General features: G+C 30.9%; 47 protein-coding genes (1 of these 47 running past the window's edge). 23 read left to right on the plus strand and 24 right to left on the minus strand.

Features of this window, described 5'->3' with window-relative positions:
• Positions 1-291: 291 nt before the first annotated feature.
• Complete coding sequence (locus G8C41_RS01355; protein ID WP_166005882.1) at positions 292-1,710, minus strand: OmpA family protein; 1,419 nt, start codon at positions 1,708-1,710, stop codon at positions 292-294.
• A gap of 94 nt (positions 1,711-1,804) precedes the next feature.
• Positions 1,805-2,215 (minus strand): 2-amino-4-hydroxy-6-hydroxymethyldihydropteridine diphosphokinase, encoded by a 411-nt coding sequence (gene folK / locus G8C41_RS01360; RefSeq protein ID WP_105298112.1) that lies wholly within the window; start codon positions 2,213-2,215, stop codon positions 1,805-1,807.
• Positions 2,216-2,246: 31 nt separating this feature from the next.
• Here folK and sppA point away from each other — a divergent pair, with 31 nt between their 5' ends.
• The 5 genes from sppA (at position 2,247) to G8C41_RS01385 (ending at position 9,823) form a co-directional block, all read left to right on the plus strand.
• Positions 2,247-4,013, plus strand: a complete 1,767-nt coding sequence (sppA, locus tag G8C41_RS01365) for a signal peptide peptidase SppA (RefSeq protein ID WP_160567142.1) — start codon at positions 2,247-2,249, stop codon at positions 4,011-4,013.
• Between the two features lie 153 nt (positions 4,014-4,166).
• Complete coding sequence (locus G8C41_RS01370; RefSeq protein WP_055425343.1) at positions 4,167-5,195, plus strand: rod shape-determining protein; 1,029 nt, start codon at positions 4,167-4,169, stop codon at positions 5,193-5,195.
• Positions 5,196-5,223: 28 nt separating this feature from the next.
• Complete coding sequence (gene mreC / locus G8C41_RS01375) at positions 5,224-6,051, plus strand: rod shape-determining protein MreC (RefSeq protein ID WP_166005883.1); 828 nt, start codon at positions 5,224-5,226, stop codon at positions 6,049-6,051.
• 514 nt (positions 6,052-6,565) lie between these two features.
• Positions 6,566-8,584 carry a penicillin-binding transpeptidase domain-containing protein gene (locus G8C41_RS01380; RefSeq protein WP_255466967.1) on the plus strand — a complete coding sequence of 673 codons (2,019 nt, stop codon included), beginning with the start codon at positions 6,566-6,568 and terminating at the stop codon, positions 8,582-8,584.
• 3 nt (positions 8,585-8,587) lie between these two features.
• Positions 8,588-9,823 (plus strand): M50 family metallopeptidase, encoded by a 1,236-nt coding sequence (locus G8C41_RS01385; protein WP_166005884.1) that lies wholly within the window; start codon positions 8,588-8,590, stop codon positions 9,821-9,823.
• Between the two features lie 13 nt (positions 9,824-9,836).
• On the opposite strand, the gene recG is transcribed toward G8C41_RS01385, so the two are convergent.
• The 10 genes from recG to G8C41_RS01435 form a co-directional block, all read right to left on the minus strand.
• Positions 9,837-11,939, minus strand: coding sequence for an ATP-dependent DNA helicase RecG (recG, locus tag G8C41_RS01390; RefSeq protein ID WP_166005885.1), 2,103 nt, complete (start codon positions 11,937-11,939; stop codon positions 9,837-9,839).
• A gap of 132 nt (positions 11,940-12,071) precedes the next feature.
• Entirely contained in the window at positions 12,072-13,391 is a 1,320-nt protein-coding gene (locus G8C41_RS01395; RefSeq protein ID WP_166005886.1) for a TlpA family protein disulfide reductase, read from the minus strand.
• Between the two features lie 52 nt (positions 13,392-13,443).
• The gene (locus G8C41_RS01400) at positions 13,444-13,704 is read right to left on the minus strand and encodes a hypothetical protein (protein WP_105298105.1); all 261 of its coding nucleotides are present in this window, start codon (positions 13,702-13,704) and stop codon (positions 13,444-13,446) included.
• A gap of 15 nt (positions 13,705-13,719) precedes the next feature.
• On the minus strand, positions 13,720-15,702 hold the full coding sequence (locus G8C41_RS01405) for a T9SS type A sorting domain-containing protein (protein ID WP_166005887.1): 1,983 nt from the start codon (positions 15,700-15,702) through the stop codon (positions 13,720-13,722).
• Positions 15,703-15,803: 101 nt separating this feature from the next.
• Positions 15,804-17,000 carry an ATP-dependent Clp protease ATP-binding subunit ClpX gene (gene clpX, locus G8C41_RS01410; protein WP_160567127.1) on the minus strand — a complete coding sequence of 399 codons (1,197 nt, stop codon included), beginning with the start codon at positions 16,998-17,000 and terminating at the stop codon, positions 15,804-15,806.
• A 116-nt stretch (positions 17,001-17,116) separates the two neighbouring features.
• Entirely contained in the window at positions 17,117-18,097 is a 981-nt protein-coding gene (locus G8C41_RS01415) for a pyruvate dehydrogenase complex E1 component subunit beta (protein WP_160541881.1), read from the minus strand.
• Positions 18,098-18,367: 270 nt separating this feature from the next.
• Positions 18,368-19,366: a glycosyltransferase family 9 protein gene (locus G8C41_RS01420; RefSeq protein ID WP_317164257.1), complete on the minus strand. Its 999-nt coding sequence runs from the start codon at positions 19,364-19,366 to the stop codon at positions 18,368-18,370.
• A gap of 12 nt (positions 19,367-19,378) precedes the next feature.
• Positions 19,379-19,798: a SufE family protein gene (locus G8C41_RS01425; RefSeq protein ID WP_105298100.1), complete on the minus strand. Its 420-nt coding sequence runs from the start codon at positions 19,796-19,798 to the stop codon at positions 19,379-19,381.
• Positions 19,799-19,809: 11 nt separating this feature from the next.
• On the minus strand, positions 19,810-21,078 hold the full coding sequence (serS, locus tag G8C41_RS01430; protein WP_166005888.1) for a serine--tRNA ligase: 1,269 nt from the start codon (positions 21,076-21,078) through the stop codon (positions 19,810-19,812).
• A 191-nt stretch (positions 21,079-21,269) separates the two neighbouring features.
• Positions 21,270-22,259 carry a helix-turn-helix transcriptional regulator gene (locus G8C41_RS01435; RefSeq protein WP_166005889.1) on the minus strand — a complete coding sequence of 330 codons (990 nt, stop codon included), beginning with the start codon at positions 22,257-22,259 and terminating at the stop codon, positions 21,270-21,272.
• A gap of 138 nt (positions 22,260-22,397) precedes the next feature.
• Between G8C41_RS01435 and G8C41_RS01440 the strand changes: the two genes are divergently transcribed.
• The 7 genes from G8C41_RS01440 (at position 22,398) to G8C41_RS01470 (ending at position 32,648) form a co-directional block, all read left to right on the plus strand.
• Complete coding sequence (locus tag G8C41_RS01440) at positions 22,398-24,785, plus strand: TonB-dependent receptor (RefSeq protein WP_166005890.1); 2,388 nt, start codon at positions 22,398-22,400, stop codon at positions 24,783-24,785.
• Between the two features lie 13 nt (positions 24,786-24,798).
• The gene (locus tag G8C41_RS01445; protein WP_166005891.1) at positions 24,799-26,031 is read left to right on the plus strand and encodes a DUF4374 domain-containing protein; all 1,233 of its coding nucleotides are present in this window, start codon (positions 24,799-24,801) and stop codon (positions 26,029-26,031) included.
• A gap of 30 nt (positions 26,032-26,061) precedes the next feature.
• Positions 26,062-27,294 carry a DUF4374 domain-containing protein gene (locus G8C41_RS01450; protein ID WP_166005892.1) on the plus strand — a complete coding sequence of 411 codons (1,233 nt, stop codon included), beginning with the start codon at positions 26,062-26,064 and terminating at the stop codon, positions 27,292-27,294.
• 140 nt (positions 27,295-27,434) lie between these two features.
• Complete coding sequence (locus G8C41_RS01455) at positions 27,435-28,904, plus strand: ankyrin repeat domain-containing protein (RefSeq protein ID WP_166005893.1); 1,470 nt, start codon at positions 27,435-27,437, stop codon at positions 28,902-28,904.
• Between the two features lie 6 nt (positions 28,905-28,910).
• Positions 28,911-29,393, plus strand: coding sequence for a DUF2271 domain-containing protein (locus tag G8C41_RS01460; protein ID WP_166005894.1), 483 nt, complete (start codon positions 28,911-28,913; stop codon positions 29,391-29,393).
• Positions 29,394-29,397: 4 nt separating this feature from the next.
• The gene (locus tag G8C41_RS01465) at positions 29,398-31,596 is read left to right on the plus strand and encodes a PepSY domain-containing protein (RefSeq protein WP_166005895.1); all 2,199 of its coding nucleotides are present in this window, start codon (positions 29,398-29,400) and stop codon (positions 31,594-31,596) included.
• Positions 31,597-31,622: 26 nt separating this feature from the next.
• Positions 31,623-32,648, plus strand: coding sequence for an FAD:protein FMN transferase (locus G8C41_RS01470; RefSeq protein ID WP_255466974.1), 1,026 nt, complete (start codon positions 31,623-31,625; stop codon positions 32,646-32,648).
• Here the strand turns inward: G8C41_RS01470 and G8C41_RS01475 are convergent.
• The gene (locus G8C41_RS01475; RefSeq protein ID WP_166005897.1) at positions 32,645-33,781 is read right to left on the minus strand and encodes a glycosyltransferase family 4 protein; all 1,137 of its coding nucleotides are present in this window, start codon (positions 33,779-33,781) and stop codon (positions 32,645-32,647) included. The two genes, G8C41_RS01470 and G8C41_RS01475, sit on opposite strands and share 4 nt — an antisense overlap.
• A gap of 281 nt (positions 33,782-34,062) precedes the next feature.
• Positions 34,063-34,920, minus strand: a complete 858-nt coding sequence (locus G8C41_RS01480; protein ID WP_160541893.1) for an aldo/keto reductase — start codon at positions 34,918-34,920, stop codon at positions 34,063-34,065.
• Positions 34,921-35,032: 112 nt separating this feature from the next.
• On the opposite strand from G8C41_RS01480, the gene araJ reads away from it, so the two are divergent.
• Positions 35,033-36,187: an MFS transporter AraJ gene (araJ, locus tag G8C41_RS01485; protein WP_166005898.1), complete on the plus strand. Its 1,155-nt coding sequence runs from the start codon at positions 35,033-35,035 to the stop codon at positions 36,185-36,187.
• A gap of 179 nt (positions 36,188-36,366) precedes the next feature.
• Here araJ and G8C41_RS01490 read toward each other — a convergent pair whose 3' ends face one another.
• Positions 36,367-37,860: a PLP-dependent aminotransferase family protein gene (locus tag G8C41_RS01490; protein WP_166005899.1), complete on the minus strand. Its 1,494-nt coding sequence runs from the start codon at positions 37,858-37,860 to the stop codon at positions 36,367-36,369.
• A gap of 116 nt (positions 37,861-37,976) precedes the next feature.
• Here G8C41_RS01490 and G8C41_RS01495 point away from each other — a divergent pair, with 116 nt between their 5' ends.
• Complete coding sequence (locus G8C41_RS01495; RefSeq protein ID WP_166005900.1) at positions 37,977-39,782, plus strand: TonB-dependent receptor plug domain-containing protein; 1,806 nt, start codon at positions 37,977-37,979, stop codon at positions 39,780-39,782.
• A gap of 98 nt (positions 39,783-39,880) precedes the next feature.
• Here G8C41_RS01495 and G8C41_RS01500 read toward each other — a convergent pair whose 3' ends face one another.
• From G8C41_RS01500 to G8C41_RS01520, 5 genes are all read right to left on the minus strand, one after another.
• Entirely contained in the window at positions 39,881-40,168 is a 288-nt protein-coding gene (locus tag G8C41_RS01500) for a chaperone modulator CbpM (RefSeq protein ID WP_160564244.1), read from the minus strand.
• A 13-nt stretch (positions 40,169-40,181) separates the two neighbouring features.
• On the minus strand, positions 40,182-41,093 hold the full coding sequence (locus G8C41_RS01505; RefSeq protein WP_160567092.1) for a DnaJ C-terminal domain-containing protein: 912 nt from the start codon (positions 41,091-41,093) through the stop codon (positions 40,182-40,184).
• Positions 41,094-41,464: 371 nt separating this feature from the next.
• Complete coding sequence (locus G8C41_RS01510) at positions 41,465-43,084, minus strand: aldehyde dehydrogenase family protein (RefSeq protein WP_166005901.1); 1,620 nt, start codon at positions 43,082-43,084, stop codon at positions 41,465-41,467.
• Positions 43,085-43,436: 352 nt separating this feature from the next.
• Positions 43,437-45,104, minus strand: a complete 1,668-nt coding sequence (locus tag G8C41_RS01515; RefSeq protein WP_166005902.1) for an APC family permease — start codon at positions 45,102-45,104, stop codon at positions 43,437-43,439.
• A 682-nt stretch (positions 45,105-45,786) separates the two neighbouring features.
• Positions 45,787-46,320 carry a DUF4136 domain-containing protein gene (locus G8C41_RS01520; RefSeq protein ID WP_166005903.1) on the minus strand — a complete coding sequence of 178 codons (534 nt, stop codon included), beginning with the start codon at positions 46,318-46,320 and terminating at the stop codon, positions 45,787-45,789.
• A 252-nt stretch (positions 46,321-46,572) separates the two neighbouring features.
• Here G8C41_RS01520 and G8C41_RS01525 point away from each other — a divergent pair, with 252 nt between their 5' ends.
• Genes G8C41_RS01525 through G8C41_RS01540 form a run of 4 tightly spaced genes read left to right on the plus strand, consistent with a single transcriptional unit; the run spans position 46,573 to position 49,200 of the window.
• Positions 46,573-47,016, plus strand: a complete 444-nt coding sequence (locus G8C41_RS01525; RefSeq protein ID WP_160541901.1) for a BT0820 family HAD-type phosphatase — start codon at positions 46,573-46,575, stop codon at positions 47,014-47,016.
• Complete coding sequence (gene map / locus G8C41_RS01530; RefSeq protein WP_166005904.1) at positions 47,013-47,831, plus strand: type I methionyl aminopeptidase; 819 nt, start codon at positions 47,013-47,015, stop codon at positions 47,829-47,831. Before G8C41_RS01525 ends, map begins: the two co-directional genes overlap by 4 nt.
• An 8-nt stretch (positions 47,832-47,839) precedes the next feature.
• Complete coding sequence (locus G8C41_RS01535; RefSeq protein ID WP_166005905.1) at positions 47,840-48,607, plus strand: class I SAM-dependent methyltransferase; 768 nt, start codon at positions 47,840-47,842, stop codon at positions 48,605-48,607.
• A gap of 44 nt (positions 48,608-48,651) precedes the next feature.
• Positions 48,652-49,200: an RNA methyltransferase gene (locus G8C41_RS01540; RefSeq protein WP_166005906.1), complete on the plus strand. Its 549-nt coding sequence runs from the start codon at positions 48,652-48,654 to the stop codon at positions 49,198-49,200.
• Positions 49,201-49,267: 67 nt separating this feature from the next.
• On the opposite strand, the gene G8C41_RS01545 is transcribed toward G8C41_RS01540, so the two are convergent.
• Together G8C41_RS01545 and G8C41_RS01550 are read right to left on the minus strand one after the other, a co-directional pair.
• A complete protein-coding gene (locus tag G8C41_RS01545) occupies positions 49,268-50,239 on the minus strand; it encodes a deoxyhypusine synthase family protein (RefSeq protein WP_105298079.1) in 972 nt (323 codons plus the stop codon).
• 28 nt (positions 50,240-50,267) lie between these two features.
• Complete coding sequence (locus G8C41_RS01550) at positions 50,268-51,341, minus strand: TerC family protein (protein WP_166005907.1); 1,074 nt, start codon at positions 51,339-51,341, stop codon at positions 50,268-50,270.
• Between the two features lie 158 nt (positions 51,342-51,499).
• On the opposite strand from G8C41_RS01550, the gene G8C41_RS01555 reads away from it, so the two are divergent.
• From G8C41_RS01555 to G8C41_RS01575, 5 genes are read left to right on the plus strand one after another with little or no spacing between them, the layout of a single operon-like run.
• Entirely contained in the window at positions 51,500-51,973 is a 474-nt protein-coding gene (locus G8C41_RS01555; RefSeq protein ID WP_160541906.1) for an Lrp/AsnC ligand binding domain-containing protein, read from the plus strand.
• Positions 51,974-51,999: 26 nt separating this feature from the next.
• Entirely contained in the window at positions 52,000-52,743 is a 744-nt protein-coding gene (gene deoC / locus G8C41_RS01560) for a deoxyribose-phosphate aldolase (RefSeq protein ID WP_166005908.1), read from the plus strand.
• Positions 52,743-53,561, plus strand: a complete 819-nt coding sequence (locus G8C41_RS01565) for a 3'(2'),5'-bisphosphate nucleotidase CysQ (protein ID WP_160567065.1) — start codon at positions 52,743-52,745, stop codon at positions 53,559-53,561. Before deoC ends, G8C41_RS01565 begins: the two co-directional genes overlap by 1 nt.
• 30 nt (positions 53,562-53,591) lie before the next feature.
• Complete coding sequence (locus G8C41_RS01570) at positions 53,592-54,734, plus strand: hypothetical protein (protein ID WP_166005909.1); 1,143 nt, start codon at positions 53,592-53,594, stop codon at positions 54,732-54,734.
• A 31-nt stretch (positions 54,735-54,765) separates the two neighbouring features.
• Positions 54,766-55,302: an adenine phosphoribosyltransferase gene (locus tag G8C41_RS01575; RefSeq protein WP_160541910.1), complete on the plus strand. Its 537-nt coding sequence runs from the start codon at positions 54,766-54,768 to the stop codon at positions 55,300-55,302.
• Positions 55,303-55,386: 84 nt separating this feature from the next.
• On the opposite strand, the gene G8C41_RS01580 is transcribed toward G8C41_RS01575, so the two are convergent.
• Both G8C41_RS01580 and G8C41_RS01585 read right to left on the minus strand, forming a co-directional pair.
• Entirely contained in the window at positions 55,387-56,967 is a 1,581-nt protein-coding gene (locus G8C41_RS01580) for a SusD/RagB family nutrient-binding outer membrane lipoprotein (RefSeq protein ID WP_166005910.1), read from the minus strand.
• Positions 56,968-56,982: 15 nt separating this feature from the next.
• On the minus strand, positions 56,983-57,671 hold the final stretch of the coding sequence (locus G8C41_RS01585) for a SusC/RagA family TonB-linked outer membrane protein (RefSeq protein WP_166005911.1). The gene runs 2,509 nt beyond the window's last position; 689 of the gene's 3,198 nt are visible here — the last part of the coding sequence; the start codon falls outside the window, past its right edge; it ends in the stop codon at positions 56,983-56,985.

Consider the following 57,671-nt stretch of genomic DNA (forward strand, 5'->3'; position numbering starts at 1 on the left):
TAATAAATTAAATTATATTAAAATAAAATACTCTATGCAGGTCAAAACTGAATATTTAATCTAATATTTTTATTTAAATGTTTCACTTATAAATTAATAAAATCATGCTTTATAAGTTGGTTTTAAAGCTTTTAAAATTATTTTAGATACTTAAAAACAACTAATTATATTATATAAATAGTAAATGGAAACAAAAATATAACTTAGAAAGTAGTAGGGTTAGGGTTTAAATACTTTTAAATAAAAAAAGCCTCTTAATATATAAGAGGCTTTTTTATATCATTAGTTTTTTTATTCAGAATCAAGTAATTTGAAAACCACTCTTCTGTTTTCTTTATTTTTCCATTCAGGACATTTAGAAGCAGGTTTACATTCAGGATATTTAGGGTTAGTGAATCCCATACCTTTACCTGTTAATTGATAAGGAGGCACACCTTTAGAAACTAAATATTTAATCACAGAAGTTACCCTTCTTTTTGATAGATTAAGATTGTAAGCATCTGTTCCTCTAGCATCAGTATGTCCTTCAACTAAAAATCTTGTACCTTGACCGTATTTAATTATAATATCAGCTACTTGATCTAAAATAGGTTGCGATTCTAAAAGAATTTTGTCTGAATCAAGATTAAACTGGATACCTCCCATAGTTGCAATAAGTGGATTAATAGCATCCTCAGCAAGTTTTTGCGGTTCAGGACATCCATCGTTTGATGCAGGACCAGGGAAAGTAGGGCATTTATCATATAAGTCAATAATACCGTCCATATCTACGTCTAAAGCTCTACCGGAACCATCAACACGAGCACCTTTAGGAGTGTCTAATTCTCTATCCCAATCATCACAAACACCGTCATCATCTTTATCCCCAAAAACACAAACTTCTAATTGTTGTTGACTTGCTACATCATTGATTTTTGTAAACATTTCACGTAATGGATCAACCCAACCTAAATATTCATTATGTTTTCCTATTTTATACGTTACTCCCAAAGATGTTGTTAGGAAGTTATCGGATTTACTTCCTTTATGCAAATCAGCGTAATGACCGTTATTACCGGAACCATCAAATAGTTCATCACCAGTAATAATGTATATAGCTCTCACTGATGCATCCCATCTTTTGTTAATTTTATATGTTAATCCGGTACCCACCTGAGCAAAAATAGACTTAAGGCCCATATCTTCATCAGCCATAGTTTCATAAACGGTTGAACCTTTTTCTAAAAATTTAGTTTTAGCTTTATATTGTATTGTTCCTAAACCGGCATATGCATGTAGGGCCCATCTGTAAGGAGATCTGTTGTCAATTCTTCTAAATAAAGAAGAAACGTTTAAATCTCCTAAAACGCTTAATGCGAAATAATTAGTTTTAGCGTCTACTTTATTTGAACCATACCCCTGCTTGGTTTCACCAAACTGACCTAATAAACTTAATCCAAAGACATGTGAAATTTGTTTATTTATTGAAGCTTGAAAATCATATCCAACTCTCCATTTGCTAGATGCCCCGTTATCTACAGAGGTAAAGTCAGATGTAATTAACCACGGAACACCTCCATATATAGATACAGACCAGTCATTAAATTGCTTTTGATCATTAGTAAACTTTACATAATCATCAGTGAAATTACTACTATCTACATTTTGAGCTTGTACATTTAAGCATGTACAAATAACTGCTAGTAAAAATAGAATACATTTTTTATTCATAACTATAATTAATTAGTAAGTATATTAAGTCTTCTCCTATACAAAATGATTGAAGGTTGTAAAATTATCAAAATTTTTTAAATAAAAAAATATATTAAAGCAGTTCATATAAAATTTTTTTTGAAAAATTTCTTTTTGAAATATGACTAATATGAGGTATATTTAAAGAAGCAGAGTAAAATGTTATAGAATTAAAATATATTATATCAATATCTATAGTTCTATCCTCATATTTTCCGCTAAAATAACTGTCATTAATTCTACCTAATGATCTTTCAATTTCTTTAATAGATTTTAAAAGTTTAATAGGGGACAAATCGGTACTAACGATAATTCCAATATTTAGATAATTATTTGACGAATAATAATCTTCAGGTTCAGATTCGATTATTTTGGTTTTTTTCAAAATTAAACCAATTTTAGAATCTATTAAATTTATAGCTGATGTTATATTATTTTTTTTATTTCCTAAATTGCTGCCTAGTAACAAAGTAACCTTATTCATCTACTAATTAATTATTTGTTAATAGAAAGAAATGAAAAAATTTATCATTCAAGTATTGGCAACCATTGTTGGTATTGTGTTGTTAACCAGTATAGTTGTATTTAGCTTGATTTTAATAAATATTATAGCATTTATTCCATCTAAATTTGTTGTTAAAGATAAATCAATTTTAGAAATAAATCTAAACAATTCCATTTTGGAATCCTCAAATGATCGAGAAGTACCAATTTCATTAATAAATAATGTTAAGCATGTTTATTTAAAAGATATTTTAGATGTAATAAATCATGCTAAAACAGATGATAAAATAGAAGGAATAAGTCTTAAATTATCCAATATAAATGCAGGATACTCACAAATAGCAGAAATTCGTCAAGCCTTGCTAAATTTTAAAGAAAGTAAAAAGTTTATATACTCATATAGTAATGAATGTGATCAAAGATCATATTATTTATCTTCTGTGGCCGATTCTCTATACATTAATCCAAATGCAAGTATAGAGTTGGCAGGTTTATCTGCAGAAGTTTTATTTTATAAAAATTTAGGACAAAAGTTTGGAGTAAATTTTGAAGTTATAAGACACGGTAAATATAAATCAGCCGTTGAACCGTATCTTAGAGATAATCTTTCAGAAGAAAATAGATATCAGTTAAAAAATTTGTTACAGAATTTTTGGAATAAAATATCATCTGATATAATCTCTTCAAGAAAAATTACTAACGAGAGTTTAAATAAATCAGTAGATAGTTTATATGGTTTTATTCCAGAATTAGCATATAAAAATAGATTAGTAGATAGGTTGATCTATGAATCCCAATATGATAATTTAATTAAGAAGAGATTAGGTTTGTCAGATGAAGATTCCATTAATAAAATATCTTTGGAACAATATAAAGAATTTACAGAAGATGTTTCATTTATTAATGATAAAATAGCCATATTATATGCATCAGGACAAATATATACAGGTAAAGGAGACACAGAGGTTTACTCCAAAACGTTTATCAATCTTATTAATGAAATAAAAAATGATGATGATATTAAAGCAGTAGTTTTACGAGTAAATTCACCGGGTGGAAGCGCGAATGCTTCTGCTGAAATTTTGTATGAATTATATGAGCTAAAAAATAAAAAACCTTTAATAGTATCATTTAGTGATTTAGCAGCCTCCGGAGGCTATTATATTTCAATGGCTGCTGATAAAATTTATGCCCAAGATAATACGCTAACAGGATCCATAGGCGTTTTAGGCATGATTCCGGATGTTAAAAAATTAGCCAATACTATTGGTATTACTTCAGACTATGTTTCGACAAATTTAAACTCTAATTATTATTCAATTACCCGGGGAACATCTAAAGGATTCAAAGAAATAATGAATAAGGGGATTACTATAACATATAAAAAATTTGTTAATGAAGTAATGAAGGGTAGACATATGACCTATGCTCAAGTAGATTCGGTAGGACAAGGTAGAATATGGAGCGGAAGGGATGCATTAGAAAACGGTTTGGTAGATGAAATCGGCGGTTTCAATGAGGCTATTGAATATGCTGCAAAGAAAGCAGGGGTAACATCTTATAATTTAGTTTCCTATCCGGAAGAAAAAACCAATTGGGATCTTATAGTAAATATGTTTACCTCTGATGACAATGATTTGAATCAATCGGGTATAATAGAAAACCTTATTAAATATGAATTAGGTAAGGATCATTATAAATTATATCAAAAAATAAAAAATATAGAAAGTAATCAAGGAATAATGTACTTAATGCCGTATGATGTAGAAATTAAATAACGGATAAAAAGTCTTGAATAAAAATATTCTAACTAATATATCATTTTCAATAAAGATGTTATATCTTTGCAAAACTTAAAAGTTTGAGAAAAGTATTTTTATAATTTTTTCGAGAATTTATTCAACCAAATAGTACAATTATTTAAAAGTTAAATGGGATTATTTGATTTTCTTACACAAGAAATAGCAATTGATTTGGGTACAGCAAATACCCTAATCATTCATAATAATAAAGTAGTAGTAGACAGCCCTTCTATAGTAGCAATAGATAGAAGAACCATGAAGCCTATTGCAGTCGGAGAGATAGCTAAGCAAATGCAGGGGAAAACGCATGATGATATAAAAACTATTAGACCTTTAAAAGATGGTGTAATAGCTGATTTTGGCGCGTCCGAGCATATGATCAGGGAATTTATAAAACAAATTCCGGGAATAAAAGGAAAAATTTTTAATCCTTCATTGAGGATGGTCATTTGTATACCTTCAGGTATTACAGAGGTTGAAAAAAGAGCAGTAAAAGATTCTGCAGCTAAAGTAAATGCTAAGGATGTAAAATTAATTTATGAGCCTATGGCTGCAGCTATCGGAGTTGGAATTGATGTAACACAGCCTAAAGGTAATATGATTATAGACATAGGGGGAGGAACTACTGAAATAGCAGTTATAGCTTTGGGAGGAATTGTTTGTGATAACTCTATTAAAATTGCAGGAGACGTATTTAATAATGATATCTTATATTATTTAAGAACTCATCATAATTTGTTTATCGGAGAAAAAACAGCAGAACACATTAAAATGGAGGTAGGTTCAGGACTTGAAGAACTGGATAATCCCCCTGAAGATCTACCAGTTCAAGGTAGAGATTTAATTACCGGTAAACCTAAAGAAATTATGGTTAATTATAAAGAAATGGCCAGAGCTCTAGATAAATCAATTTTAAGAATCGAAGATGCTATCATGGAAACTTTATCAAGAACACCTCCGGAATTATCTGCAGATATCTATAATACCGGTATATATTTAGCAGGAGGAGGGGCTTTACTTAGAGGTCTCGATCAAAGAATAGGAAGGAAAACAGGGTTACCTGTTTTCATAGCTGACGATCCATTGAGAGCAGTTGTGAGAGGTACTGGAATTGCACTAAAAAATATTGAAAAATTTGAGAATTTTTTAATCAAATAATAAATTATTCTTAAGATAAAACTTATTAATGTCTGTATTGATAAATTTTCTATCAAAAAATAGTAGATTCCTGCTATTTCTATTTTTGCAGATATTAGCTCTTTTTTTTACGTTTAACAGAAATGTTTATCATAATTCGATACTAGAAGAAAAAATAATTTCATTCACCGGTTATGTAGATTCTAAAATATCTTATTTAACGTACTATATAAATCTCAAAAAGGAAAATGAACGTCTAATAGAAGAGAATAAAGAATATAGAAATAAATTTCTAGGGAAAACCGGAAAAATTAAGCCTGAGTTTTTTGCTATGTTAGATTCTACAAAATATAAGCAAAAATATTATTATACCACTGCTGATATAATATCAAACTCAATTACAAGGTCAAATAATTATTTAATTATAGATCGAGGGATAGATCAAGGTGTTAGTCCGGAAATGGGCGTTGTTACCTCAACCGGCGTTGTAGGAATGATTATTAATTGTACGAAAAATTATTCCAAAGTTATTTCCATTCTTAATAGGAATACCAGGATAAATGCCAGATTAAAATCAAGTAAATATTACGGTACATTATTATGGCAGGGAGAAGATCCCAGAATCATGCATTTATCAGATATACCTAAATATGTAGGTGTAAAGATAGGAGATACTATTGAAACGGATGGAAAATCTAAAATATATCCTGAAGGTATATTAATTGGAAGAGTGAGCAGTAAATCCATAGATGAGGAGACCGGTAATTGGAATATTTCAGTTGAATTATTTCAAGATATGGGAAATATACAAAAAGTATATGTAGTGGATAAACTGGATAGAGAAGAAATTAAAAGTTTGAAAGATTCTATAAATTAATAATGCTTAACAGATACACATTAATAAATCTCATCTTAATTCCCATCTTACTATTATTGCAAGTTTTTGTATTTAATAATATCTATTTTTTCCATAAATATAATCCTATCATATATATTATTTGGATCATTTTTTATCCATATGATAAATCTTTTAATTATCTTTTTTTAATTTTTTCATTCCTTTTGGGATTTGGAATTGATTGTTTTATGGACACCGGAGGCGTTAATGCTTTCTCATCCGTATTAATTTCTTATATAAGAAATACAGTACTTCGATATATCTTAGATTTAGATCGAGAAATGAAAATATTAAACTTTTCAGATTTAAATTTCCTTCAATTACTATCGTATATAATAATAATTATATTAATTCATCATTTAAGTCTTTTTATTTTAGAAAGTTTTAAAATATCTATGATATTAGATGTAATAGAAGACGCTCTTATAACATCAGTATTTTCATTTTTATTTATCATTATAATTTACGCTTTCTTTAAAAATAAGATCGGATAGTGAAAAAATTTCAGATTATAATAGGGGTGTTGATTTTCTTAGCGTTACTGTTTATCGCGCGTATATCCTACCTACAATTATTTACAGAAAAATATAAGCTTAACGCAGCAAATACTTCAATAAAAGCAGAATATCAAATTCCATTACGGGGATATATAATGGACAGAAATGGTAAAATATTAGTAGGAAATACTCCTTCCTATGAGTTGACTTTTACCCAATCACAGATGGAAAAAAATTTTGATACCTTAGGTTTTTGCAAATTAGTTAATATTTCGAAAGCTGATTTCATAAAAAAAATCAAAAGTATTAAATCTAATAAGAAAATTTATAATAACCTGGTTCCTATGACCTTTATGAAAGGTCTGACAAGTGAAGATTTAGCCAGAATACAAGAAAAACTTTTTAAATATAATGCATTTTCAATTGTTAGAACTCCTGAAAGAAATTACTTGGTCCATTCTGCAGGAAACATATTGGGTTATATTAATGAAGTTAATGAAAAATATATAAAATCAGATTCATCTTATTACATGCCCGGTAATTTAGCTGGTATGACAGGAGTAGAAAAATCGTATGAAAAATATTTACGAGGAATAAAAGGAATTAAGTATATACAAAAAGACAGAAGATTAAGAAGTATAGGCTCATATAAGGATGGAGAGTATGACCAGCAAATGCATAGTGGTAAAGATATAACACTCTCAATTGACTATGATTTACAAAATCTGGCAGAAAAATTGTTAGTTAATAAAAGAGGCGGTATAGTAGCTTTAGATCCCAATAATGGAGAAATATTGGTTATGGCCTCAGCTCCCGTTATTGATCCTTCAGTATTTGTAGGAAGAGATAAGAATAAACATATATATTCTCTTCAAATGGATTCAATGAATAAGCCAATGTTTGATCGAGCAGCTCAAGCAGCATATCCTCCAGGATCTACTTTTAAATTGATAAATGGTTTAGCTGCTTTACAAATGGGAGTAATAGATGAAAAAACAACCTTTATATGTAAGCATGGTTTTCATTATGGAAACAGGAAGATAGGTTGCCACTGTGGATATTTTTACACTCCTATTGCTATGGATAAAGCTATTCAAAAATCATGTAATAATTTCTTTGCAGAGGCTTACGTAAGAATACTTAACAAGTATCCGGGTAACATTGAAAAAAGTATTGATGAATGGAGTGATATAGTTAAAAGTTTTGCCGTCGGTGAATTTATGCATAATGATTTAGCAGTGGGAAGTAGAGGAAACATTCCGGATGCTAATTATTATAATAGACGTTACGGAAAGGATAAATGGAATATCTATACTATAATTTCGAATTCAATAGGGCAAGGTGAAGTTTTGGCAACTCCATTACAAATCGCAAATTATACGGCTGTTATTGCCAACAGAGGATTTTTTTACACCCCTCATATTGTAAAAGCTATTGATGGAAAACCGATAACAGATCCTCAATTTACTGTACCCAAACAAGTAAAAGTCGAGAAAAAATATTTTGATATTGTTAATAAGGGAATGAGTATGGTAGTTTTATCGGGTACAGGTCATAGGATTTTTACCAATACATTTAGTCAGGAAGGAAAAACAGGTACCTCGCAAAATCCTCATGGAAAAGATCATTCCATATTTGTCTTAATAGCTCCCGTAGATAAACCAAAAATAGCAATTGCTGTAGTCGTTGAAAATGGAGGTTCTGGAGCAACTTATGCCGGACCCATGGCCTCTCTACTTGCAGAAAAATATCTTACCGGAACCATTGAAAGAAAATCAATGGAGGAAAGCATCATAAAATCTGATTTCAGTAATGAATATTTGAGACAATGGAACGATTATTTAAAAAGAACAGGAAAATATGTTCCAAATAATTTACCTCAAGCTTTAAAAGATAGTATAAATAAGATTAATTCGAATAAAAAACTATCCTTAAAAGAAAAGCAACGATTAATACAAAATATAATTAATCAGGGAGAAGCAGCAAAAAAATTAGATAATTTTATTGGTGATTAAAAAATGAATAAAATTTTTAGGGGAGTAGATGGTTTAATGTTATTTTTATATTTGCTTATAGCCTTATTTGGTATCGCAAATATATACAGCGTTGATAGTTCCAGTGGTACTAAACAATTCATCTGGCTGTTAATATCTTTAACAGTAGGAACTTCAACCTTTCTTGTTCGTCCTAAATTTTTTGAGAATTTTGCGGGCTTATTTTACTTATTTGGCTTATGTTTACTTACCGGTGTTTTACTGTTTGGAAGCTATGTTAATGGAGCTAAAGCCTGGTATCGAATTGGAGGTTTCAGTTTACAACCGGTAGAATTAGCTAAAATTTCCACAGCATTAATGTTAGCTAATTACGTAGATTCTCCTAATTTTAATATTAAAAATAATCAATCATTAGGAATAGCATTTCTAATTATATTTATTCCCATAGTATTAATTTTGCTGCAACCCGATGTAGGATCCATTTTAGTGTTTACTGCTTATTTTATCGCTTTATATAGAGAAGGAATGACAGGATGGTTGTTCATCATTGGTTTTTATTTTGCGATTTTATTTCTGACTTCCATTTGGGTTCCATCATGGATCGTTATTTTAATATTAACACTTTTACTATTTCTATTATTATTCTTGCTTAGAAAGAAAATTAAATGGAATCAACACTTTAATATTTTATTTATCATAGTATTTGTACTAATATCAAGTGTTATAAGCATATCCTCACCGTTTATATTCGAGCATTTACCAAAGCATCAAAAAGAAAGAATATTAGTACTATACGAAGGAGAAAAAAAATACAGAGATACCGCAGGATATAATTTGCTTTATTCTAAAACAGCCATAGGATCGGGAGGTTTCTGGGGTAAAGGATATAAACAAGGTAGTGTTACAGCAGGTAAATTTGTACCGGAGCAACAGACTGACTATATATTTTGTACAGTGGGCGAAGAATGGGGATTTGTAGGATGTACCCTATTGATCGGGCTTTATACTTGTTTAATAGCAAGAATATATTATTTGGCAGAAACACAGAAAAGCGCATTCTCCAGAGTTATGGGATATTCATTAGCTTCCATATTATTTATGCATTTTTTAATTAATATAGGAATGGTCATAGGATTGTTTCCAACCGTAGGAATCCCATTACCTTTCTTTAGTTATGGTGGTAGTTCACTATTAGGATTTTCTTTATTTATTTTTATATTTTTGCGCTTGAATTATTCTGACAAAAATAGCCTTATCTAAATATCCATTGGTATTAACTAATTTTTGACCATTTGATTTTATTCTTATGATATTTTAAGAAGAATTTTCTTATAGCTTGATTTTTTTCCTTTGTAAGATCAGGATCATCTTGTAATAAATGATCAACACATGATTTAGATAATGATACTATTACCTTATCATGAATCAAATCTGTTTTTTTAAAATCAATGGTACCGCTTTGCTGAGTTCCTAAAATATTACCGGGTCCTCTTAATTCCAAATCCACTTCAGATATTCTAAATCCGTTGTTTGTTTCACACATTGTTTTAATCCTTTTCTGTGCATCATTCGATAGCTCTGATTTGGTCATCAAAATACAATAGGATTGTTCAGCACCTCTACCCACTCTTCCTCTTAATTGATGCAATTGAGATAATCCGAATTTCTCTGCACTTTCAATAACCATAACACTTGCATTCGGAACATTTACTCCCACCTCAATAACAGTAGTGGCAATCATAATTTGCGTCTGATTATTGACAAATCGTTGCATTTCATATTCTTTATCCGCTGCTTTCATTTTCCCGTGTACGATGCTTATTTGATAATCAGGCATTGGAAAATCTCTGACTATACTTTCATATCCATCCATAAGATCCTTATAATCTAGAGTTTCACTTTCTTCTATAAGGGGATATACAATATAAACTTGTCTGCCTTTTTTAATTTCATTTTTCAAAAAGCCAAAAACTGATAGCCTGTTTGAATCTGTTCTATGATAGGTTTTAATTTCTTTCCTTCCACTTGGTAATTCATCAATTATAGATACATCCAGATCACTATAATAACTCATGGCCAGTGTTCTCGGTATAGGAGTAGCTGTCATCACTAATATATGCGGAGGTATCGCATTTTTCCCCCATAATCGAGAGCGTTGTTCAACCCCAAATCGATGTTGTTCATCAATTATAGCTAAACCTAAATTTTTAAATTGTACCTTTTCTTCAAGTAAAGCATGTGTACCTACCAATATATTTATTTTTCCCGACAGTAATTCTTGATGAATTAGTTTTCTTTCCGAAGTCGAAGTTGATCCCGTTAGTAGATGGACAGAAATATTCATTTCATCAACCAATTTACAAATGCTTTTATAATGTTGAGCGGCTAAAATTTCAGTGGGAACAATCATACAAGCTTGAAATCCATTATCAATAGCTAAAAGCATGGATAAGAGAGCGACCATCGTCTTTCCACTTCCTACATCACCTTGCAATAACCTATTCATTTGAATATTTCGGCTAAGGTCTTTACGAATTTCTTTAATTACTTTTTTTTGGGCATTTGTTAATTGAAACGGAAGATGAAAATTATAAAATTCATTAAAATGATGTCCGACATTAGAAAAAGGATTTCCTAAATTTATACGTTGTCTATAAATTTTTTGTAATCCAAAACCAAGTTGAAAAAAAAACATTTCTTCAAATTTCAACCTGTATTCGGCCTGTTGTAATTCAACGTAAGAATTTGGAAAATGAATTTGTTGATAAGCTTTTTTACGAGAAATTAACTTATAATTTACTAAAATTTCTTGCGATAAGTTTTCCTCTATTTGATCATCAATAGCGACTAAAATTTCCCTAATTGATTTTTTAAAAAAACGTTGATTGATCCCTCTTTTTTGTAATTTTTCCGAGTTTGAATAAATTGGTTCTAAAACTATAGGAGCTAATTTTGCATCATTCATTTTTTCGATTTCCGGATGCGCAAGGGTTAATTTTCCATTAAAAGAATTTACTTTACCAAATAATAAAACTTCTTCATGTAAAGGAATGCTTTTTACTAACCAATTCGTTACATTGAACCAAATAAGTTCTAATTTTCCGGTACTATCTTCAAATATACCTGTTAATCTACTTTTCTTGTTAAAAGTAGTTTCTTTTAAAGATATTATTTTACCTCTTAATTGAATTTCAGCAGAAGAAGAGCCTAATTGATTTACTTTATAAATTTTACTTTTATCCACATATTTAAAAGGAAAATAATTAAGTAAATCCTCGCATGAGTGTATATTAAGCTGTTTTTTTAATAAGTTCGCTTTTTCAGTTCCTATACCTTTAACATATTCAATAGAAGATTGAAGATATAATGCACTCATATTACAAAATTAAGAAACTGATCTTACTATAACTAGCAATAGAGATATAAATTAATTGAAATTTACTATTTAAAGAAAACACATAAGAAGGGAATATTTCCCTTCTTATGAGAAAGTATATATTTGGGTATCTTATTTAATTAAATTATTGATATCAGATATTTTAGAAGTAATTTTTAAAATTTTATTTTTTTGATCTACTAAAATTAGAGTAGGGGTACCGGTTATATTTAGTTCTTTTACAAATTTACTATCCCAGTATATTAAATCTGAATCGTTTAACCATGAAGTTTCTTTAATAGCATTTTGCCAATCCTCTTTGTTATAATCAACAGAAAGGGCTATAATTTCACCACCCGATTTTTTAAAATTTTCGTAAAACTGTTTAACATATGGCATTTCTTGTTGGCAATGACTACACCACGAGGCCCATACCATAATTAGTTTATATTTAGTTTTAATGTCATATAAATACGTATACTTATCGTTTAATTTTTGCGTAAATTTTATGTTTGGAATTATTTTTCCTTCCTTTATAGAATTATTGTCTTGAATTGTTTTTTTAAGTTCCGCACTTATTTCGCATGTTAGTGATTCAGCTCTTTTCATATATTTATCAGTAAGATTTACTAAACCATATCCATTTAGAAAATTGATAGTTGCGGATAATATCTCTTGTCCCCTGCTTGTTTCTTCACCAACTTCATCCAACAAAACTTCTATAGCTTTATCAATTTTATTTTCCCAATCTTTTTGAGAAGTGGCTCCTATTGCAGACAGTTTAAAATAATTATATAAAAGAGATTTACCAACACCGGAAGTTTCAAATTCTTGTCCGGCATTTTTAAAATGATCTAAAATTAAATTTTTATTAGAAATAGCATCGCCGTTTCCTATTTCAGTATTTTTAATTAGATCTGAAGTTTTTAAATAATAGGATAAAAATGGAAATTCTGAAATATCAGGTTCATTCATTTCAGATATTCTTTGAATTTCATTATTTAAGGGTAAATAAAAATCATCTTTAGAATTATAATAAAAATTTATATTTTGTAATTGAGGAAGAATAGAATTTTTTTTAATGTCATAGTTTAAATAATTTTGATAACGTTCATTAATTTGATTACCCGGTATATTTATAATAAATTCATCATTTGTAGTAATTGATGCGCTAAAATCTATATCGGTATTATCAGAGATGAATATGTAATTCTTCTTGGCATCCAGTAATGAAATTTCAATTATACCGGAATAGTTATCTTTAACAGGAATTGAAAAAGATCCATTTGAATTTGTAGTTATGTTTCCTATTAAAATATCATCAAATGCTCTATCTATTTTTACTAATATTCTTTTATTAGAATAATTGGCAATAGTACCTTTAAATGTAAATTGAGCTTGAGCTATTAAGCTTATTAGAACTAATAAGAATGTAATTGAAATTTTTTTCATAAAAAAAGCCTTGTTATTTATTTAACAAGGCTAATTTATGAAATTTAAATCTTTATACAGATTTAATTCTTTTCTTTTTAAAGATATAAAACATTATAAAAATAGCACTTATTAATAAAAAAGGCACTATAAAATTAATTGGAGTTGAGTTTGGTTCCATTATACCTATCCCACCACCATAGGCTACTACTTCACCTTCGGCGTTTGGAATTGGAGGTACTTCTTCCGTTTCAACTACAACTTGCAAAATATTGTAAGCAAAAGATTGATTATAAACTAAAGCTATGAATATTATGGAAAATAATTTTTTCATTTCAATTTTACTTTATTATTTAACTATTTTTTTAGTTACTTTCTCACCAGTAATTTTATTAGTCACTACTATAACGTACAAAGATGACGATGTAGTATGAATAGGTAGCAAATAATCATTTTGGGTATCGATATTTGTTTCTGTGGAAATTAACTGACCTAAAACGTTAAATATAGTTACTTCTGCTTTTTTCCAATTTTGATCAAAGTGAATTTTATATTCATTTCCGGTCTTATAAATAGTTGTTAAACTATTTAAAGTAGTAATGTCTTCATTTCCTAAAGTTCCAGGCTCTTTCCAGAAAATTTCAAATCTGTCGTTAGTTGATTCATTAAGAGTTACAGAATAGGTAAAATTAGAATCAATTTCTTTAATAACTTTTAATTGTTTATCATGAAAATAAAATTTTGCATTAGGATTATCAAAGTTATTTTTTCCTTCTTCTTTTATAGGGTTCATGTTATACTTAAGTTCTGATTTAAAGGTAAATTCTTTTCCTTTATCCAGAGTATTAACAGTTACACCTACTGGAACAGCAACTTTAGAAGAATTATCCGAGTTAATTACATTAATATATAATTCAGTATCTTCATAGCCGGGGTATTTTCCACCATTTATAGATTCCGGTATGGTATAGATATTGGTAGACACATCATTATCATTTTCTGTATTGGATTTGATTTTAGCTTCAAATTCATTTAATTCTCCGGTGATCAAATTTGGACCGGCTGCAAGATATGTGTTACCATAGAAAGTTTTACCGGAAACTAATTCAAGATTTAATTGATATAGATCTTGTGAATTAGATTTTGATCGTGTACCCCATACTTTTCCCTTATTGAATTCATATTTGGATTGTTCAAATGTTTGAGGTTTACTATCTTTATATAAATCAACTTTTACGTAGTCACTTTTCGCTTTGATGAAAAAATTAGTCATTGGAGGGATAATTCTTATATCATCACCAATTATTTGTCCATTACTATCAAATGTAAACATTTGTGTTTTTCCTTCATATCGGGTAGTTCCATCCACAATTTTATTAGTGATTGGTCCATCACTTGCGCCTCCTATTATGTTTGGAATTTGATCTTTAAGTAATATAGTTATGTCAATATTGGAAGTATAAGGATTTACCATACGCAACATCCTATCCCAGTATCGGTTTGAATTTAACACTTCATCAGTAGTAGTTTTAGTAAATTTAATAGTAGAAGCAAACGGGTCATCCAAATAAGTCCAGTAATATAATCCATAAGGATTTTTAGCATTATTTCCAATATTATAGCCTGTAGCAACTCTACTACTTATAGGTACAGATAAGTCTGCTGCAGAAGCTGTACCTCCGTCAGTAGGTTTAGTGCCCGCAACATAAGGAGTTCCTTGAAATGAAATTACACCATCAAAATTTGATCCGGTATTATACAATTCTTTTCTAAAAGAATAATATTTTCCGGGAACAAAATTTTCATCTTTTTGAAATGGATCGTATCTAAATCGATCTTCTCTCCATGTAAATAAAGGGTGACGATTCCATCTAGAGCTATTTTTACAATTATTATTAATATAAAATAGCCCACAAACAAGCTCTGGTTTTAGTTGATTATTAGTTAAATCACCTGAGAAATTATCATAGGTATATTTGATAAAAGGTATACCGAAAAGAACCTCACCGGAACCATAATCATATAGATGTTTTTGAATAGTAACACCTCCAACAGTACTTTTATTGTTTACGATTATTAATTGACCATAGTTTTTTTCATCGTCATAAGTTATAACAAACTTATTTGGATCTCCATTATTTTTTAGAGTACCTTCTGATATTTTAACATTACCTTTATTAGTAAATACATCAGAACTATTGTCTATGGTTATATCTCCAGTACTAAATAAAGTCGTACCTGGACTCACAAAGAACTTAGCACCGTTAGTGGTGGTTATTTGTGAATTGCTTGCAATACAACCCAGTACAAAAAGCAAGGGTATAAATTTCATTTTCATTTATTAAGCATTTATTAGTTAAATTTATTTATTAAATATAATATATACTAGTAGTGCAAATATAAATAAAAATATTATTCGCAAGTCTTTTTTTTTTATTTTATTGATTTGTGTTTCGTTAACGCAACAAATTTATCCATATCTATAAGTAAATTTCCGTTATAATTGTCAATATCATAACTAATTTTAGAAAATAGGTTTTCAGAGATACTTCGCAACCCTCTTGCCCCTAAACCTAAAATTCTGGTTTCTTTTACAATTTCTTTTAATACGTCATCGGTAATGGAAAGATTGATTCCATCTAATTTAAATAGTGCCTGATATTGTTTGATTATTGCATTTTTAGGTTTAGTAAGAATTTGTAACATAGCCTCATCATCCAATGGCTCTAAATTAGTTATTACAGGGAATCTTCCTAATAGTTCGGGAATAAGTCCGAAAGTTTTTAAATCGGTAGCATTTACCTGAGATAAAATGTGTTCTTCTTCAAGTGTTTTTTCATCCGTTTTGCTGAAACCTATCGTGTTTTTATTTAGTCTGTTTGAAATAATTTTATCAATACCTGAAAAAGCTCCCCCTGCAATAAATAAAATATTTTGTGTATTTACTTGAATGTATTTTTGATCGGGGTGTTTTCTGCCGCCTTGAGGAGGAACATTAATAATACTTCCTTCTAAAAGTTTTAATAAAGCTTGTTGCACTCCTTCCCCGGAAACGTCGCGGGTTATACTTGGATTATCGCTTTTTCGACTAATTTTATCTATTTCATCTATAAAGACTATACCTTGTTCAGCCTTTTCAACGTTATAATCAGCAGCTTGTAATAATCGACTTAATATACTTTCAACATCTTCACCCACATATCCGGCTTCTGTTAAAACAGTTGCATCAACTATAGTAAAAGGAACATCCAAAAGTTTAGCAATTGATTTGGCAATTAGAGTTTTTCCGGTTCCTGTTTCACCAACCATCAATATGTTGGATTTTTCAATTTCAACCTCCCTGTCAACTTCTAAAGAATGTGCTAACCTTTTATAATGATTGTAAACGGCAACAGATAACGTTTTTTTTGCGTTTTCTTGACCTATTACGTATTGATCTAAAAATTCTTTTATTTCTTTAGGTTTTTTTACTTGCAATTCAAAATTGCTGTCGTCTTTAAAATTTTCTTCCTGTATAACAATGTTATGTGCTTGTTCAATACAATCATTGCATATATGTCCGTGAAGTCCGGCAATTAATAGTTGAACTTCAGATTTTTTTCTTCCGCAAAAAGTACATTTTTGTTCCATAAGCTTTAATAAAGCTGATATTAATTTAAAATTCAGGTTTCAAAATTAATTTATTAATTAAAATTGAAACCTGAAAAATATTTTTTAGTTTATATTATTAAAGAAAATAACTACGATTACTTTTTATATAAAGTATTTTTAACAGCGGTTATTACTTGGTTCACATTCGGATACCATTTAGAAAATAAAGAAGAAGAGTAAGGGGCTGAAGTATCAGCAGTTGTAATTCTTTTTATAGGTGCATCCAAATAATCAAAAGCTTTTTGTTGTACCATATAAGCAATTTCACTTGCAACAGATGCAAAAGGCCATTCTTCAATTAATAATACCAAACGATTGGTTTTCTTAACGGAATTTATAACGGTGTCATAATCCAAAGGTCTAACAGTTCTTAAATCTATAACTTCTGCGTTTATGCCTTCTTTTTCAAGTTCAGCAGCAGCTTGTAAAGCAACTTTCATTATTTTACCAAAAGAGACTATAGTTACATCGGATCCTGGTTTCTTGATGTCTGCAACACCTATAGGGATAAGATATTCATCTTCAGGAATCTCCATTTTGTCGCCATACATTTGCTCAGATTCCATGAAAATAACAGGGTCATTATCTCTAATAGCGGATTTCAATAATCCTTTGGCATCATAAGGATTGGAAGGTACGATAACCTTTAATCCGGGACAATTCGCAAACCAACTTTCAAACGCTTGAGAGTGAGTAGCTCCTAACTGTCCGGCTGAAGCGGTTGGACCACGAAATACGATTGGTACATTCCATTGACCACCGGTCATTTGATAAATTTTAGCTGCATTATTTATGATTTGGTCGATAGCAACCAAGGAAAAATTAAATGTCATAAATTCTACAATAGGACGGCATCCATTCATGGCTGCGCCAACACTAATTCCGGTAAAACCACTTTCTGCAATAGGGGAATCAATGACTCTTTTGGCACCGAATTCGTCTACCATTCCTTTGGAAGCTTTATAAGCTCCATTATAATTAGCAACTTCTTCGCCAATCAGATAAATGGAAGGGTCTCTTCTCATTTCTTCGCTCATAGCTTCACAAATTGCTTGTCTAAATTGAACTTCCTTCATTGTACTTAAAATTATTACGGCAAAAGTACAAATTTTTTGAACAATCAAATTCTTTTATGTTTAAAAAGAAAAGAAAATTTGTATAAAAATTAAGAAATAATTTTATATAAAATAAATTGACTATAGGTTTTTGTAGTATTTTATATTGTTAATATGTTAATTTTTCGAACGTTATCAATCTTTGATATACTATAAGTTGTTAATCTAAGTTATTAGAGTTGTTGTTATTATGAAATAATTTTATGTATATAGACAGTAAAAAAATACTAATTATAAAATAGTTTGACTTTTTATTTTATTTAAGATATTGGAACATTCCAAATTTCTTGTACATGCCCAATCATTTCTATAACAAGGTTTATTTCCAAAAATCGAGCAAGGTCGGCAAGGAAGATCATTTATTTGTATCACATCATTTAATTGTTGACCATAACCTAAAAAACCTGCAAAAGGGTGAGTAGCTCCCCAAATGGAAATAACTTTGGTTCCCACTAAAGATGATATGTGCATATTGGCAGAATCCATAGTTATCATTAAAGGCAATTGGCTAATTAAATTCATTTGTTCCTTTAAGGTAATTTGCCCTGATAAAGAATGAATATTTGGATGCATTTTCTGCCAAGAATCAAGAATTTCAGTTTCTTCCTTTCCGCCTCCAAATAAATATATTTGATAATCATCTTTTGCAAGATGTATGCAAATATCTTTCATTTTATCTAAAGGTAGCATTTTTTCCTTGTAATTTGCAAAAGGTGCAATGCCTATAGAATTTTTCTTCTTTATGGGGTTTGATGATAATTTATGAGATAATTGTAAATCAAATCCCAATCTTCTGAAAACATCGGCGTAATATTCGGATACGGGGCGAAGTGGAAAAAGTTTTTTATTTTTTCTTCGAGTTAATAATTTTTTTTCTTTTCGATTTTTATCAAGGGTAGCAATTTTTTTTACATGTTTAGATAAAAATAATTTTAAAATTTTGGTTCTTAATACATTGTGTAAATCAGCTACCATAGTAGGTTCGTAAACCTTTAATTCATCGGCAAGTTTTTTTAAACCAAAAATTCCATTATAGTTTTCGATATCTACCCCTATAAAAGTTATATTAGGAATTGATTGAAAAAAGGGAGCAAAAAAATGGCGGGTAACTATCAGCAACTCAACATTTTTATTTTGCTCGATAAATTCTCTTATAACGGGTACAGTCATTGCGACATCTCCCATTGCAGAAAAACGAAAGACTAAAATTTTTTCTTTGATCTTACTCACTTTTTTTACTAATTATTTTTTTGCAGAGTAAGCAATTGCGTAATATTTAATTTGTTTAATCATTGCCAATAACCCATTAGCTCGAGTAGGAGTTAAAAATTCTTGAAGACCTATTTCTTCAATAAAATTTTCATCCGATTTTAAAATGTCTTCAATGGGTTGCCCTGAATAGATGCGTACTAACATGGCTGCTATTCCTCTCGGTAAAATGGCATCAGAATCTGCTTCAAAAAATAATTTACCATTTTCCGAACGAGTAGTTAACCAAACCTGTGACTGACATCCTTTGATTAATTTATCTTTAGTTTTATCTTTTTCAGGCATTTTGGGCAGTGATTTACCTAATTCTATAACATATTCATACCGTTGTTCCCAAGAATCAAATAAATTAAATTCATTTATAAGTCCTTGTTGTATTTCAGAAATTGTCATGGAAAAAATATTTAATTAATTAAGTCGAAACCGGTATAAGGAACTAATACCTTCGGAATTTTAATTCCTTCTTCCGATTGGTGATTTTCAAGTAGAGCAGCTAAAACTCTAGGTAATGCAAGAGAAGAACCATTAAGTGTATGGCAAAGCTGATTTTTTCCTTCTGATTTATATCGTAATTTTAATCGGTTTGCTTGAAAGGTTTCAAAATTTGATACTGAGCTAACTTCCAACCATCTTTCTTGAGCAGCCGACCAAACTTCAAAATCATAAGTAATTGCTGAGGTAAAGCCTAAATCCCCGCCACATAGTTGTAGTATTCGGTAAGTGAGTTGTAGTGACTCCAATAAAGATTTTACATGTTCAACCATTTCATCCAATGCCTCATAAGAATTTTCTGATTTTTCGATTCGAACAATTTCAACTTTTTCAAATTGATGTAATCTATTAAGCCCTCTAACATCTTTACCATAAGAACCGGCTTCTCTTCTAAAACAAGGAGAATAAGCAGTTAATTTAATTGGTAGTTGATTTTCGTTTAGCAATACATCCCTGTATATATTGGTTACCGGAACTTCTGAGGTAGGAATCAAATATAATTTGTCTTCATTAATATAATACATTTGACCTTCTTTGTCAGGAAGTTGTCCCGTGCCGTATCCGGAAGCTTCATTTACTACAAATGGCGGAACAATTTCCATATAACCGGCTTCAGCATTTTTATCTAAAAAATATTGAACCAAAGAGCGTTGCAATCGAGCTCCTTTTCCTTTATAAACGGGAAAACCGGCACCGGTTATTTTTACTCCTAATTCAAAATCTATTAAATCGTATTTTTTAGTAAGTTCCCAATGAGGTAAAGCATCATTTATGATATTTTCATTTGCAGTATGCTTAAAAACCTCAAGATTATCCTCTTCATTTGTTCCTACAGGAACTAAATCGTTTGGAATATTGGGTACCTCATATAAAGCTAATTTTAACTTTTCCTCTGTATCAGATAAATTTTGTTGCAACTTTTTAGTGGATTCTTTTAAAGAAAGAGTTTGTGATTTAGCATTTTCGGCTTCATCTTCTTTACCTTCTTTCATAAGAATTCCAATATCTTTTGAAATTTTATTCATTTCTGAAAGCTGGGAATCCAAATCAAATTGTATCTTTTTTCTGGATTCATCCAGTGAAATAATTTCATCGATAAGTTCTAATTTGCCGAAATTTCTTTTTTTTAATCCGGCTAAGACCTTTTCTTTATTATCTTTAATATATGCAACCTGTAACATATCAATGTAAACTTTAAATGGCAAATTTAGTGTAAAAAAATAAATATCTAATAAGGAATAGAAAAGCTCAGTTAAATATACGTTCAGACATTAAAAAAATATCTGATGGTTAAAAATCATTTAAAGATTTTATAAGATGGGGATAGAACGAAAAAGCTTTTCAAATAAGAAACGATCGATTTATTTAAAGTCTAAAGTGACTCATTTAGTATATATTGTTTAGGTGTTTTTCCAAACATTTTTTTGAAGGAGGTTATAAAATGAGAAGCGCTTTTATAACCTGTTGCCAATGCAATTTCGTTTATTGGGTAATGGTTATTCAACATTTGAAGTGCCTTTTTCATGCGTAATTGTATAATATAATAATGAATGGTACAACTATAAGCCTGTTTAAATCCCGTTTTTAATTTTAGTTCATTTAAATGAATGATTTTAGATAGCTGGTTAATTGTAGGCGGTTCTTCGTAATGGGTAGTTAAATAGGCATTAGCTAGTTCAATTTTTTTAAAATCTTCCTCTTTTATAGACTTTATTTCATTCTTGTTGATTGATAATTTTATAAAGATTTTTAAAAATAACTCTTTTAACTTAATTTGATAATAACTGTGACCGAATACTCCCGTATCTTTAATTTCAATTAATTCATTTATAACGGTAAGCATATTGAAATCTATCGGTAAAACTATTTCGTTGAAATCAGAATGAGTATTCCGTTGAATATCTTTACAAAAAAAACTATCCGAAAACCACTTTTCATCTTTTAAGATTGAAAAAATAAAAGGTTTAGATATAAAAATACTAATAGAATAAAATGTCTTTTCATAAGGATCTATCTTAATTTTTATATTATTTTTATTTTGATAAGTCATTTGTAAAATACCGGGCTTAATATTATAAATGGTTTTATTTATAGAAGATTCAATAGTTGCTTTTCCTTGTAATAATAATGATACTTGAATGTAATCCTTTTCAATATTTAATGTTTGAATACAATTATGCACTACAGTAAATTTTTGAATAAGAATACATAAACCACCGGTATATATACTTTTTTGAATACCACTGGCAAAATGTGTTTTAAAATGGTTTGTCTTAGTAATTATAGGTGAATTAATATTTAATCTGTCTTCCAATTCAATAGTCAATAAAAGATCTTGATTTATTTCCGAATAAATATTCATAATACTGTTTATATTATTTTTTATACCAAATATGATATTATTATATGATTATTTAATTATACTTTCGCAAATAATATTTATTTAGTCTAAACAAAAATAAGAAATAAAAAATTGTTGTGGTCTTAAACTTACTGCTCCATGAAAGTAATTATCAATATTCTAATTATATGCTCATTTTCAACCTGTTTATACTCTCAAATGGCAGTAGTAGAAGGAATAGTTACCTTTAATAACCAAAACCAAGTGTTGGAAAATTGTTCTGTTCAGGTAGATAATATAGATTATATAACTAAAACCGATCAAAAAGGATATTATAAGATAATTCTTCCGGAGGGAAACTATGGGTTAACGTTTTCAAATCCTAAATTTGACACCCAACGTATTCCTGTTTATTTAAAAAAAGGAGAAAAGAAGAATATATCGATTAAACTTAAACCTATAACCTATACCGATATTGATAACGTTGTAATTATCGGAAAATCGGCCTTACAAAAAACTAAAGAAACCCCGTATAATGTAACTGTTTTAGATGCTAAATCATTTTATAATAGCTCATTAGATTTAGCTCATATGCTTGAAAAAGCACCCGGAGTTAAAATAAGAGAAGCCGGAGGGGTAGGTTCGGATCTGTCAATTTCATTAAATGGTTTTACGGGAAAACATGTTAAATTATTCATGGATGGTGTTCCTATGCAGGGTTTCGGTTCTGCTTTTCAATTAAACAATATTCCGGTAAATATAGCGGATCGAATTGAGATATATAAAGGAGTGGTACCTATTGAATTTGGTACTGATGCAATTGGTGGAGTGATCAACATTGTGACGGCGCAAAGTACTAAAACCTATATGGATTTATCGTATTCTTCCGGTTCATTCAATACCTACCGAACCGATTTAAATATGGGGCATACCTCAAAATCAGGATTTACGATTCTACTCAATGCTTTTCAAAATTATTCAGATAATAATTACAAAGTAAAGACTTCTATATTGGATTTGAAAACAAATGTCTTTTCATCCGAAAAATTTTGGGTCAAAAGATTTCATGGAAAATATCACAATGAAACAGGTATTTTAAAATTAGGCTTTATTAAGAAACGATGGGCAGATAAATTTCTAATAGGGATTACATTAGGACAAGAATTTTCCGATATACAAAATGCCAATTTAATGGAAATTGTTTACGGAATGAAAAAACGAATGGGTACAACTGTTATGCCTTCTTTAGTTTACGGAAAAAATAATTTTTTGATCAATAAATTAAATGTTAAAATCACAGCAAATTATAATAGAAATTATAATAAAAATACGGACACGGCAGCCAGACAATACAATTGGTTAGGAGATTATGTACCCAAAAAAACTAGAGGTGAAGGCATTTATTCTCTTTCAAAATTTTATAATGATAACTATTCCTCAACAGCAAATTTAACGTATCGATGGAATGATATGCATTCCTTTGCTGTAAATGATGTTCTATCCGGCTACAAAAGAAAGAAATCCGATCGGGTTTCTATAGTGGAAATCGGTTCCGTGCGCGATACTATGAGAAGAACCAATTTGAAAAATATTTTAGGAGGTTCTTATAGTTTTAATTATAAAAATATATGGAATGCGAATGTTTTTGGTAAATATTACTATCAAAAAGTGAAAGGTCCTAAAAATATTTCTACTCTGACCAATAGTACAAAATATATTGAAAACACGGAAAAATTTAACACCAACGGGTATGGCTTAGCCGTCACTTATTTTTTGAAAGATTTTCAGTTTAAGGGATCATTAGAAAAGGCATACCGTCTGCCCACAGATAATGAACTCTTTGGAGATGAAGTATTAGAATTGGGAAATTCAGTTTTAAAAGCTGAAAATTCCATGAATTACAATCTAGGAATCCTTTTAAATAAACAATTTAAAAATAATAATGTTATCTACTTTGATGTCAGTGGTTATATAAGAGATACTAAAGATTATATCCGAAGAATTATTGAACAACATTATGGTACAGCAACTTATGTCAACCACGGAAAAGTAAAAAATATTGGAATAGATGCTGAAATAAAATTCTATTACAGAAATAAATTTTCGTTAGGAGGAAATGTAACCTACCAAAATTTAAGGAATAAAGAGCGATATTCTTCCGTCAGTGGAAACAGGAAAGATATTACCTATAATGACAGAATACCCAATGTTCCTTATTTTTTCGGAGCAATTGATGCAGCATATTTTATTAACGATCGGGTAAAAAGAAGAAACAATTTAAGTATTGGTTACACATTCAACTTTATTGAAAAATTTTATCTTAATTGGGAGAGTTTGGGAAATAAAAAATCGAAATACACTTTACCCCGACAACTATCACATGATCTAATTATAAATTACACTTTATACAAAAGTTCATTGAGTGTTTCATTGGAACTTAAAAATATCACCAATGAATTTCTTTATGACAACTACAGTTTACAAAAGCCCGGTAGGGCTTACTATATCAAGCTAAGATATTCATTTTCAAAATCACATAAAAAGTAAATAAATCAATAATATGAGAAATAGATCATTTAAAAGAAAATTCCTTTTAATAGCAGCACTATCAGTTTTCATAGTGGGATGCGGAAGCGATGACAATGATAACCTATCAGAAAATCCGGGAACAGATTCTGCTACACAAAAATTTGTTATAGCTGCAACTATGGGCAGTTCCAGCTATATGTTAACTTCCGATAATCTGGATATAGGCAGAACCACGCTATCGGGAAATGGCGTGGAAATAGGAAGAGTATTTACACATTTTATAAATAACCACTATAAATCATTAGTAGGGCTGGTATACGGACAAGGAGGGGCATACGTTGGATATTGTTTCATTTTGGCTCCAAACGGCAAAATTCAAAAATTAAAAGGAGATCAGGATATGGGATTTCAAGTAAACAGTTATAATACCGTTGGAAATTTCGGAAATTATATGATTTCTGCACGAGGGTCACAGGCTTTAGCAGACGGAACGACAGGAGCCATCTTCAGTTTTATAGAACAAGAAGGAACAAATATGTCTATAACCCAAAAAACATTACATACCGATAATATAGTTGGAAACGGTTATAATCCAACGATTAGCGGAATTGTTGATACCGAAAATGGAGAATTTCTTACCTCAGCCGTTAGTCCCAATGATCCCGATAAAGTGCATGTGTTAGCTTTAGACGCAAATTTAAATGTTAAACGAATTTATTCGGATGATAGAATTAGTTACTCTGCGGGAAGATGGCGATCTGCCATGTATTCTCAAATAGGAAAAGATGATAACGGAAATACCTATGTATTTTCAGGTTCATACGAAAGCGCTACCACAAAACCAGCGGGTGCGTTATGTATAAAAAAAGGAAGTACTGCCTTCGATAAAGATTACTATTTTAATATTGAACAAGCATCAGGGGGCTATCGATTTCGTAAAGTATTTCATATAACAGAAGACTATTTTCTGTTAGAATTTTATAACGAATTGGACTATAGCATTATAAGCCCTGCCTCTCAATATGCAATTCTAAAAATGAACACCAAAAATTTTAATTGGCTAAGAGATGGTTTCCCATCTAAAGAACAAATTACGGCAACGGGATGGCCATTAAGTTATGACGGTAAAATATATCTGCCGGTTACCACATCCAATGAGCAGCCTACCGTATACGTGATCGATCCTAAAACTACTTCAGCTAAAGCAGGATTAGTGGTTGAAGCAGATGGCATTACGGGATTATCCCTATTAAAAAAACAATAAATTTCAATAAACTCTTAAATAAAATATAGTATGAAAAAAACAAATTTTATCCAAAAAGTATTAGTAAGCTTTTTGGCCGGATGCATGACTATATCATGTAGTAGCGATGATGATAATACGGTAGCCACACAACCCATTCCTACTAAAGCAGATAAGTTTGTAATAGCTGCTGCTCCCGGGAGTGGAAAATTAGGTACAGGAACTTATTTTTTGACTGTCAATCATTTAGACAGCGGTAGAGATAGTATTTCAGGAAATTCTAATTCAGTGAAAACAACCAGTTCATTTACACAGATCGTAGTAAACAATGCAAGCACATTGGTTGGATTTATTTATCCCAACGGATCAGATTTAGGGCAAGGAAAATCAGGATGTAGAGCATTTAAATATGACACAGATGATAAAATGAAAGAATTGCAAGGAAGTCCGATAATTATTGGTAGATTTTCAGTTACAGGAAATTTTGGAAAATATATTTATGCCATATCCAATAAAGACAACAGCTTCCTGTATGAAAGAAATGGAGATAATATTTCCATGATAGATAAACCTATCGATTTAAGTTCGCATTTGATTGATGACAAAAAACCAACCATTACAGGAATTGCAGACAGAGGAAATAACGAAATAGCTGCTGCATTTAAATATACAAATTCAGATAATGTTTATGTAGCCTTGATGGATTATAACATGACTATTAAATCAGTCATTAACGATTCGCGTCTAAGCTTTTCAGGAGGCCAATGGAAAGGTGCTGTATATTCTCAAATTTGGCCGGATGGATCAGGAAACGTATACGTATTTTCAGGTGCCGGATCCGGGAATACCACTGCTAAAAAAGCCGGTGCTTTAAAAATTAATAAAGGTTCTCAAACATTCGATTCAAATTATTATTTTGATATTGAAACTGCTTCAGGAGGATATAAATTCAGAAAAGTTTTTCCGATTACTAAAGATTACTATTTACTTGAATTTTACAATGAAACAACAAGTTCCGGAAACGGTTCCAAAGCAACACGTTTTGCAGTCGTTAAAATGGAATCTAAATCTTTTAAATGGGTAGAAGGAATTCCGGACTATACCCAAGTGTCAAGTAACGGATGGCCGTTAGCATATAAAGGTAAAATATATTTACCATTAAATCCGGTTAGCGGAAATTCAGCCATATATGCCATAGATCCGGTAACGGCAACAGCCAATAAAGGATTTGAACTTTCCAATGATAAGGAGCATATTAGAGCGGTCACTTTCTTGAAAAATTAATTAATTTTACTCAGATAATTTTTTAATAAAAGCAGTTGATTTATTCAACTGCTTTAAACTATTTTGTTTTTATTTAGTCTATATAAGTATTATTGAAAAAAAATTACTATTATAGTGCTCTCATTTAAAATATAAAAAAAATGAAAAGAAGTTTCGTAACTCTCCTTTGCATGGCATCCATTTGGATGAATGCTCAAATAAATAATACCTTGTTAGATAATAACTTTTGGAAAAATAAACCCGATTTACAAGCAGTTGAAACAGAAATTAAAAAAGGTAATAGTCCGAATGAGTTTAATGATAACAAATTTGACGCTGTTACAGTTGCCATACTAAATGAAGCCCCTTTAGAAACCATTAAATACCTGTTAAAACAGAAAGGAAATGACATAAATAAATTAACTCATGATAACAGAATTTATTTACATTGGGCAGCTTTAAAAGGAAACACAGAATTAATAAAATTTTTAATCGATAAAAAGAGCAATATCAATTTAGAAGATTCCCACGGACTCACTCCTTTAGTATTTGCAGCAAATGCAGGTCAAACCAATGTTGAAATCTATCGCTTGTTTTTTGATGCCGGATTAAATCCTAAGCAAAAATATAAAAACGGGGCAACCATTTTGCTTTTAGCTATTCCCTATGATTCTGATCTTCACCTTACCGATTATTTACAATCCAAAGGTCTTTCTTTATCGGATACAGACGATAAAGGAAGCACAGCATTTGATTATGCGGCCAGAAAAGGCGATATAGAATTATTAAAAAAATTGAAAACAAGAGGGATAAAAAGCACCAACAATGCTCTTTTACTGGCAGCAGAAGCTACACGGAGAACAGCCAATACCTTAGATGTTTTTAAATATTTGGTAGAAGATATAAAATTAAATCCTTTAGTCGTTAATGACGATCAACAAACCGTACTTCATATAGTCGCAACAAAACCTGATCAGGTAGAAATTATCAACTATTTTATTTCTAAAAAGGTTGATCCACAAAAAAAAGATAAAGAAGGAAATACAGCATTTATAAAAAGTGCTTCAGGAAAAGATATTAAAAATACACAAGTATTTTTACCTTTAGTTAAAAATATCAATGAAGTTAACAATAAGGGAGAAAGTGCTCTAATGTTAGCAGTAAAATCAAGTACCCCGGAAATGATTGCTTTGTTACTTGCTAATGGAGCTAATATAAATCAGAAAGATAAAAAAGGAAACAGTTTGGTTTATTATCTTATCCAATCTTATCATCCTAGAAATAAAAATTTTGATGCAAATTTAGAATTACTAAAAGATAAAGGAGTTGATTTTAATACAAAACAAGAAGAAGGCAATACCCTCTATCATTTAGCAGTCGGTAAAAATGATATCAATTTGATTAAAAAAATTTCAGGATTGAAAGTAGACGTTAATACAGCTAATAACGAGGGTATAACTCCTTTACAAAGAGCCGCAATGATTGCTAAAGACGATACTATTTTGAAATATCTGCTATCTTTAGGTGCAAAAAAAGACCTAAAAACAGAGTTTGGAGAAACAGCCTATGATTTAGCAAAAGAAAACAAAATCTTAACTCAAAATAAAGTATCCGTTGATTTCTTAAAATAATCTATTATGAAGATGAATATTAAAATAGCAGCTTACAGTTTACTTCTAATGTTATTGCCTTTTATTGGCCATGCACAGACTCATAAATATAAATGTTTACTTCAAATGAATAATTATATAGGAGAAGGTGCCTACATAGTAGTATCATTAATTTCTCCGCAAGGTCAATATGAAAAGACATTATACATAATGGGAGAAGATAAAAGATGGTATAATACCTTAAAAGAATGGCATAAATACAATTCAAAAAAGAAAACTATAGATGCTAAAACCGGAGCATCCGTAACCGGCGGAGACCGTAGCATAACCACGTTGGAAATTGAAGATTCTAAAATTTATAAGGGATATAAACTCCGATTTGAAACTGCTGTTGAAGATCAAAATTATTATGTAAAAGATCTGGAAATCCCTTTAAATTCTCAAGCCTTTACGGGTAAAATATCCGGAACGGGATATATAAATTATGTGAGACTAAGTAAGATTCAATAATTCAATGACGCTTTCCATTTGGAGATATGCTCACTTAACTTTAGCATTAGTTTCTTTCATATTTTTGAGTATGGCTTCCATAACGGGATCCATACTTGCTTTTTATACCATTGAAGAAAATATGTCACCATATTGCATTCATGATCTAAATCGTATTAGTATTGCGCAGACTCTTTCAGCATTACAATCTACTGTTCAAGAAATTTCTGAATTGGAAATTAATGAAAAATCGTTTGTAAAATTACAAGGTACCGATACGAATGGGGAGGAGGTAGTAGGATATATAAATCCTAAAACGGGAACTATCATAGGAAAACCTCAAAAAAACAATTCTTTTATCTTGTGGGTTACCTCATTACATAGATCCCTGTTTATGCATGAAACAGGACGCATACTTGTGGGTATCAATTCATTTTTACTTTTTTTAATAGCAACTTCAGGAAGCATACTTATAATAAAAAGACAGAAAAAATTCAGCAACTTTTTTTCAAAAATAAAAAAAGCATCTTTTTCTCAATATTACCATACTTTGTTTGGACGTTTACTGCTTATACCTATTGGTATAATTTCATTAACCGGAAGTTATCTATGTTTAGAAAGGTTTCATTTTTTTTCCAAAGAGGGTGAAAAAATTATCTATCATTCCGTTCAAGATCAAACTACAACAAAGAAACTATTATATATAGATATCCCTCTTTTTTCACGAATTAAACTTTCAGAAGTTCGTAAAATAGAATTTCCGTTTTCCGATGATCCCGACGAATATTTTATTTTAAAATTAAAAGATAAAGAATTAACCGTCAGTCCTTTAACAGGTGAAGTTGTCTCTCAAGTTAATGATCCGATTTCAAAAAAGTTAGCAACTCTAAGTTTAGACCTTCATACCGGCAGAACTCATGTAGTTTGGGCTGTCATTCTTTTTATAGCCGGTGTATATATATTGTTTTTTATAGTTTCAGGATTTACCATAACTTTGAAAAGAGGAAAACGTAATTTTAAAAATAAATACCTCCCTGAAGATAGCCAAATTATACTATTGGTAGGATCAGAAAATGGAAGTACGTTCAACCTGGCTCATTCAATTCATCAACAAATGGTTTCGCAAAATTATCGATCCTATTTAACAGAGCTTAATAAGTACCAAATATATCCAAAAGCGGAATATATACTAATTTTAACTTCAACCTATGGACTGGGAGATGCTCCTTCAAATGCGCGTAAATTCGGAACACTTCTAAAAGAAAATCCACAAAACCAAAACGTTAAGTTCAGTGTAGTAGGGTTTGGATCAAAGTCCTATGAAGATTACTGTTTGTTTGCTAAAACTGTAGACGAACAAATCAAAAAAGAGGCATGGAGCGAATCGATAGTAGATTTACACACAGTAAACGACCAATCAATAGATGAGTTTACAACATGGATAAAAGAATGGAATAATAAAACGGGTATCAAACTATATGCTGATGCCAAATTTTATACAAGTAAACCCAAAAATCGTATAAAAATGAAGATAGAGGAGGTTTACATACCTAATGATTCTAAAGAAACTTTTATAGTACAAATAAATCCCGGTAAACAAAAATTTACTTCAGGCGATATTCTGGCCGTTTATCCCTGTAAAGATCAAAAGGAAAGATATTATTCCATAGCTAAAGTCAATCATAACATACAGTTATCAATAAAATATTATCCGAGCGGCTTGGCGTCAGAATATTTAATAAATCGGAAAAAAGGAGATACCATATACGGGAAAATTTTAACTAACACTTCTTTTCATTTTCCCGAAAAAGCAAATAAAGTAGTTATGATTGCCAATGGAACAGGAATAGGTCCCTTTTTAGGAATGATCGATCAAAACTTAACCAAAGTTAAAACTTATTTGTATTGCGGATTCAGACAGCGATGTGAAATAGTAGATCAATATATTTGTTTTTTGAAGGAACAAATGAATAAAGGATATTTAGAACAATATAATTTTTCGTATTCATCAGATACAGAAAATAAATATGTGATGGATTTAATTCAAAATGACAGAGATTTTTTTGTTAATTTATTGGAAGAGGGAGGAGTAATCATGATTTGTGGAGCTTTGCAAATGCAACTGGAGGTAGAAAAAGTCTTGGATGAGGTAGTTTTTGTAGATAGCCTAAAAAAATGTAATGATTACAAAAGAAAAGGACTAATTGTAACCGATTGTTATTAATGAATTTCAAGAAAAATAGTAAATATATGAGAGGGAAATATGTACTATTGGCAGCATTATTTGTATTATCTTACATAAACATTAATTCGCAAGTACAACGAAACCGCACAGCAACATTAATGGGTTGTAAATTTGACTTTTCAATACTAGCAGAAGATTCCCTACAAGCAGAAAAATATATAGATAAGGCTATCGATGAAATAGTACGGATTGAAAATTTAATATCGGATTGGAAGCCTGATTCACAAGTTTCAAAGGTTAACCAAAATGCAGGTATACAGCCCGTAAAAGTAGATAGAGAAGTATTGGAACTTACTCGAAGAGCTATTAAAATCTCAGAGATTACAGAAGGAGCATTTGATATAAGTTTTGCAGCTATGGATAAAATTTGGAAATTTGACGGTTCTATGAAAAAAGTGCCCTCAGAGGAGCAAATTAAAGAATCCATAAAAAAAATAGGCTATAAAAATATCATTATAGATACTTTACACTCTACTCTCTTTTTAAAGCTTCCCGGAATGAAAATCGGATTTGGATCCATAGGAAAAGGATACGCAGCTGATAAAGCAAAAGAACTAATGGTAAAAAATAATGTAAAAGCGGGGATAATTAACGCATCAGGAGATATAAGTGTTTGGGGGCATAAAATTAATGGAGAATATTGGAACATTGGAATAATTAATCCCTTTGAGCCTTCGGATATTACAGGTTTTTTTACACTTAAAGATGAATGCGTCACAACATCCGGTTCTTATGAAAAATATGTCGAATTAGAAGGTAAAAAATATTCTCATATTATCGATCCTCGCACGGGATATCCCGTAAAAGGAATTAAAAGTGTCAGTGTGATAGGTCCGAATGCCGAAACGGCCAATGGATTCAGTACCTCAATAATGGTACTCGGAGTAAAAGCCGGACGCAAACTCATTAACCACTATCCGGATTATAGTTGCCTCATTATTACAGATACGGGTAAAATCCGTAAATCAAAGTATTTTAAAACAAAAGTAGAATTTTATAATAAAAAGATAAAGTCTGCACCCCGACTTTAACTTTCTACTAAACGCTGAAACAAATTCATCCATTTTTGCATGATTATATCCTGTGAATAACGCAGAATATTTTCAGAAGCCGCTTTTCCCATTTGTTTTCTAATAGTTTCATTTTCTATTAAGTAGGAGAGCTTTTGAGCAAAAATTTCTTTATCATTAAAAGGAACTAATAATCCGTCTACTTCATCATGGATAATTTCTTTAGGTCCGCATTTGCAGGTATAGGAAACAGGAGGGACTCCATGAACCATAGATTCAATTAATGTCAATGGAAATCCTTCATATTTTGAAGTCATAGCATAAATGGAACTATTTAGCAAAACAGAGCTTATATCCGAAGTCGCCGGATGTAATTCAATGTTAGAATTTAAATTTAATCGATCAATCATTTCTTCAAGCTCTCTTTTTTTCTCACCATTACCATATAGTAACAATTTCCAATCCGGATGTTTTTGAACAATAGTGTTCCATATTTCAATAAGATGATCAAACTGTTTTTGCTGGTTTAATCGGCCTAAGCTAATTACTATTTTATTTTCAAGAGATGCATGATTTTTAGGTAATATAGTAAGTGGATTTTCAATTACCTCAAGGTTGGGAAGATTATTTCCCCAGGATTCTCTATCTTCATTCGTTAAAACTATAAATCGGTCAAAATTCTTACCAATATCATAATCTGTTTTACGGTATAAATACGTTATGATTCTTCCTAGAAAATAATTATCCAATTTTGAATAATATTGCGCACGTTTGTATTTAGCGAAATGTCGTTCAATAATTTTTTTACTTCCATCATTTAACTCAAAAATATATTTCGAGTACTTACAAAAAGTGGATATAGCTATATCGGGCTTAACCTCCTGAAAAAGATTTCCGATAGTTTGAAGAAAAATTTTTTTATTTTTTTTAAAATTAATATGTTTTTTCAATCCCCTATCTTTTTCAAAATCCAAATTCAAATAATGAAATTTAATACGGGAATCAAAGTTGAAAAAAGGCTTTTGAGAAGATGGGTAAATAACGACAATATGAACTTCATAGCCTTTGTCAACCAAATAATTGGCTTTAATTGAAATCACACGTTCTATTCCTCCGGAATTATGAATGTTACCTATACAGTATGCAATTTTCATTTAGGAATTGGTTTTTAATTACGATAACGTCTAAAAAATTTTTACAATATTATGTAAATATTTTTTAGCTGTAATTAGTTGAAATTTAACTTAGGAAAGTTTACTCTTACATTAAGTATATACTTTTTGTCTATAAAGCAAATTCAAGGTTATAAGAAATAGTATTTATAAAAAAGAATTAATAAATATTTCAATATTTTTAATTAAATTCCAAAAAAAATGATATATTTTTTTGAGTTTAAATGAATCGTTTTTTAAAAAAAGAGTTATTGATAGATGGATTATTTGATTCCCTTTTTAGCAAAATATTCTAAAAAATGATCGGGATGAGCGCCGGTTCGATCATTGGAATCTAAAGAATCTATTTTTTTTACATCTTCATCGCTTAAATGAAAATCGAAAACATCAGCATTGGAAATAATTCTTTCTTTTTTTGTACTTTTTGGAATAGTTACTACCCCTTTTTGCAAATCCCATCGAATAATAATTTGTGCTACATTTTTATTATACTTATGAGCTAATTCTAAAAGTAAAGGATCGTTAAACAAAGCCCCTCTTTTTAAAGGAGACCAAGCTTCGTATTGAATTTGATTTTTTTTGCAAAAATCCAATAAATCCTGTTGCACTAAATTGGGGTGGAATTCCATTTGATTAACCATAGGAACGGTTTGTCCCAAATCTATGATTTTTTGGATATGATGCTGCAAAGAATTACATAAACCTATTGCACGTATTCTACCCGCCTTATATAATTCTTCCATTGCTTTCCATGCTTCCAAATAGAAATCCGGATGAGGCCAATGGATTAAATATAGATCAAGATAATCAAGACCAAGTTTTTCCATAGATTCATCAAATGCTTTAAAAGTGTCCTCATATCTTTGTCTGCTGAACCATATTTTGGTAGTTACAAAAATTTCTTCACGAGGAATTGAAGCAGATTGTATGGCTTTTCCAACTCCTTCTTCATTATAATAATAAGCAGCCGTATCAATATGACGATATCCTGCATCTAAGGCATCATGTATAGCAGTGATTACTTCTTGTCCTCCGTCAGCTTTATACACGCCTAAACCCAAATAAGGCATTTTTACACCGTTGGAAAGAGTAGTTGTTCCTGAAATATCTGTTATATTCATGATTCCTGTATTATAATTTAATCAAATATACGATAAATATTTTTTTGCCGGAAACTGCGGAATAAGGAATAATTTCCTATAATTTTGTTTAGTAAACAGGCGGTTAAAAATTATGAAAAAATCTACCATAGCGTTAGCTTTAGGTACTTTAGGATTAGGAATGTCTGAATTTGGCATGATGGGCATACTTCCGGATATTGCAAGAGATATGTCTATAAGCATACCAAAAGCAGGGCATTTTATATCGGCATATGCTCTCGGGGTAGCTATTGGAGCCCCCTTACTGGTTTTAATATCCGGTAAACTTCCCTTAAAAAGAATATTGTTGATTCTTATTTTAATCTTCATATTAGGTAATTTATTTTTTTCTTTGACTTCGTATTATGAATTTAATGTATTGTTCAGATTTATTTCAGGTCTTCCACACGGCGCTTATTTTGGTGTCGGTTCCATTGTTGCCAGTAAACTGGCATCTAAGGGAAAAGGAACTTCTGCTGTTTCGGGAATGATTTCAGGAATGACGATTGCTAACCTCTTAGGGGTTCCCTTGGGTACATTCATAAGCCATCATTTTTCGTGGAAAATTACATACTTTCTTATAGCTTTATTAGGAATCATAATTTTCATATCCATTAAAAAATTTGTTCCTGAATTGAAACCGCTTACCTATACTAGATTTAAAGATCAATTTCATTTTTTGAAGAACTTGAATCCGTGGCTGATTGTCGTAACAACCATTGTAGGAAATGGAGGTATATTTTGTTGGTATAGTTATATAAATCCAATTATGACCCATTCGGTTGGCTTTTCAGAAGAATCTATGACAGGAGTAATGATGTTTGCAGGTTTGGGAATGGTAGTTGGAAATCTGTTGAGTGGAAAATTATCGGATAAATATTCTCCGCAAAAGGTAGCTACAGTTACCCAAGGGTTGGCAATGCTATCCTTATTATTTTTCTTTTTTTTCAGCAAATCTCAAATCCTTTCGTTACTACTTATGTTCCTTTGCACGGGGTGTCTTTTTGCCGTATCAGCTCCTCAACAAATTTTATTGTTGCATAACTCAAGAGGAGGAGAAATGTTAGGTTCAGCAATGGCACAGGTAGCTTTTAACATAGGAAATGCTTTAGGCGCTTATTTAGGAGGTATTCCTATCAGTAAAAATTATCCCTATGAATATAGTGCTTTGCCGGGTGTTGTATTAACATTCATTGGGTTTCTAGTGTTTCTATATTACACCCATTTAAGAGCCAAGCTGAGTAACTGAGTAATTGTACTATTATCTAATTGATTCAAAAATCAACTTAAAAACTTCAAATTTTACTTATAGACTGTCGGTTTTAAAATTTCAAAACGAAAAGTAGTAACGTTGAAAAATGTCGTTACGATCTAATATAATTTTTATAAATATTTTAATAAATGATTGATTAATTGTGGATAATGGATCTATTTTTTTTCTAAACGTGATAAAGCTGATTTGATTTTATAGATGATTTCCTCCATTTCTTCTGGGGTAAAACTTCCAAATCCCAATCTCATAGCAGATAAATTGTGCGTTTGATAAAGCAAGGACTTAGGAATGAGCAAATCTTCCTTTAGACAATACTCTCGTAATTTCATCAAATTTACCGATGAATTCCATTGTGTCCAAAAAGCCAATCCACCGGTTGGCAAAGAAAAATTTAAATAATCCTTCAAATGAGTGTTTAATAAAGATGCCAGAAAATTTCTTCTTTCTTTATAAATAGCAGAGGTTCGTCTCAGGTGTCTGTTAAATTCGCCTTCTTCAATAAGTTCGCCCAAAGCATATTCCATAAAAATATCTCCTTGCCTGTCAAGCATGTTTGATAATTTTTGCATTTCTAAAATTAAATTCTCAGGAGCGATCACAAAGCCTTTACGGAATCCCGGGGCTAAAGATCTTCCAAACGAACCGATATAAACGACCATTCCCGAGGTATCTGCACTGGCAAGAGGCAGAATCCGATTGTTTTCGTAATGAAAATCATAATCATAATCATCCTCTAAAATAATGAATCCATACTGTTGAGATAATTCCAATAATTCCATACGACGTTTTACACTTAAAGAAACCGTTGTTGGATAATGATGGTGTGGAGTTATATATAACATACGAATCTTTCTTTTTTGACAAATTTTTTTAACAGCATCCGGAGAAATGCCTTCTTCATCAACCGGGATGGTTATTATATCTGCACCAACTTTTTGCAGAATCATATTGATCAGAAAATAACTAGGTTCTCCGACCAATACAATATCCTTTGGGGTAATAAGTAATTCTGCTGCTATATAACCTCCCATTTCGATGCTTCGCGTGATAAGAAGATTTTTTGGTGAAATATGTAATCCCCGAGATAGATTTAAAAAATTAGATAAGTTTTTTTTTAGATATTCACTTTTTTCAGGAACTTCATTATTTCCTTTAGTAAAATGTCTTTTTCTTTTAAGGTTCGATGAATAGAGGCTCGACAAGGTATTCATTTGTAAAAGTCGAGTATCGGGTCCACCATCGTTTAACATCCATGAGCAAGTTGAAGATTCAAAAGGGTTATCCAATAAATTGGAAGTTCTATATGAAAATCCCGTTTTAGAAGGATAATGAGTCAGAGAATCTTTAGATATGGATTTAATTTTTTTATTAGTCACATTGTCTTTTTGAATGATAAAACTGCCCTTATTGGGATGTACTTCAATCCATCCTTGTGCATGCAATTCATCATATACTTTAACGATTGTGTTGCGATTTACTTGAATAAGATTACTTAAAATACGCGTTCCGGGAAGTTTCGTACCGATACTTAAATAACCTCTTTGAATAGCATTGATGATCTGAGTGGTAATTTGAAGATATACAGAAACTTTAGCGTTTCGGTCGATATGTATCAAGCTATAATAAGGTAGTAAATCCGGACTAGTCATAATAATAAAACTGGTATAGTTTAATCATCCGGAAAGTTACTACTTTTGTATAAACTAACTAGTATAAAAATAAATTTTAACTAATTACTGCGAAAATTTGCTGTGAACTATAGATTATGAAACTATTTTATTCAATTATTGCCTTGTTTGTATGTTTAGTACTGGTTGCGCAGGAGAGTAAAGAACTTGAAGGAGTTGTAATTCAAGGGAAAACACTTTCCTTACCTTTTAACAAAACTTCACAAAATGTTCAGATAATTACGAAAGAACAAATCAAAGCTATGCCTGCCTCCAGTATTGAAGAAGTTCTTTCTTATTATTCAGGAATAGATATAAGACAAAGGGGAGCGCATGGAGTACAAGCCGATGTTAGTATAAGAGGAAGTTCTTTTGAACAAGTATTAATTCTTATCAATGGAATACGCATGAATGATAGCCAAACCGGACATAATACCATGAATCTTCCGGTAGATTTAGCTTCCATTGAACGAATTGAAATAGTTAAAGGTCCTGCAGCTCGTCGTTTTGGACAAAATGCATATGCCGGTGCTATTAATATTGTTACTCGTCCGTCTACCAAGAATGATTTAACAATTTCAGGATCTTTAGGTGATTTTAATACGACATCTTTAGGTGCTTCATTAAATGTTTCAGGAAAAAAGTTTTCTCACTTTATTCAAGCAGAAACTTCACAATCTGATGGATATCGTTACAATACAGACTATCAAGTTAAAAATGTATGGTATCAGAATCAGTATAAATTAAACGGGGGAGAACTTCGTTTACAAGGAGGATTTATTGATAAAAAATTTGGAGCTAACGGATTTTATTCCTCCCCTTTAGCAAAAGATCAGTATGAAGCAATTCAAACTTCTTTGGTTAGCATTGGTTGGAATCAAAAATCAGGTAAATTCAAATGGGAATCCAATGCATATTGGAGAAGGTCTCAAGACGAATATATTTTCGAAAGACATAATCCCTCAAAATATAGAAACCTTCATATAGGTAATAATGCAGGAATCGAAGCCAATACAAACTATTCATCTTCTTTAGGAATCACCGGTGTTGGATTGGACTTTAGAAAGGAATATTTATCTTCCAATAATTTAGGAAAAAATCATCGGACAGTTTATTTTGCATTTTTGGAACATCGATTTATGTTTTTTAAAAACAGATTGGATATTACTCCGGGAATTAGCTTTTCCGACTATTCGGATTTTGGGAATTTTTGGTATCCGGGAATTGATATTGGATACAGTATAAACCAACAAAATAAATTATTTGCTAATTTAGGAAAAACCTATAGAGTTCCTACGTATACAGATCTTAATTATACAGATCCGGTCACAGAAGGAAATACTAATTTAAAACCGGAGAATGCTTTGTCTTATGAATTGGGATATCGATTTAATCATAAAAACATAAAAACTACCATCAGCTTTTTTAGAAGGGAATCAAGAAAAAGTATAGATTGGACAAAAGATAGTGAAGAAGGTAAATGGAAACCCGAAAATATTTCAAGAATAAATACGGATGGTGTAGAAGTTGATTTTAATTATTCTTTTACGGCACTCTTCATAAAATCAATCAATTTAGGTTATACCTATTTGGATAAAAATTTAAAATATTCTGACCGAGCGTACTCTAGATATTCATTAGATAATTTAAGACATCAGTTGGTTGTTAAAGTAGAGCATAAACTCCTCAAGAATATATCCAATCAAATAATTTATAGATACAATGACAGAGTAAACTTAGATGATTACCATTTATTGGATGATCGTCTTATGTATCAAACCAATCATTTACAGTTATACATCCAAATGACCAATATACTCAATACTAAATATACCGAATCAAATTTGGTACCTATGCCGGGTAGATGGATACAAGGAGGAGTAATTTTTAAGAATTTTTTATAAAGTTTGTACATATATGTTAATAGCCATACATTTTAAAAATGTATGGCTATTATATTAATAAAGCTAAATTAAATTTTTAAATAACAGAATATTTTTATTTATTCATAAAATTTAAGCCTGTTTTTAAGTTCGGTCATCTCAAGTTGTAGTTTACGTATTTTAAAAAGTAAATTTTTTACAGCATCAATTCCTGCAAGGTTTATATCCATGTCATAAAACATTCTGGAATAAGATTCCAAATCGGAAAGAATATCAAAAGGAATGTATTTTATTTCCTCCTTTTGAACGGTATGGATAATACCCAAATTTTCTAAATCCTCAATAAATGATACATCTACATTATAATGTATGGAATATTCTTCTATAGTTATCAAATCATTTTTCATGTATCAGATAATTTTATGATTCTGCTAATTGTTTAAATAAATTTTTTTGCTTTTCAGAAAGATGAGTAGGTATTTTTACTTGGTAAATCACGAATAAATCTCCATGTTCTCCCTCTTTTTTATACACAGGAAATCCTTTACCTTTCAATCGCACTTTAGTTCCATTTTGTGTACCCGGACTCACTTTGAGTTTAACTTTACCATCCAGAGTATCAACGGTTATTTCTCCCCCTAAAACAGCTGTATAAAGATCTACTTCTGCAGTAGTGGTTAAATCATTATGTAACCTTTTAAATTTAGGATCTTCCAAAAGATTAAAAGTAATATATAAATCTCCGTTAGGCCCTCCGTTTGCACCCGGGCCCCCTTGACCTTTCAATTTTATTTGCTGACCATTAGAAATACCTGCAGGAATGGTAATACGTATTTGTTTACCGTTGACGTTAAGAGTCTGTTTATGTGTGGTTGCTGCGTCTCGCAAGGAAAGACGTAATTCTGTGGTATAATCTTGCCCTTTAAATTGAGAACTTCTTCGATGAGTTCTACCGGTTCTTCCACCAAAAAGATCACTAAAAAAATCAGAAAAACCTTCCGTACCAAAACCTTGGGAAAAACCTTCAAAAGGGTTACCGGAATTGTCATAATAGTATTGACCGCCACCGCCTCCTTGTTGTTGACGTGCTTGTTCAAATTGTTCTGCATGTTTCCAATTTTCGCCGTATTGATCATACTTCTTACGTTTTTCGGGATCGCCCAAAACTTCATTAGCTTCATTAATCTGCTGAAATTTTACATTAGCTTCTTTATCATTAGGATTTAAATCCGGATGGTACTTTCGGGCTAATTTTCGGTATGCCTTTTTGATATCATCCTGAGAAGCATTTTTACTTAATCCTAAAACTTTATAATAATCAATATATGCCATATAGTGTAAGTCAAATTTTTTATATTCGTGGAAATTTCGTGTATAATGTATCGGTACAAATTCTAAACCAAAGTACACTTTGTCATATATTTATCTGATGTATGCAGTTTAACTTCACTATTGAAAACTTTTACTAAACTTATTATAAATCTAACAGAATAAAAAATATTGTTAACTAAAACGGAGTCCCGCATTTGAAAAGATAAATAAGAGGTAAGAGGAAATGATCGATTAATGATATAAATTTTTGAATGTATGAATTTTCCTTTTTAATAAAGCTTAGCATATTTAAAAAAAATAAAACCATCTATACGAAGATAGATGGTTCCATTTTATAAAATAATTGATATTATAAGATAAAAAACCTCAAATTAGCTTAATCTTGAAGATTTACCACTCTTTATAACAGAGTCAATCAAATTGTCATTTGATTTAGTATCCTTGGTAGCTACAACAGAGTCGATAGATAGGGCATATAATGCGTCAATGGTTGAGAGAGTACCTAAAGCTGAATTTTTTCTACCGTTAAAAGGAAGCGTATCAGGTCCACGTTGACATTGAGCATTAATATTGATTCTACCTACTTGACAACATAGAGCATCAACAAGATAAGATACAGTATCTTCATCATTACTGAAGATGGCTGCTTGTTGTCCTTTAGTTGAATTGGTAATATAGCTAATCGGAGATTCAAGATCGTCAAAAGGAACTATCGGAATGATAGGAGCAAATTGCTCATTATTATATAATAGATTCATTTTCTCATTAGCCGGATAAATTACGGTTGGGCTAACTAATGAATTTAAAATTTGTCCTCCTCCATTTTCTTTATTAATAATTTCACCGTTGTTTTCTAAAGCTTCATCAATACATTTTTGAACATATTGAGGTTTGTCCGGTTCTGCTAGCGGAGTAATGGTTACATTATCTTCCCATGGCATTCCCACTTTCAATTTAGATATTTCCTCAGTGAATTTTTTATTGAATTTATCAGCAATTGAAGAATGTACAAATAGTATTTTTAAAGCCGTACATCTTTGTCCGTTGAAAGAAAAAGTACCCAAAATAGCTTCTTTAACCGCTAAATCGATATCAGCAGTTTTGTCGATAATAGCCGCATTTTTGGCGTCTAATCCTAATACGGAATGAAGACTGTTTGCATTAGGATGTTCTTTAATCATTCCATTTACTACTTTACTGGATCCGATAAATGCTAATACATTAATTTTACCTGATTGCATTAAAGTAGGAATAACATCTTTACCTCTACCGTATAAAGTATTGATAACCCCTGCAGGAAAACATTCTTTAAATGCATTTAATAAAGGTTCAAACAATAATGTACCACGACGCGGTGGTTTGAACAATACGGTGTTACCCATTAATAAAGCAGGTATCAAAGTCGCAAAAGTCTCATTTAACGGATAATTGTAAGGGCCCATACAAAGGACAACTCCATAAGGAGATTTTTTAACCTGAGCAACCACCCCTTCATCTGTTTTTGTACGAGATGAATTTATATCTAATTCTTTCAGAGCCTCAATAGAACATTTTATTGCATCAACCGTTCTATCGAATTCTTTTTCGGAGTCTTTATAGCTTTTACAAATTTCCCAAACTAGTAATTTTACTACTTTTTCTCTTTGCTCAACCATTTTAACGATGAAATTTTCCATCGCAGAGATTCTTTGAGAAACAGACATAGACGGCCATTCTCCTCTTCCTCCGTTAAAAGCTTTTAAAGCAGCCTGTAAGGCTTTTTCAGCTTCTTTAGAAGTACAGATTGGATAGCTCCCTAATTTAGTTTGTACTAACTCATCTGTAGAGTTTGAACGGGTATAAATAGGAGAATAAACTTCTTGAAATGGACCTTCCCATTCAATAAATTCTCCATCGATCAATACTCTTTTCTGAGAGATTTCGTTTTGAAGTCGAAAATGTTCAGGAATTTCATTTTCTTTTGGAAAAAAATTTATTAAGTTCTGATTCATAATACTTAATTATATTTATTGAGCAAGAAAAAATTTACTTTCAAGCTAATTAGCGTTTGCAAAGATAATAAGTTTATTTTTTTTCGTCATGATTATTTTTAGATTCATATGAAAGAAATAAAATAAATATTGAAATTAAAAGAAACTTTATTTTCTAAAGTATTGATGGATAATTATATATAGTTAATTGAAACAAAAATATCTTTTAGCATATTTTAATTGTTTGTATCCAAAATTTATATTGGAAAGACGCAAAATTTTATGAAAATGAAAATATTTAAGATTTATGTAATTTATTTAATACAAAATTATTTGAAGATAAAATTACAATAGTATAAATAATTTAAAATAATTAATGATTATGAGAAGTTTGAATTAATTTTTCGAGTTTACTGTTTTTCCTTCCATATAAGAAGTAAATTGATAATCCGATCAATAGCCATAATATAAACATTCCCCAATTAGACCATCCTAATTCCGTCATTAAATATAAATTAAACAAAATACCGAGAATAGGTATTAGCGAAAATTTATATTTGAATGCACCTAAAGATAAACCGAACCAGATAATCCAAAAAATAGCTAATAAAGGTTTATCGGCAAGGATTTCCTTATAATTGGTTTGGGTTAAGAACAAAATGATAGCCAAACAAAAAGACAAAGGAATTAAATATTGACCGTTGATATAAATTAATTTAAATTTAGCTTGATGAGAAAGACCTTTGTTATCTAAATATAAAACTCCGGAACAAACTAAAATAAAAGCGAAAAAAGTTCCCACACTTGTCAAATCCACAACCAACTGCATATCCAGGAACATAGCAGGTATTCCCACAAAGAAACCCGCAATAATAGTTGCAAATCCGGGGGTATGATATTTTTTATGAATAGTACCAAAAGGCTTCCACAATAAACCGTCTCGACTCATGGTCATCCATATTCTCGGTTGTCCGATCTGGTAAACAAGAATAGCTCCTGTCATGGCAATTACTGCACTCACGGAAATGATTCCGGCTATAAAATTTATTCCTATTTTATTGAAAACATACGCCAACGGGTCATCAACACGTAATTCTTTATAATTAACCATACCGGTCAATATTAATGCTATTGAAGCATATAAAACGGTACAAATTATAATACAGTATAGCATGGCGCGTGGCAAATCCCTTTGTGGATTTTTAGCTTCTTCAGCTGTAGTTGATATAGAATCAAACCCGATAAAAGAAAAAAATACGGCAGCCACTCCTCCCATAACTCCTCCTAAACCATTAGGAAAGAAAGGCGACCAATTATCCGGTTTTATATAAAATACACCAATTAAAATAATACCTATGATTACAGATAATTTAATCCAAACTAAAGCATTACTTACACGGGTAGATTCTTTAATTCCTACGTACGCCAGGGTGGTAACTAATAAAGTAATTAATCCCGCCGGTAAATTAAATATTATTTTTATGTTGGCAATTTCCGGAGCAGATTGATATATTTCCGATAATCTAAGATCATTTTGAGATAGACTTTGAGGATGTGCAAGATATTCAAGATAAGCTCTGTGAGCATTCCAATAATCAATGGAAAGCCAATCAGGCCAATGAAAGCCAAAACCTTGCAACATAGACACAAAATATCCCGACCAAGAGATTGCGATCACCATGTTTGATACAGCATATTCAAGTATTAAAGCCCACCCGATAGTCCAAGCAAATATTTCACCTAAAGAAACATAAGCATAAGTATAAGCGCTACCGCTCACCGGAATCATAGAAGCAAATTGCGCATAACATAATGCGGTAAAAATACAAGCAACAGCCACTAAGATAAAGAGTAATGAAATGGCGGGTCCTCCTTCATAAGAAGCTCTACCGATGGTACTGAAAATGCCGGCGCCTATAATCGCAGCAATTCCAAAAAAAGTTAAATCCTTTACAGTTAATACTCTGCTTAATTCAGATTTTTGGGTTGTATCCTGTAAATCAGAAATATTTTTTTTACGAAAAAATGTGTTAAAATTCATTCCGGCTTTTTTGAATTTTTAAATAAGGGAAATGATATCAAGTGCAAAAGTATAAATATCTTTTAATTCTTGTTTAAATATTGAAAAGTTTTTACAAATGTTCATAAAAAAATAATGATTTAGCTTGTTTAAAATTATCTCATTTATTATTAAAATAAATAGTAAATGAAACACATAGTAAATCCTCAGAAGTATATTTTTTTTAAAGAAATTATGAACAAATAATGAGTCGATATTTTGAAAGAAGTCTTACAATTGTTACCATAATAGTATCAATATTGTACTAAATTTTGTGGCAAAAAGAGTAGCGTTCTTACTTATAGTGAGAGGTTTTCATATCCCTATTGACTTAGATAAACCCTTTTTTTATTCATTATGTCACTTTGGCAGATAGGTTAAATATTTAAAAATTTAAAAAAGTAAAGATTTTTTGGGAAATTTATTTGGATACTTAATTTCATACAAAAGTTATATGGATTAAATTACTGAAAAGTCTCATTAATAAATTTAGAGTAAAAATTTTTTTGCAACAAATTAAGAGGATGATCTCGTTTAGCAATGGACGTTAATATCTAGATAATAGATATCAAAAAACATAAATTATTAGTAAAAAAAAAGTTTAGATTAGATAAATTAAAACCTCAAAATTTAAATTTTGAGGCTTTAGATGTATTTATTTTTTTTAATAATATGAGTTATTTTTCTTTTTAGGCGGATAATAATTAAATATTTTTTGAATGGCTTTATTTATTTGTTCATCTTTATTTTTGATATTACCAACATCAAAACCGTCAACCATACCCTCCCAAACTAGAATATTTTTTTTAGAATCCACTAAATGAAACGTTAGTTTTCCTTCACGAGTTTCATAAACTGTGCTGGAAGGAGCCCAATAATATCCCCATCCCCACGGGCCGTTCCAATATGGATCATTATCAACGTTAATAACTTTTTTTGATGAAGCAAGAACATTTACGATCAAATCTCCGTTGGCACTTTCGGTTAATCCCTTGCTTTTTAATTGATTCTCTAAAGCACAGATGATACGACTTTTGTCAATATCATTCAATTTTAATTTATCGATACCCTGCTGATAAATGGTAAAAGATTTATAATTTGAAAAATCAACCGTTTTGTCAAAATCATAGGAAGTAGTTAATGCACAGCTGGAAAGTAAGATGCAAAAAGCAGTCATAACTAAAAGTTTTAATTTCATAGACCTTTATTTTTTTAATTAATATTTCAGAACTAAAAATTTTCTCATCTAATATTATACCAAAAATTATAAAAATTATAACCGAATTTGATATAAATGATTTCTTAAATTATTTCAGGCTAATATCCAAGAGGATAACATAAAATTTATTGATTAAAAACTTGTAAATTTGGAAAATTAATGACAATTTAGAACATTAATTTGAACACTAAACTTAAAAGAATAAACAGAACTAACTTGTAGTATAATTATATGAATAATAAGATAATAGCTATTGATTTTGATGGGACAATTGTAGAAGATAAATATCCGGAAATTGGTAAACCGATGATTTTTGCTTTTGAAACAATGAAAAGACTTCAGAGCAGAGGTTTTCGTTTAATCCTTTGGACTTATAGACATGGTAAGAGATTAGAAGAAGCCGTAGAATTTTGTTATAAAAACGGAATTGAATTTTATGCAGTGAATTCAAGTTTTGAAGGGGAAATATTTGATAGAGAGACCCAAAGTAGAAAAATAAATGCCGATTATTTCATTGATGACAGGAATTTAGGTGGATTTCCCGGATGGGGAGAAGTTTATGAAATTATAAAAGAAAAGATAGAATTTGGCGTAGAGGGAAGACAAGTATTGGCTTATTCAAAAAGAAAACATAAAAATAAGAGAGGTTTTTTTTCAAGAATTTTTAAATTATGATACAATTAAAAACAAAAGAAGAAATTGAATTGATGTACGAAAGCGCTCAATTGGTTTCTAAAACTTTGGGAGCACTGGCTAAAGAAGTTAAACCCGGAGTGACTACCTTACATTTAGATAAAATTGCTGAAGAATATATACGAGATCACGGTGCTATTCCCGGTTTTTTAGGATTGTATGACTTTCCTAATACTTTATGTATGTCTCCTAATGAACAAGTGGTTCACGGTATACCTAATAATAAACCGCTCGAAGATGGAGATATAATTTCCATTGATTGTGGAGCATTAAAAAATGGATTTTACGGAGATCAAGCGTATACATTTTCTGTAGGAAGCATTGATCCTGAAGTTGATAAAATGATGCGAATTACCAAACAAAGTTTATATGCAGGAATAAAAAAATGCAAAGCAGGAAATAGAATAGGGGACATAAGTTTTGCGATACAGTTAATTTGTGAAAATGCAGGATATGGAGTAGTACGCGAATTAGTAGGTCATGGTTTAGGTAAAGAAATGCATGAAGATCCGCAAGTTCCCAATTATGGAAGAAAAGGCAATGGTCCAAAAATAGAAGAAGGGTTAGTAATAGCAATTGAACCGATGGTCAATTTAGGTACATATAAAGTTAAATTCCATAACGACGGATGGACAGTCACCACGCGGGATAACAAACCCTCTTGTCATTTTGAACACGATGTTGCAGTAGTAAATGGAGAGCCAAAACTGCTTTCAACCTATAAATACATATATGATGCTTTAGGCATTACTTCCAATGAAGAAGATGAATTTTTATACCAACCCGCGCAGAATTAATTTAGTTAATGAAGCAAGTATTTAAGTTTTTTTTGAATTTAATACCCAGACCGATTCTTATTAAATTCAGCTATTTCTTTGCTCCTTTTTTTGCGTGGTTTTACAAAGGAGATCAATTTGTAGACCCAATAGACGGTAAAAAATACCGAAAATTTTTGCCGTATGGTTACGGTAAACCTAGAAATAATGCTTTAGCACCGGGGACATTATCTCTTGAAAGACATAGGTTAATGTGGTTGTATTTGCTAAAAGATACTGATTTTTTTTCAGCTAATTTAAAAGTTTTAAGTATTGCTCCGGAGCAATGCTTTCTAAAAAGGTTTAAAAAATTAAAAAATTTAAAGTATATAACCGCTGATCTTTATTCTCCTATTGTAGATGTTAAAGCGGATATTTTGAACCTGCCTTTTAAAGATAATGAATTTGATGTGATTTTTTGCAATCATGTTTTGGAACATATAGAAGATGATCGTAAAGCAATGTCAGAATTATACAGGGTGATGAAACCTGGAGGATGGGGAATTTTTCAAGTGCCTATGAGATATGGATCTAACAAAACATACGAAGATTTCTCCATCACAGACAAAGAAGAAAGAAAAAAACATTTCGGACAATATGATCATGTGAGATGGTATGGGTTGGATTATTTTGAACGTTTAGAAAACGCAGGGTTTCAAGTAGAGCAAGTAAAGTATTATGAAACTTTACCCGAAAGTGAAATGAAAAAATACGCATTATCGAAAAATGAAATTTTACCGGTAGTAAAGAAAAGGTAAAAAATATATGAAACTTCTAAAAATCAATCAACATTACTGAAAATATGCAGCAACAGGAAAGAGTAGAGAAATTAAAATTAGAATCGTTAAACAGAAAATCCCTTGAAGATTATAAAGAAAGTGAGAAAATTCCCGTGATAGTATTGCTGGATCAAGTTCGTTCCATGCATAATGTAGGATCGGTTTTCAGAACCTCAGATGCTTTTGCTATAGAGAAAATTTATTTATGCGGAATTACGCCGTGCCCTCCTCATCGTGAAATCCAAAAAACAGCCTTGGGAGCTACGGAAAGCGTTGAATGGGAGCATCAGGAAAATATAAGTGAATTAATAATTAACTTAAAAAACGAAGGGTATATTATTGTAGGAGTTGAACAAGTGAAAGGAAGCATTTTATTACAAGATTATCCAATAAACAAGGAGCAAAAGTATGTCTTAATTTTCGGAAATGAAGTTGAAGGGATCAGTGATTCAATTCTCCATTTAATTGATATTTTTATTGAGATCCCTCAATCTGGAACAAAACACTCTTTAAATGTAAGCGTTTGTGCCGGAATAGTTCTTTGGGAGTGGTATCGTAATCTTTTAAGATAGTATAAAAAAAAAGTTCGGATCTAAAATTCCGAACTTTTTTATAGTATAAATTAATAATTTTATCTTACTACATTTCTAGAATATAAGCAAAGACTAACGGAGCTACAATAGTTGCATCACTCTCAATAATAAATTTAGGAGTATCAATATCTAACTTTCCCCAGGTTATTTTTTCATTGGGAACAGCCCCCGAATATGAGCCATAGCTGGTGGTTGAGTCCGATATCTGACAGAAATAGCTCCAAAACGGAACATCTTCCCACTCTAAATCTTGATACATCATAGGAACTACACAAATAGGAAAATCTCCGGATATTCCTCCGGCTATTTGGAAAAATCCTACACCTTTACCTTCCGAATTGTTTCGGTACCATTCGGTTAAATATATCATATATTCAATACCGCTTTTCATGGTTGAAGCTTTCAAATTTCCTTTAATCACATTAGCAGCAAAAATATTACCCATAGTACTGTCTTCCCAACCCGGAACTACAATAGGTAAATTTTTTTCAGCAGCGGCCAACATCCAACTGTCTTTAGGGTCTATTTCGTAATATTGTTCCAATACTCCCGAACGAAGCATTTGATACATATATTCATGAGGAAAATATCTTTCTCCTTTATCGTCTGCATCTTTCCATATTTTTTCAATATGTTGTTGGATACGTCGAAAAGCTTCTTCTTCCGGAATACACGTATCTGTAACACGATTTAAATGATTTTCAAGTAATTCCCATTCTTGTTGAGGAGTCAGGTCGCGATATTCAGGAATTCTCTTGTAGTGGGAATGAGCCACCAAATTCATGATGTCTTCCTCTAAATTAGCTCCCGTACAAGAAATAATGGATACCTTATCTTGGCGAATCATCTCAGCCAAAATTTTTCCTAATTCAGCGGTACTCATGGCACCTCCCATAGTAATCATCATCTTACCCCCATCTTTAAGATGAGCTACATAACCTTTAGCAGCATCTACTAAGGTTGCAGAATTGAAATGTAAAAAATATTTTTCAATAAATTCCGAAATAGGTTTATTCATTGTAAATTCTAATTTTTATTTTAAATTATTAAACATTTTTTTCTTTTTTTTCAGGAAAAGTTAATGAAAGCAATACTGAAATTATAAGTACTCCTGCCACAACTCCTAAAGAAACTATGGATGAAATATGTATAAAAGGAGCTACCAACATTTTAACTCCTATAAAACTTAAGATCACAGCCAATCCATATTTTAATTTACTGAACATATACATAAAATTAGCCAGTAAAAAGTAAAGAGATCGCAAACCTAAAATGGCAAATATATTAGAGGTATATAATATAAACGGATCATTAGGTGCAATAGCGAAGATAGCAGGTATGGAGTCCACGGCAAAAATTAAATCAGTAAATTCAATGATAACTAGAGCAGTAAATAAAGGGGTTGCCATTTTAATCCCATTTTTAACTGTAAAAAATTTACTTCCGTCTAATTCATCAGATACTTTAAAAAATCGTTTTACAAAACGAGCACCGAAACTCTCATTTAGATTTTTTTTGTCGGAGTTGTCATCATCTTTAGATGTCCAAGAATGGATACCGGCATATATAAGGAAGAATCCAAAAATAGTTAAAATTATATTAGGCCTGAAAAACAGCATTTGACTATAATCGGCATGTTCCGCACTTTGTTGGTCTAAAATAAAATGAAAATTTCCGATGGAAAAAGGAGGAAGATAGGTTTTATTAATCATTTCTACACCTAAGAAAATAAATACGGCGCGGAAAGCCAAGGCACCAATAATACCCCAAAATAAAATTTTATGTTGATATTCTTTTGGAATTTTAAAAAATCCAAAAACCATTATAAATACAAAAAGATTGTCAACGGATAGTGCTTTTTCTATCCAATAAGCAGATTGAAATTGAGAGAATTTTTCAAGGGCGAATTTTGATCCATCAGCCCCTTTAAAAACAAAATAAATAATCCCACTGAAAATCATGGCTAATGATATCCAAACCACCGACCATATCGCAGCTTCCTTATTAGAAACAGCATGAGATTTTTTATTGAGAATTCCTAAGTCAAGAAGTAGCATAATAATAATCGAAACCGCGAATATGGTAATTAATCCGGGATGATTAAGCATATTGTCCTGCATGTACAGCTATTTAAAATTATTAATCCCAAAGGTACTTATTTTTAAATACAAGGGCAAAAAGTAAAAATAATTTAAATCTTGTAGAAATTGTTAAAAATATAAAAGATAAAATATAAAATTGTATAATATTAATTTAGTATTTGTAATTTTACCGAAAAATGAGAATATCAGATATACATACAGTAGAATTAGACGGTATCGATAAAATCATTTTAAAAGCATTAATGGAGAATTCGAAAATACCGGTTTCAACAATAGCAAAACAGGTAGGAGTTTCATCCACAGCAATTCATCAACGAATTAAAAAACTGGAAGCAGCAAAAATCATAGAAGATCCGGTTACCCCTTTGAATTATAAATTATTAGGATATAAAACTACCGCTTATGTGGGTATTTTTCTTGAAAAATCGGCCCAGTACAAAGAAGCCATTAAAAGCATGATGCAAATTCCTGAAATTATCGAAGCACATTTTACAACAGGAAATTATGCTATTTTCATCAAAATATTATGTAAAGATAATGATCATCTCATGTCGGTTTTAAGAAATGAGATACAAAATATCAAGGGAATAGAAAGGACTGAAACCATTATTTCTTTAGAACAAAGTATTTCACGACAAATTATACCCTAAAAACACAATTAAAAATTATAAGATAAATGGATATAACAAAGTATTTAGATTCAACTTACCTTAAGCTACCTTCTCAAAGTGGATTAACCGAAGAACAAACTTGGGAAGAAGTTAAAAAACTTACTGAAGAAGCAATTGAAAATCATTTTTATTTAGTAATGATTCGTCCCGAATACATTAAAAAAGTGAAAGAAATGATTCAAAAAGTTAATTCTGAGGTAAAAGTAGGAACCGTCATTGGGTTTCATGAAGGTACCTATTCATTAACTGAAAAAATTGCAGAGGCACAGAAAGCTATTGAAGATGGAGTGGATGAGTTGGATTATGTAATCAACTATGAGGCTTTTAAAAAGGGATATATCGATTTAATTAAACAAGAATTTATTACCGGAACGTCATTAGGTTTAAAAGCATCTAAAGTGGTTAAATGGATTATTGAGATTGCGGCATTAACTGACGAACAAATCCAATCCATTTGCTCTTATTTTTCCACCTGGGCTCAAGAAAACTTTGAAAAGAATGATTTTGGTAACATTTTTGTGAAATCTTCCACCGGTTTTTACCAAGCAGAAGAGGGAAAACCCAATGGAGCGACGTTCCATGCAATGGAAATTATGCTTAAATATTCTCAACCCTTGCCGGTAAAAGCAGCTGGTGGAGTTAGAACTTATGATGAAGCAGTGAAAATGATTGAAATGGGAGTAAAAAGAATTGGAACTTCTTCGGCAAAAGCCTTATCTCAAAAAGGTAATACAAATGATTCATACTAATGAAAAAACTAATTAATATAGCGCTAAAAGCTGCTATAGAAGCTTCTCAAGAAGTCCATAAGATATATGAGGATGGCTTTTCAGTTTCCTTAAAAAAAGACCAATCACCCGTAACAACGGGTGATCTTAAGTCAAATGAAATTATTACCACTTATTTAAAACAAACATCAATTCCTATTTTAAGTGAAGAAACCGAGCACGAATCGGAAAAGGTAATGGGAAGTTGGGAAAAATATTGGTGTGTAGATCCAATTGACGGAACTAAAGAATATGTGAATAAAACCGGAGAATATTGTATTTCAATTGGCTTATTGACTCCCGAAACTTCTTTGCTCGGAGTTTTAGCTGCTCCCTCTATGGGATTGTTTTATTTTGCAGCGGAAGGATTAGGTAGCTATAAATGGAATGGAAAGTATGAAGATTTATATGCGTTACTGAATGAAGATGATCTTACGGACAAACTACTGAAACAATCCGTTACATTACCTTTAAAACCCGATTTAAAAAAATATACCGTTTTAACAAGTCGTTCCCACTATAGTCATGTGGATGAAGAATATATAAAAAACTTAAAATTACAACATTCAGAAATTGTTGTTTTACAGATGGGCAGCGCCATTAAAATTGGCCTGGTAGCTGAAGGAAAAGCAAACGAATATGCACGATTAAGTCCCATTAATTTTTGGGATATTGCCGGTGGACACGCCATTGCCAAATATGCCGGATTGAATATCATAGATTATGAAACCAAAGCACTAATTACTTATAAAAATCTTTCATCATTAAAAATATCGGGGTATATCGTTAAAAATAATTAATGTATTTTTACCTGTGACAAACATACTTTTATGAGAAAAATATTTTTGATAGGGTTAACCTTTATTTTCTTATGTTCTTCTTGTGAAAAAGAATATAAGGTAATTGACGGGACATCAAAGGAAACCTTTACTAAAAGTGTAAAATCTATATCGTCCAAATTGACTATCCTACAACAGGATAAAATTCAAGAAGCGGTTAAACTGATTTATAAGTTTAAAACAGAAGGATCTGATGAAAATAAGAGATGGGAACAACTCTATACTTTACTTAATGGTAAAAATGCCGAACAAATTTTTGATATAGCAGAGGATATAGCAAAGAAAAACAAGATTCCTTGGTCCAGCACATCCATGAACTCAGTAGATCCTTCTGTATTCGATAATGATTTAAAGCCATTAACAGAAGCTGAGCAAAAACTTAAACAAATAGAAAAAGCAACACGGATCAATATTCGTTATTCTCCTATTAGCAAAGATGAAACCATCAATGATGGATTTTATTTATACCCCGAATTAATTGATGATTCAGGATCAGAAATTTTTTATGCTGATTTACCATTGACTTTATCCATATCATTTATAAACAATGGTACCATAGTATATGTAATCCAAAGAGAAATTAATTCTTCGGCAGTGGGAGATCCCTCATTAAATAAAGGTATTAAAATTCCTTTTTTTATGTTTGATAACAAAAAATTGGCGACATCCTCCTTAGATGTTGAAATAAAGATTAATGCCGAAGATAAATATCTATACGGTAAACTGTCGGGTATTCCTATAGATTTATCCAAAACAAGAGATGCATCCACTCCTATAGAGGATGAAATAAATAAACAAGTTGCGTTGGACAATGTTAAAAAATTTATACAATTAATTGGTGATAAACAATATTCCGAGGCTTATAATTTAGCACAGAATCCTAAATGGACTTCTTTAGATCAATTTTCGTCTACTACCAATGGATTTGGAACTATTGCTGCTACTAACTTAATAAACGCACAATTAGAAGAAAAGAATGATGATAAACAAACTGTTAATGTACAATATCAGATCAAAGACATTAATGGAAAAATAAAAACTTTAACTCAAAATTTTATACTAAAAAAAGTTAAAGATAATTGGTTAATAATAAATACAGAAACTAAAGAAATAAAAGAAGATACTTGGAAATAAGATATTTTAAGTAAAATTAAAAATGAATTGAATGAAAGAATTAAGTTTAAGCCAAGAAATAGATTTACATATTGATAGAGTTCAAGATTTTCCAAAAGAAGGCATTCAATATAAAGATATTTCTCCCATATTTTTAAATGCAGATTTGTGTTCCAAAATTGTAAAAGCTTTTGCTGATTTAAGTAGAGGTAAAATTGATGCAGTTTGTGGTATTGAGAGTAGGGGGTATTTATTCGGAGTTCAAATTGCCAGGGAGCTTGGTTTGCCGTTTATATTGGTACGTAAAGCAGGGAAATTGCCTCCTCCGATAATCTCCCAAGAATATGATTTAGAATATGGTTCAGCAATTATTGAAGTTAAAAAAGGACACATTAAGCCGGGACAAAGAATTCTAATTCATGATGACGTTCTAGCAACAGGAGGAACAGCTTCTGCATGTGCTAAATTGGTACAAAATTGTGATGCAGTAGTCTCTCAATTCAGCTTTATATTGGGACTTTCCTTTTTAGGAGGTCTAGATGAGTTAAAAAAGTATACACAGGATATTCAATTACTGGTAGAATATTAAATTTAAAAAATCGCTTTATAAATAAACAACGCTCTGTTTATAATTAAACAGAGCGTTATTTATATATGAAATTTTAACTAAGTATCAATTTACATCCCAAACTAATTTTGTTTTCATATCATCAGGTCCTCCCAATCCTTTAACAGCTTCATAATAATTTTTTGAATTCTGTGTAGAAAGATGAGAAGGATAAGGAATACGAGTCGGTAGATCAGTCATATTATTGACTAAAGGCATAAAAGTATACGTAGTTCCTTCGGGAGTTTTATTATACGCCGGAAGAGTATGCGATTGATTAGGTAATAATAAAGTTTTAGGAAACCCTGTTCTTCTATATTCTGCCCATGCCTCATGAGGTTGCATATAAAGTGCAATATATTTCTGTGTTAGTACATTTTCTTCATTTGCCGGCGGCAAAGTGCTTAAAAAGGCTGTTTGTTCTGCAGCAGATACATTCCACTTATCAAACGAAGCTTTTACACCTCTTTCATAATGTGCTTGATCCCAATTATTTAATTCGGATAATATAAATTCAACTTCAGCGTATTCCATAAGTACTTCACCTCTGTTAATATGTAAAACGTCATAACTAGGGAAAGAAATAGTGCTGGAGGTGAACACTTCAGATGCCATTTCGCTTTTAACACCATAAGGCATCCCCTCATAATCATCTAAATTAGTGGATGATATATACGTATTATTTTTTACATCGTCGATACTTGCTTTTTTAGGAGAGGAGAATTTATAAAGTCTTGGATCAGCAGAAAAATTACCTGTTTTTCCTTTTAATAATTCAATAAAAGTATTGGTTACTGCAAAATCAGTTCTATTTTTAACAAAATAAGCCATCCACATTGGATTAGCATCTGATGTAGTATTTCCATACGCAAATACTGCGTTATCATCATTAGATGTAAATACACCCATTGAAATCGCATCATTAGCTTCGGCTAAGGCTTCAGGTAAAACGCTTTTTAAACGATTAGCTAATCTTAGACGTAATGAATTGGCAAATTTTTTCCATTTTACCGCATTACCTTCATACATGTGATCTCCTGTAGTGACTTTTTCAGAAGGATCAAGTTGGCTGGAAGCTTCTTTTAATTCTTTTAAAATGTCTTTATATATGGTTATTTGTGAAGCAAATTTTGGAGTTTTATATTTTTCAACCTGTAAAGCCTGAAAATCCGGATTAGATTGTCCCCCGTAAGACCAATAAGGAACATTTCCGTAAGTATCTGTAAGTTGCATAAATAAATAACTTAACATTATTCTTGCGACAGCTATTTGATTGTTTATAGCACCAAATTGCACATTGCTTATCGGATCGGCTTCTACTAATTCAATGGAGGTTTTAAGATTTTCTGCAGCGCGATAATAATCTTTCCATAAGTTTTGATTAGCTCCGTCTCTATACTGATATCGATCTTCTTCCGTATAATTTACCTGACACCAATACTGTATCCAAGGAAGAACCATTCTTCCGGACCCCCATTCATCTCGAGTGTTATCAATAAAATATCGGCTACCGTATCTAAAAGTAGTATAACCGGGAACTTTCTCCGGATTATTGGGATTGGTATTGATGTTTTCAAAATCATTGTCGCAAGATACAATGGTAGATAGAAAAATTAGAGAAGCTATATAAATGGTTATTTTTTTCATATTGAATATTTTAATTTAGAACTTAACTTGCACATTAACTCCAAATGATCTGGTAGTAGGCATAGATCCTCCTTCAATTCCTGAAGCATTTCCACTACCATAATTAGCGACCTCAGGATCCATAGATTTCCAATCTAATCCCCATACAAATAAATTTCTTGCAAAGGCAGAAAATGTTATGGAATTAATAAAATCTCCTAAATATTGAGAGGGAAGAGAATAAGCTATTGACAATTCGCGCAGTTTGATGTAATCCGCGTCGAATACATTTTGTGCACTAGGTCCACTAAAAAAATGCTTAGAATATTCTGTTGCCGAAACTCTAATATCATTAGGTTTTCCATTTTCTTTAACGCCGTCTACGATAATACCGTTTTCTCTAATTCCATTTGCAGCAGTTTCAGGTAATATTCCGGAGCTCATACCCCACATATGAGTAGTTGAAAAATATTTACCGCCTTTTTGCCAATCAATTTGAAATCCTAAATTCCAATTTTTGTAAGTGAAGGAATTTCTAAAGCTCATGTTAAAATCGGGAAGTATTGATCCTAAGGGTACGTTTTTATCGGTTTTCAGATATAACCCATTACTACCCACTACTTTTTTTCCATCTTTATAAACAAAGTCTGTCCCGTAAATTTGTCCGTATCTATACCCGGGTAGTGCAACGACAAAAGCATTAAATGGAGCTTTAGCTATGGTTA

Origin of the sequence: Apibacter sp. B3706 (genome assembly GCF_011082725.1) — a bacterium.
Lineage (GTDB): Bacteria > Bacteroidota > Bacteroidia > Flavobacteriales > Weeksellaceae > Apibacter.

What these genes read in the sequence shown, in the direction of transcription:
- araJ (WP_166005898.1), top strand. Translation starts at nt 35,033, where the DNA reads ATGAAAAAATCTACCATAGCGTTAGCTTTAGGTACTTTAGGATTAGGA.
- G8C41_RS01565 (WP_160567065.1), top strand. Translation starts at nt 52,743, where the DNA reads ATGAAAAAACTAATTAATATAGCGCTAAAAGCTGCTATAGAAGCTTCT.
- deoC (WP_166005908.1), top strand. Translation starts at nt 52,000, where the DNA reads ATGGATATAACAAAGTATTTAGATTCAACTTACCTTAAGCTACCTTCT.
- G8C41_RS01435 (WP_166005889.1), bottom strand. Translation starts at nt 22,259, where the DNA reads ATGAATATTTATTCGGAAATAAATCAAGATCTTTTATTGACTATTGAA.
- G8C41_RS01550 (WP_166005907.1), bottom strand. Translation starts at nt 51,341, where the DNA reads ATGCAGGACAATATGCTTAATCATCCCGGATTAATTACCATATTCGCG.
- G8C41_RS01520 (WP_166005903.1), bottom strand. Translation starts at nt 46,320, where the DNA reads ATGAAATTAAAACTTTTAGTTATGACTGCTTTTTGCATCTTACTTTCC.
- G8C41_RS01425 (WP_105298100.1), bottom strand. Translation starts at nt 19,798, where the DNA reads ATGACAATTTCTGAAATACAACAAGGACTTATAAATGAATTTAATTTA.
- G8C41_RS01495 (WP_166005900.1), top strand. Translation starts at nt 37,977, where the DNA reads ATGAAACTATTTTATTCAATTATTGCCTTGTTTGTATGTTTAGTACTG.
- G8C41_RS01400 (WP_105298105.1), bottom strand. Translation starts at nt 13,704, where the DNA reads ATGAAAAAATTATTTTCCATAATATTCATAGCTTTAGTTTATAATCAA.
- G8C41_RS01475 (WP_166005897.1), bottom strand. Translation starts at nt 33,781, where the DNA reads ATGAAAATTGCATACTGTATAGGTAACATTCATAATTCCGGAGGAATA.
- G8C41_RS01580 (WP_166005910.1), bottom strand. Translation starts at nt 56,967, where the DNA reads ATGAAAAAAATAACCATTTATATAGCTTCTCTAATTTTTCTATCTACC.
- folK (WP_105298112.1), bottom strand. Translation starts at nt 2,215, where the DNA reads ATGAATAAGGTTACTTTGTTACTAGGCAGCAATTTAGGAAATAAAAAA.
- G8C41_RS01465 (WP_166005895.1), top strand. Translation starts at nt 29,398, where the DNA reads ATGACGCTTTCCATTTGGAGATATGCTCACTTAACTTTAGCATTAGTT.
- serS (WP_166005888.1), bottom strand. Translation starts at nt 21,078, where the DNA reads ATGTTACAGGTTGCATATATTAAAGATAATAAAGAAAAGGTCTTAGCC.
- G8C41_RS01405 (WP_166005887.1), bottom strand. Translation starts at nt 15,702, where the DNA reads ATGAAATTTATACCCTTGCTTTTTGTACTGGGTTGTATTGCAAGCAAT.
- G8C41_RS01370 (WP_055425343.1), top strand. Translation starts at nt 4,167, where the DNA reads ATGGGATTATTTGATTTTCTTACACAAGAAATAGCAATTGATTTGGGT.
- G8C41_RS01555 (WP_160541906.1), top strand. Translation starts at nt 51,500, where the DNA reads ATGAGAATATCAGATATACATACAGTAGAATTAGACGGTATCGATAAA.
- sppA (WP_160567142.1), top strand. Translation starts at nt 2,247, where the DNA reads ATGAAAAAATTTATCATTCAAGTATTGGCAACCATTGTTGGTATTGTG.
- G8C41_RS01445 (WP_166005891.1), top strand. Translation starts at nt 24,799, where the DNA reads ATGAGAAATAGATCATTTAAAAGAAAATTCCTTTTAATAGCAGCACTA.
- G8C41_RS01540 (WP_166005906.1), top strand. Translation starts at nt 48,652, where the DNA reads ATGCAGCAACAGGAAAGAGTAGAGAAATTAAAATTAGAATCGTTAAAC.
- G8C41_RS01500 (WP_160564244.1), bottom strand. Translation starts at nt 40,168, where the DNA reads ATGAAAAATGATTTGATAACTATAGAAGAATATTCCATACATTATAAT.
- G8C41_RS01490 (WP_166005899.1), bottom strand. Translation starts at nt 37,860, where the DNA reads ATGACTAGTCCGGATTTACTACCTTATTATAGCTTGATACATATCGAC.
- G8C41_RS01570 (WP_166005909.1), top strand. Translation starts at nt 53,592, where the DNA reads ATGAGAAAAATATTTTTGATAGGGTTAACCTTTATTTTCTTATGTTCT.
- G8C41_RS01450 (WP_166005892.1), top strand. Translation starts at nt 26,062, where the DNA reads ATGAAAAAAACAAATTTTATCCAAAAAGTATTAGTAAGCTTTTTGGCC.
- G8C41_RS01415 (WP_160541881.1), bottom strand. Translation starts at nt 18,097, where the DNA reads ATGAAGGAAGTTCAATTTAGACAAGCAATTTGTGAAGCTATGAGCGAA.
- G8C41_RS01440 (WP_166005890.1), top strand. Translation starts at nt 22,398, where the DNA reads ATGAAAGTAATTATCAATATTCTAATTATATGCTCATTTTCAACCTGT.
- G8C41_RS01545 (WP_105298079.1), bottom strand. Translation starts at nt 50,239, where the DNA reads ATGAATAAACCTATTTCGGAATTTATTGAAAAATATTTTTTACATTTC.
- G8C41_RS01510 (WP_166005901.1), bottom strand. Translation starts at nt 43,084, where the DNA reads ATGAATCAGAACTTAATAAATTTTTTTCCAAAAGAAAATGAAATTCCT.
- map (WP_166005904.1), top strand. Translation starts at nt 47,013, where the DNA reads ATGATACAATTAAAAACAAAAGAAGAAATTGAATTGATGTACGAAAGC.
- G8C41_RS01455 (WP_166005893.1), top strand. Translation starts at nt 27,435, where the DNA reads ATGAAAAGAAGTTTCGTAACTCTCCTTTGCATGGCATCCATTTGGATG.
- G8C41_RS01535 (WP_166005905.1), top strand. Translation starts at nt 47,840, where the DNA reads ATGAAGCAAGTATTTAAGTTTTTTTTGAATTTAATACCCAGACCGATT.
- recG (WP_166005885.1), bottom strand. Translation starts at nt 11,939, where the DNA reads ATGAGTGCATTATATCTTCAATCTTCTATTGAATATGTTAAAGGTATA.
- G8C41_RS01385 (WP_166005884.1), top strand. Translation starts at nt 8,588, where the DNA reads ATGAATAAAATTTTTAGGGGAGTAGATGGTTTAATGTTATTTTTATAT.
- clpX (WP_160567127.1), bottom strand. Translation starts at nt 17,000, where the DNA reads ATGGAACAAAAATGTACTTTTTGCGGAAGAAAAAAATCTGAAGTTCAA.
- G8C41_RS01470 (WP_255466974.1), top strand. Translation starts at nt 31,623, where the DNA reads ATGAGAGGGAAATATGTACTATTGGCAGCATTATTTGTATTATCTTAC.
- mreC (WP_166005883.1), top strand. Translation starts at nt 5,224, where the DNA reads ATGTCTGTATTGATAAATTTTCTATCAAAAAATAGTAGATTCCTGCTA.
- G8C41_RS01460 (WP_166005894.1), top strand. Translation starts at nt 28,911, where the DNA reads ATGAAGATGAATATTAAAATAGCAGCTTACAGTTTACTTCTAATGTTA.
- G8C41_RS01355 (WP_166005882.1), bottom strand. Translation starts at nt 1,710, where the DNA reads ATGAATAAAAAATGTATTCTATTTTTACTAGCAGTTATTTGTACATGC.
- G8C41_RS01505 (WP_160567092.1), bottom strand. Translation starts at nt 41,093, where the DNA reads ATGGCATATATTGATTATTATAAAGTTTTAGGATTAAGTAAAAATGCT.
- G8C41_RS01575 (WP_160541910.1), top strand. Translation starts at nt 54,766, where the DNA reads ATGAAAGAATTAAGTTTAAGCCAAGAAATAGATTTACATATTGATAGA.
- G8C41_RS01515 (WP_166005902.1), bottom strand. Translation starts at nt 45,104, where the DNA reads ATGAATTTTAACACATTTTTTCGTAAAAAAAATATTTCTGATTTACAG.
- G8C41_RS01395 (WP_166005886.1), bottom strand. Translation starts at nt 13,391, where the DNA reads ATGAAAAAAATTTCAATTACATTCTTATTAGTTCTAATAAGCTTAATA.
- G8C41_RS01480 (WP_160541893.1), bottom strand. Translation starts at nt 34,920, where the DNA reads ATGAATATAACAGATATTTCAGGAACAACTACTCTTTCCAACGGTGTA.
- G8C41_RS01525 (WP_160541901.1), top strand. Translation starts at nt 46,573, where the DNA reads ATGAATAATAAGATAATAGCTATTGATTTTGATGGGACAATTGTAGAA.